Source organism: Paenibacillus sp. FSL L8-0340, assembly GCF_038593145.1.
In the GTDB taxonomy this organism is placed as follows: Bacteria; Bacillota; Bacilli; order Paenibacillales; family Paenibacillaceae; genus Paenibacillus_AQ.
Map to the genome: position 1 here is coordinate 7,372,041 of NZ_CP151967.1, position 57,671 is coordinate 7,429,711.

Annotated in this window: 53 protein-coding genes and 1 pseudogene (2 of these 54 cut by a window edge); 15 read left to right on the forward strand and 39 right to left on the reverse strand. The window is 48.9% G+C overall.

Annotated features, from left to right (window positions below):
* From NST07_RS33815 to NST07_RS33825, 3 genes are all read right to left on the reverse strand, one after another.
* Window positions 1–180, reverse strand: the 5' portion of a protein-coding gene (locus NST07_RS33815) for a tyrosine-protein phosphatase (RefSeq protein ID WP_342482002.1). It extends 3 nt beyond the left edge of the window; only the first 180 of its 183 coding nucleotides appear in the window; its start codon is at window positions 178–180; its stop codon lies off the left edge, out of view.
* A gap of 377 nt (window positions 181–557) precedes the next feature.
* The gene (locus tag NST07_RS33820) at window positions 558–902 is read right to left on the reverse strand and encodes a hypothetical protein (RefSeq protein ID WP_342480876.1); all 345 of its coding nucleotides are present in this window, start codon (window positions 900–902) and stop codon (window positions 558–560) included.
* Window positions 851–1,357 carry a hypothetical protein gene (locus NST07_RS33825; RefSeq protein WP_342480877.1) on the reverse strand — a complete coding sequence of 169 codons (507 nt, stop codon included), beginning with the start codon at window positions 1,355–1,357 and terminating at the stop codon, window positions 851–853. The genes NST07_RS33820 and NST07_RS33825 overlap by 52 nt, the downstream gene beginning before the upstream one ends.
* A gap of 206 nt (window positions 1,358–1,563) precedes the next feature.
* Here NST07_RS33825 and NST07_RS33830 point away from each other — a divergent pair, with 206 nt between their 5' ends.
* Entirely contained in the window at window positions 1,564–1,821 is a 258-nt protein-coding gene (locus tag NST07_RS33830) for a helix-turn-helix transcriptional regulator (protein ID WP_341380280.1), read from the forward strand.
* Between the two features lie 379 nt (window positions 1,822–2,200).
* On the opposite strand, the gene NST07_RS33835 is transcribed toward NST07_RS33830, so the two are convergent.
* Window positions 2,201–3,073 (reverse strand): MBL fold metallo-hydrolase, encoded by an 873-nt coding sequence (locus tag NST07_RS33835; protein ID WP_342480878.1) that lies wholly within the window; start codon window positions 3,071–3,073, stop codon window positions 2,201–2,203.
* Window positions 3,074–3,341: 268 nt separating this feature from the next.
* Between NST07_RS33835 and NST07_RS33840 the strand changes: the two genes are divergently transcribed.
* Window positions 3,342–3,812: a pyridoxamine 5'-phosphate oxidase family protein gene (locus NST07_RS33840; RefSeq protein ID WP_038598155.1), complete on the forward strand. Its 471-nt coding sequence runs from the start codon at window positions 3,342–3,344 to the stop codon at window positions 3,810–3,812.
* A gap of 185 nt (window positions 3,813–3,997) precedes the next feature.
* Here the strand turns inward: NST07_RS33840 and NST07_RS33845 are convergent, their stop codons facing one another.
* From NST07_RS33845 to NST07_RS33855, 3 genes are all read right to left on the reverse strand, one after another.
* Window positions 3,998–4,717 (reverse strand): ABC transporter ATP-binding protein, encoded by a 720-nt coding sequence (locus NST07_RS33845; protein WP_342480879.1) that lies wholly within the window; start codon window positions 4,715–4,717, stop codon window positions 3,998–4,000.
* Window positions 4,717–5,838: an FtsX-like permease family protein gene (locus NST07_RS33850; RefSeq protein WP_341097825.1), complete on the reverse strand. Its 1,122-nt coding sequence runs from the start codon at window positions 5,836–5,838 to the stop codon at window positions 4,717–4,719. The genes NST07_RS33845 and NST07_RS33850 overlap by 1 nt, the downstream gene beginning before the upstream one ends.
* A 127-nt stretch (window positions 5,839–5,965) precedes the next feature.
* Entirely contained in the window at window positions 5,966–6,532 is a 567-nt protein-coding gene (locus tag NST07_RS33855) for a TetR/AcrR family transcriptional regulator (protein WP_341097411.1), read from the reverse strand.
* Window positions 6,533–6,726: 194 nt separating this feature from the next.
* Between NST07_RS33855 and NST07_RS33860 the strand changes: the two are divergent.
* Window positions 6,727–6,951: pseudogene (locus tag NST07_RS33860) on the forward strand (aldo/keto reductase); the annotation flags it as partial.
* A gap of 80 nt (window positions 6,952–7,031) precedes the next feature.
* Here the strand turns inward: NST07_RS33860 and NST07_RS33865 are convergent.
* Complete coding sequence (locus NST07_RS33865) at window positions 7,032–8,039, reverse strand: M23 family metallopeptidase (RefSeq protein WP_342480880.1); 1,008 nt, start codon at window positions 8,037–8,039, stop codon at window positions 7,032–7,034.
* A gap of 199 nt (window positions 8,040–8,238) precedes the next feature.
* Between NST07_RS33865 and NST07_RS33870 the strand changes: the two genes are divergently transcribed.
* Window positions 8,239–8,946, forward strand: a complete 708-nt coding sequence (locus NST07_RS33870) for a response regulator transcription factor (protein ID WP_341097413.1) — start codon at window positions 8,239–8,241, stop codon at window positions 8,944–8,946.
* A 4-nt stretch (window positions 8,947–8,950) separates the two neighbouring features.
* The gene (locus NST07_RS33875) at window positions 8,951–10,714 is read left to right on the forward strand and encodes a HAMP domain-containing sensor histidine kinase (protein ID WP_341097414.1); all 1,764 of its coding nucleotides are present in this window, start codon (window positions 8,951–8,953) and stop codon (window positions 10,712–10,714) included.
* A 16-nt stretch (window positions 10,715–10,730) separates the two neighbouring features.
* On the opposite strand, the gene NST07_RS33880 is transcribed toward NST07_RS33875, so the two are convergent.
* Window positions 10,731–11,138 (reverse strand): hypothetical protein, encoded by a 408-nt coding sequence (locus NST07_RS33880; protein WP_342480881.1) that lies wholly within the window; start codon window positions 11,136–11,138, stop codon window positions 10,731–10,733.
* Between the two features lie 183 nt (window positions 11,139–11,321).
* Between NST07_RS33880 and NST07_RS33885 the strand changes: the two genes are divergently transcribed.
* Entirely contained in the window at window positions 11,322–11,819 is a 498-nt protein-coding gene (locus NST07_RS33885) for a DinB family protein (protein WP_341097416.1), read from the forward strand.
* Between the two features lie 49 nt (window positions 11,820–11,868).
* Here the strand turns inward: NST07_RS33885 and NST07_RS33890 are convergent, their stop codons facing one another.
* The 3 genes from NST07_RS33890 to NST07_RS33900 form a co-directional block, all read right to left on the reverse strand.
* Window positions 11,869–12,267: a hypothetical protein gene (locus NST07_RS33890; protein ID WP_342480882.1), complete on the reverse strand. Its 399-nt coding sequence runs from the start codon at window positions 12,265–12,267 to the stop codon at window positions 11,869–11,871.
* A gap of 12 nt (window positions 12,268–12,279) precedes the next feature.
* Entirely contained in the window at window positions 12,280–14,523 is a 2,244-nt protein-coding gene (locus tag NST07_RS33895; protein WP_342480883.1) for a DUF3656 domain-containing protein, read from the reverse strand.
* Between the two features lie 917 nt (window positions 14,524–15,440).
* The gene (locus NST07_RS33900; RefSeq protein WP_341097419.1) at window positions 15,441–16,343 is read right to left on the reverse strand and encodes a LysR family transcriptional regulator; all 903 of its coding nucleotides are present in this window, start codon (window positions 16,341–16,343) and stop codon (window positions 15,441–15,443) included.
* 141 nt (window positions 16,344–16,484) lie between these two features.
* Between NST07_RS33900 and pyk the strand changes: the two genes are divergently transcribed.
* The gene (gene pyk / locus NST07_RS33905) at window positions 16,485–17,915 is read left to right on the forward strand and encodes a pyruvate kinase (protein ID WP_342480884.1); all 1,431 of its coding nucleotides are present in this window, start codon (window positions 16,485–16,487) and stop codon (window positions 17,913–17,915) included.
* A gap of 133 nt (window positions 17,916–18,048) precedes the next feature.
* Here the strand turns inward: pyk and NST07_RS33910 are convergent, their stop codons facing one another.
* The 3 genes from NST07_RS33910 to NST07_RS33920 form a co-directional block, all read right to left on the reverse strand.
* Window positions 18,049–18,261: a cold-inducible protein YdjO-related protein gene (locus NST07_RS33910; RefSeq protein ID WP_342480885.1), complete on the reverse strand. Its 213-nt coding sequence runs from the start codon at window positions 18,259–18,261 to the stop codon at window positions 18,049–18,051.
* Between the two features lie 31 nt (window positions 18,262–18,292).
* Window positions 18,293–18,772, reverse strand: coding sequence for a 23S rRNA (pseudouridine(1915)-N(3))-methyltransferase RlmH (gene rlmH, locus NST07_RS33915; protein ID WP_341380438.1), 480 nt, complete (start codon window positions 18,770–18,772; stop codon window positions 18,293–18,295).
* Between the two features lie 93 nt (window positions 18,773–18,865).
* Entirely contained in the window at window positions 18,866–20,659 is a 1,794-nt protein-coding gene (locus NST07_RS33920) for a hybrid sensor histidine kinase/response regulator transcription factor (protein WP_342480886.1), read from the reverse strand.
* Window positions 20,660–20,826: 167 nt separating this feature from the next.
* Between NST07_RS33920 and NST07_RS33925 the strand changes: the two genes are divergently transcribed.
* The 3 genes from NST07_RS33925 to NST07_RS33935 are packed head-to-tail and all read left to right on the forward strand — an operon-like array spanning window position 20,827 to window position 23,416.
* Window positions 20,827–21,738 carry an ABC transporter ATP-binding protein gene (locus NST07_RS33925; protein ID WP_342437790.1) on the forward strand — a complete coding sequence of 304 codons (912 nt, stop codon included), beginning with the start codon at window positions 20,827–20,829 and terminating at the stop codon, window positions 21,736–21,738.
* A complete protein-coding gene (locus tag NST07_RS33930; RefSeq protein WP_341097424.1) occupies window positions 21,735–22,676 on the forward strand; it encodes an ABC transporter permease subunit in 942 nt (313 codons plus the stop codon). Before NST07_RS33925 ends, NST07_RS33930 begins: the two co-directional genes overlap by 4 nt.
* Before the next feature lie 47 nt (window positions 22,677–22,723).
* Entirely contained in the window at window positions 22,724–23,416 is a 693-nt protein-coding gene (locus NST07_RS33935) for a DUF4097 family beta strand repeat-containing protein (RefSeq protein ID WP_341097425.1), read from the forward strand.
* On the opposite strand, the gene NST07_RS33940 is transcribed toward NST07_RS33935, so the two are convergent.
* Both NST07_RS33940 and NST07_RS33945 read right to left on the reverse strand, forming a co-directional pair.
* A complete protein-coding gene (locus NST07_RS33940; RefSeq protein WP_342480887.1) occupies window positions 23,403–25,175 on the reverse strand; it encodes a HAMP domain-containing sensor histidine kinase in 1,773 nt (590 codons plus the stop codon). The genes NST07_RS33935 and NST07_RS33940 overlap by 14 nt on opposite strands.
* Window positions 25,172–25,969, reverse strand: coding sequence for a response regulator transcription factor (locus NST07_RS33945; RefSeq protein WP_342480888.1), 798 nt, complete (start codon window positions 25,967–25,969; stop codon window positions 25,172–25,174). Before NST07_RS33945 ends, NST07_RS33940 begins: the two co-directional genes overlap by 4 nt.
* 423 nt (window positions 25,970–26,392) lie before the next feature.
* Here NST07_RS33945 and NST07_RS33950 point away from each other — a divergent pair, with 423 nt between their 5' ends.
* Window positions 26,393–27,442 carry a peptidoglycan DD-metalloendopeptidase family protein gene (locus tag NST07_RS33950; RefSeq protein ID WP_341097429.1) on the forward strand — a complete coding sequence of 350 codons (1,050 nt, stop codon included), beginning with the start codon at window positions 26,393–26,395 and terminating at the stop codon, window positions 27,440–27,442.
* 120 nt (window positions 27,443–27,562) lie between these two features.
* Here NST07_RS33950 and NST07_RS33955 read toward each other — a convergent pair whose 3' ends face one another.
* Complete coding sequence (locus NST07_RS33955; RefSeq protein ID WP_341097430.1) at window positions 27,563–27,913, reverse strand: helix-turn-helix transcriptional regulator; 351 nt, start codon at window positions 27,911–27,913, stop codon at window positions 27,563–27,565.
* A 136-nt stretch (window positions 27,914–28,049) separates the two neighbouring features.
* Between NST07_RS33955 and NST07_RS33960 the strand changes: the two genes are divergently transcribed.
* Together NST07_RS33960 and NST07_RS33965 are read left to right on the forward strand one after the other, a co-directional pair.
* The gene (locus NST07_RS33960; RefSeq protein ID WP_342480889.1) at window positions 28,050–29,444 is read left to right on the forward strand and encodes an MFS transporter; all 1,395 of its coding nucleotides are present in this window, start codon (window positions 28,050–28,052) and stop codon (window positions 29,442–29,444) included.
* 121 nt (window positions 29,445–29,565) lie between these two features.
* Window positions 29,566–31,124, forward strand: a protein-coding gene (locus NST07_RS33965) for an IS3 family transposase (RefSeq protein WP_342480166.1) whose coding sequence is annotated in 2 segments (ribosomal slippage) — window positions 29,566–30,199 and window positions 30,199–31,124 — 1,560 coding nt in all. Because the reading frame shifts where the segments join, the coding sequence is not laid out codon by codon here.
* A 394-nt stretch (window positions 31,125–31,518) separates the two neighbouring features.
* On the opposite strand, the gene NST07_RS33970 is transcribed toward NST07_RS33965, so the two are convergent.
* The 6 genes from NST07_RS33970 to NST07_RS33995 form a co-directional block, all read right to left on the reverse strand.
* Window positions 31,519–32,628, reverse strand: a complete 1,110-nt coding sequence (locus NST07_RS33970) for an endospore germination permease (protein ID WP_341097432.1) — start codon at window positions 32,626–32,628, stop codon at window positions 31,519–31,521.
* Window positions 32,629–32,655: 27 nt separating this feature from the next.
* Complete coding sequence (locus NST07_RS33975) at window positions 32,656–33,834, reverse strand: Ger(x)C family spore germination protein (protein WP_342480890.1); 1,179 nt, start codon at window positions 33,832–33,834, stop codon at window positions 32,656–32,658.
* A 9-nt stretch (window positions 33,835–33,843) separates the two neighbouring features.
* Window positions 33,844–35,361 carry a spore germination protein gene (locus tag NST07_RS33980; RefSeq protein ID WP_342480891.1) on the reverse strand — a complete coding sequence of 506 codons (1,518 nt, stop codon included), beginning with the start codon at window positions 35,359–35,361 and terminating at the stop codon, window positions 33,844–33,846.
* Between the two features lie 382 nt (window positions 35,362–35,743).
* Entirely contained in the window at window positions 35,744–35,926 is a 183-nt protein-coding gene (locus NST07_RS33985; RefSeq protein WP_342482006.1) for a hypothetical protein, read from the reverse strand.
* A gap of 161 nt (window positions 35,927–36,087) precedes the next feature.
* The gene (locus NST07_RS33990; protein WP_063829780.1) at window positions 36,088–36,255 is read right to left on the reverse strand and encodes a CxxH/CxxC protein; all 168 of its coding nucleotides are present in this window, start codon (window positions 36,253–36,255) and stop codon (window positions 36,088–36,090) included.
* A 44-nt stretch (window positions 36,256–36,299) separates the two neighbouring features.
* Window positions 36,300–38,108, reverse strand: a complete 1,809-nt coding sequence (locus NST07_RS33995) for a M3 family oligoendopeptidase (protein WP_342480892.1) — start codon at window positions 38,106–38,108, stop codon at window positions 36,300–36,302.
* Window positions 38,109–38,465: 357 nt separating this feature from the next.
* Between NST07_RS33995 and NST07_RS34000 the strand changes: the two genes are divergently transcribed.
* Window positions 38,466–39,821, forward strand: a complete 1,356-nt coding sequence (locus NST07_RS34000) for a DUF2252 family protein (protein WP_341097438.1) — start codon at window positions 38,466–38,468, stop codon at window positions 39,819–39,821.
* A 90-nt stretch (window positions 39,822–39,911) separates the two neighbouring features.
* Here the strand turns inward: NST07_RS34000 and cydC are convergent, their stop codons facing one another.
* The 7 genes from cydC to NST07_RS34035 form a co-directional block, all read right to left on the reverse strand.
* A complete protein-coding gene (cydC, locus tag NST07_RS34005; RefSeq protein WP_341097439.1) occupies window positions 39,912–41,711 on the reverse strand; it encodes a thiol reductant ABC exporter subunit CydC in 1,800 nt (599 codons plus the stop codon).
* Complete coding sequence (cydD, locus tag NST07_RS34010; protein ID WP_341097440.1) at window positions 41,708–43,471, reverse strand: thiol reductant ABC exporter subunit CydD; 1,764 nt, start codon at window positions 43,469–43,471, stop codon at window positions 41,708–41,710. Before cydD ends, cydC begins: the two co-directional genes overlap by 4 nt.
* Window positions 43,471–44,487 (reverse strand): cytochrome d ubiquinol oxidase subunit II, encoded by a 1,017-nt coding sequence (cydB, locus tag NST07_RS34015; RefSeq protein ID WP_341097441.1) that lies wholly within the window; start codon window positions 44,485–44,487, stop codon window positions 43,471–43,473. The genes cydD and cydB overlap by 1 nt, the downstream gene beginning before the upstream one ends.
* Window positions 44,474–45,883 carry a cytochrome ubiquinol oxidase subunit I gene (locus NST07_RS34020; protein WP_341097442.1) on the reverse strand — a complete coding sequence of 470 codons (1,410 nt, stop codon included), beginning with the start codon at window positions 45,881–45,883 and terminating at the stop codon, window positions 44,474–44,476. The genes cydB and NST07_RS34020 overlap by 14 nt, the downstream gene beginning before the upstream one ends.
* 224 nt (window positions 45,884–46,107) lie before the next feature.
* Window positions 46,108–46,338, reverse strand: a complete 231-nt coding sequence (locus NST07_RS34025; protein ID WP_038598212.1) for a cold-shock protein — start codon at window positions 46,336–46,338, stop codon at window positions 46,108–46,110.
* A 201-nt stretch (window positions 46,339–46,539) separates the two neighbouring features.
* Window positions 46,540–46,740, reverse strand: coding sequence for a cold-shock protein (locus NST07_RS34030; RefSeq protein ID WP_019914582.1), 201 nt, complete (start codon window positions 46,738–46,740; stop codon window positions 46,540–46,542).
* 388 nt (window positions 46,741–47,128) lie between these two features.
* Complete coding sequence (locus tag NST07_RS34035) at window positions 47,129–48,376, reverse strand: trypsin-like peptidase domain-containing protein (protein ID WP_341097443.1); 1,248 nt, start codon at window positions 48,374–48,376, stop codon at window positions 47,129–47,131.
* A gap of 375 nt (window positions 48,377–48,751) precedes the next feature.
* Between NST07_RS34035 and NST07_RS34040 the strand changes: the two genes are divergently transcribed.
* Window positions 48,752–48,958, forward strand: a complete 207-nt coding sequence (locus NST07_RS34040; RefSeq protein ID WP_038598216.1) for a hypothetical protein — start codon at window positions 48,752–48,754, stop codon at window positions 48,956–48,958.
* Here NST07_RS34040 and NST07_RS34045 read toward each other — a convergent pair.
* The 8 genes from NST07_RS34045 to NST07_RS34080 all read right to left on the reverse strand — a co-directional run.
* Window positions 48,927–49,733: an MBL fold metallo-hydrolase gene (locus NST07_RS34045; protein ID WP_038598218.1), complete on the reverse strand. Its 807-nt coding sequence runs from the start codon at window positions 49,731–49,733 to the stop codon at window positions 48,927–48,929. The genes NST07_RS34040 and NST07_RS34045 overlap by 32 nt on opposite strands.
* Before the next feature lie 18 nt (window positions 49,734–49,751).
* Window positions 49,752–50,495 carry a two-component system regulatory protein YycI gene (gene yycI / locus NST07_RS34050; RefSeq protein ID WP_341380298.1) on the reverse strand — a complete coding sequence of 248 codons (744 nt, stop codon included), beginning with the start codon at window positions 50,493–50,495 and terminating at the stop codon, window positions 49,752–49,754.
* A gap of 140 nt (window positions 50,496–50,635) precedes the next feature.
* Window positions 50,636–51,913, reverse strand: coding sequence for a two-component system activity regulator YycH (yycH, locus tag NST07_RS34055; protein WP_341380299.1), 1,278 nt, complete (start codon window positions 51,911–51,913; stop codon window positions 50,636–50,638).
* Window positions 51,910–53,742 (reverse strand): cell wall metabolism sensor histidine kinase WalK, encoded by a 1,833-nt coding sequence (gene walK / locus NST07_RS34060; RefSeq protein WP_341097451.1) that lies wholly within the window; start codon window positions 53,740–53,742, stop codon window positions 51,910–51,912. Before walK ends, yycH begins: the two co-directional genes overlap by 4 nt.
* Window positions 53,742–54,473 carry a response regulator YycF gene (gene yycF / locus NST07_RS34065; protein ID WP_038598226.1) on the reverse strand — a complete coding sequence of 244 codons (732 nt, stop codon included), beginning with the start codon at window positions 54,471–54,473 and terminating at the stop codon, window positions 53,742–53,744. The genes walK and yycF overlap by 1 nt, the downstream gene beginning before the upstream one ends.
* A gap of 182 nt (window positions 54,474–54,655) precedes the next feature.
* Complete coding sequence (locus NST07_RS34070; protein ID WP_342480893.1) at window positions 54,656–56,209, reverse strand: M23 family metallopeptidase; 1,554 nt, start codon at window positions 56,207–56,209, stop codon at window positions 54,656–54,658.
* 329 nt (window positions 56,210–56,538) lie between these two features.
* Entirely contained in the window at window positions 56,539–57,183 is a 645-nt protein-coding gene (locus NST07_RS34075) for a hypothetical protein (RefSeq protein ID WP_341097454.1), read from the reverse strand.
* Window positions 57,184–57,354: 171 nt separating this feature from the next.
* Window positions 57,355–57,671, reverse strand: partial view of an adenylosuccinate synthase gene (locus NST07_RS34080; RefSeq protein ID WP_342480894.1) — the final stretch only. It continues 970 nt past the right edge of the window; the window shows 317 of its 1,287 coding nt (coding positions 971–1,287); its start codon lies beyond the right edge, outside the window — the gene reads right to left on this strand; its stop codon occupies window positions 57,355–57,357.

The window sequence follows — 57,671 nt, forward strand, 5'->3', positions numbered from 1 at the left end:
AGCTAGTCGGCGGTTGTCTTCTATGATGACCGAATCGGGTATGCCTAGAAGCTTCAGCATCAATGCAGCACCAACTCCCGTCCGATCTTTACCTCCAGCACAATGATGCAGAAGACCCGGCCTTTCAGTGTCTAGGTTTGCCATCGTTTCGAATAGAAATCGGTAGGCCGGGCGTTCTATTTAGCTACCGAACTTCTTATATTTCCTTAAATAAGGCTGAGAAGCGCGGACAAAAAAATGATCTGCAATTGTTTTGCGAGCTGCAGAGAAATCGCAAACAGACAGAGTGCCTCTATCCAGCCTTCAGTCTGGTCATACAGCTCCGCCACTTGTCCCTTTGTGTAAATCGATTAATATCAGGAAAAGTCTTGTACTTCTTCCCTTTCAAAACGCAAATCCTGAATACGGATATGTTGGATTTCATTTGTTCAATGACATAGTAGTTTCGAATTCCCTTTGCGGAGTGGCCCTTTCTCGAATTACTGAACTATCCTTTGAAAGCGTAGAAGCCTCTCATGCTCATCTGAGCGAAGCCAAATCAGCGGAAACCCCTTAGGTCATCGTTCCTTAATCATCCTCTGAACCTCCCGCACCTGCTCTGCCGTCGCCCAATCTCGCAGCAATTCGAAGAGCGCCAGACTTCTTGTAAAATAACTGTCGTTCCCCGACCTATGGGCTAGCCTTACGGCTTGCAGTACCTGCTCCAGTGCCTCCTCCGTTCTTCCCGCCCGCTTCTGATACAACGCCAGGTGATGGCTGAAGCTGTAATAGTGCGCGAGATTGCCCTCATCCTCATATGTACCGAATTCAGCCGTCTGGTCCGAAAACGTCTCGAGCAGCTTATCCACATTCAGTCCATGCCGCAGCGCGGCCCGCAGAATTGTATCCAGCCCCGGTAACACTTCTTCGGGATTCTCCCGCAAAAAATCGGTATAGGCAGCCAGCACCTCCACATGGCCAGACAGCAGCTCCAGCGCATGCCCATTCGCTTGGGCCAGGGATCGAACTCCTCTACAACCTCCAGCCCATCCTCACCCAGATCCTCCAGCCATCCCAGTTCGGCATACTTATCAATGTACGCCCGCGATTCCTCATACAGTCCCTTCTCCTGGCAAGCCATTCCCCTCATCAAATGACTGAAGCCGTAGTAATAGACCATTGGATGCTCCAGCTCAAATGTCAGCATTGGCAAGGACTTAGCCTTCCGGTACTGCTGCTCCTGGTACAAGCACTGCACGCATTCGTACAAAATCTCCGCCGTCTCTATCACCTTGTTCCACTTCTCCAGGCGGCAAGCCATCTCTAACATCTCCACAATGACATCCGGGTTGATTGATTTTAGGAAGAATGGGCGCAAGGGTAGAGCCTCCTTTGGGCTAAAAGAAAATTTTTTCTTTTTGAGGATAAATTATCTGTGCGATATAACTTGGGATGATTGAGAGCCTAATATAAGGCTTTCATAAATAGCTACATAAATTGTATATATTTTACTTTTTGTTGAATACTTTATCTGTTGTGGCCATTATATCAGATTAATAATGGACTTAAAAGGGGTAAATTTCATTGAGCGATCCATCCAATATCATTAAGCAAATTATCGGTAAAACGGTGAAAGCGATACGTATCAAACAAGGCTTAAGCCAAGAAGATCTAGCGCATGAATGCAATGTCGACCGATCCTATATTTCCATGATTGAGGTTGGCAGAAACGAACCTTCCGTCAAAAAAATTTTTGACCTTTGCAAAGGGCTAAAAATCAAGCCGTCCGACTTTTTCAAAATGGTTGAGGTGGAGTATGAGAAAGCGCAAGAGAACGAGTGAATGTAAATAAGAGCGGGACATAGGGCTGTTGACCTGTGTTCCGCTCTTGTCGTTATATTGCGATACCATTCTAAAATAACGATCAAACCACTTCCAATAAAGACCGAGCACCGAAAGGCGCTCGATGAGCATATGACTTTGATTAGCACTAAGAGTGCAGAAGAAATAACAGCAATCACCCATGTTACCCGGGAAGTAATTGCTGCTATGGGGATGGGGAAGAGCTGTAGTCTTCATTTCTTTCTTCTTCTGAACTCAAGAACAACCCTGCTCTGAATATTCTTCGTTAACCCTCTAATTTAGTGATCATGTCATACACCTTATTCAAATTCGTCTTAAAGTATGTAGTAAAGTACCAGTTATGATACAATTCCGGTACTTAAATCTCATCAATACTTTTCTTACTTTGAACGGCTTCTGCCACAATTGCCATTATATCGGTTATATATCCCTTCACTTCGTGAAGGTCTTGCAAAGAGCATACTTCGCCATGTCCCGGTACGATAGTTTCTACATCCAGCAGTTCGACTTGCTCCAAAATATTCAGCCATTCCTGAGGATTTGCATACGCCAAAACCGGGTGATGTTTTGAGAGCACCAGATCCCCTATTACGACAATTTTGTCTTCCGGAATGTACACGATTGCATCACTTTGCGTGTGTCCCCCACCAAAGGTAATGAGTTGAATGCTACGATTACTGCCATGTATGGTCATCTGCTGATCAAAAGTTATTGTCGGCAGCGAATGTACTAGATTGGGGAGCATCTTCATAAACTCACGGTCACTAGCACTTTCCCATGCCATTTCCCTTTTTAACTTTTCATCCGTCTCTTGTTGTATTTGCTCTTCAAATTCTTTGATAGCCTGATACATCTGCACCGTGTTTTCCCGATATTGGGCTAACCTTTCTCTGGCAAAAGTATTCATAATCTCACGAGTAGTTGATGTTGAAATAATATTAGCCGCAGGTAAAAACACTTGATTTCCAGAGGTATGATCACTGTGCCAATGCGTGTTGATTACATAGGATACAGGGTTTCCCGTGAGGTACTCTGCAGCAGCTTTCAAATCCTCTGCAGCCTGTATTGTCGAGAATGTATCCACGACAAGAGTTATATCGCCTAGATCAATGATTGCTGCATTCCCCAAAGAACCGGTACCTGGAACCGCAATCGCTGCAATTACACAATCAGCGATGTAATTCAGCCGAAAATGCTCGGAGCCTCTAAATGATTCAATCCTATTTTTCATAGTAACCTCTCCCTTCCAACATGGGAATACACTATACTCCAAATCAATACAGTAGACAATAATTTTTCTCCAAAAAAAGTAGGCTATATAAGCTGAACTTATCTAGGATGCAAAGCAATTTCACAAACCCATCAGTTGAACCATACCTAAGTCGAGCAGAGGACTACGATAGCGATTTAATATTTTATCATATTATTCTTCACATGCACTAAGATTTTACAATGATAAGCTTAATAATGTATGCATTACGACACTTTAGGAGGTAAAAATGAGCAAGTACGACGAAGCCATGAAGCTGCTGGAAGAACAAGTGGGTAACAAGGACGGCCTGATCTCTCTGTCCACCATCGCGCTGGAACCGGGGGCCAATGGCAAAAGCCGTCCCGCCGCCCGCATTGTGGACGCCTATTATGAGGACGGCGCGTTCTACACCGTCACTTACGCAACCTCAGGCAAGATGCAGCAGATCGCCCAAAACCCCGAAGTCGCCGTTTGTATTATCGTCGAAAACTTTACGGCCGATGGTATCGGTGAAAACCTGGGCTGGGTATGTGACGAGAAAAACGCGGAGATGATGACAAAGCTGCGCACAATATTCGCCGAGTGGTATAACGAAGCCAATAACGACGAAGACCCTAACACATGCCTGCTGCGCATTCGCCTGACAAAGGGCCTGTGGAATGACGCCCATAAAGGGATCAGAAATGAGATTGATTTTGTCAATAAGACGGCAAATTAAGTGGTCTATGTGTTTCTATATTTTGCATATTAGGTTGCTGCCGTTGGGGTATAAGCATACTGTGTGGTTCGCCTTATTGGATTAATGTGAAGTAGACATTTGATAACAGACAATGTTAGCTCAAAGGGAGTGTCCGCGCACTCCCTTTTTTTCGCCGTTACTTATGGTAGGGTTCACCGTAACATCTAAAGAACGAAACTTGGGTACACCCCTGATCTTGACGATTCAGCCAACGACAATTTCCCATCTTCCATCCGGTATACCTTGTCGCAATATTCAAGCATACGCTCATCATGGGTAACCATAATCGCCGCCTTCCGGCGTGACTTCACCTCTTGCGCAATTAGACTGACCACTTCATGGGCGCGCTTGGTATCCAAACTTGCTGTCGGCTCATCCGCCAAGATGATGTTGGGATTATTAATTAAAGCACGGGCAATCGCTGTCCGTTGCTTCTCACCACCTGATAGCTCTTCCGGAAGGCATTTTAACTTCGAGCCCAGACCCAACTCTTCCAGCAACTTAGTGGCGAATTCCTTATCCTCTTCTTTGTTAACCTTTCCCGACATCCTTTTTACTATTAGCAATTGATCAAGAACATTTAAATAGGGAACCAAATTCGATGATTGCATAATAAATCCGATTTCTTGTAGTCTTATATTCGCTAGTTCTTTGGCAGTAAGTGTAGAAATATTATGTCCATTCAGCTTAACCTCTCCTTCTGAAGCCTTAAGTAGTGCTCCAGCAATAGACAAAAACGTACTTTTACCTGAACCCGACGGTCCAACTACAGCAACAAACTCGCCCGGTTCCACTGATATTGACACATGATCGAGTGCCGCGATCCGATTGCTTCCTTCGGCATAATACTTTGTGACTTTACTCAATTGCAATCCCTTAGTCATTATTCAACCCTCCCGAGCGCTTTGAGCGGATCAATCTTTGTAATCTTGCGAACAGATACCATCGAACTTAACATAGCGATAATTAGCAAAATAACAGAATACGTGACGACAAGACTAGTTTCCAGCTTGAACGGCATACCCTTCGGCATAATGGCAGCTGTTCCATAAGTCAGTAAGATTCCAACTACAATACTAGTCAGCGAAAGCACAAACACTTGCGATACAATGGCTTTGCCCAAGAATCTGTTACTAGCACCTATAGCTTTCATAATGCCGAACTGGTTGGTCTTCTGCATCGTAATTACATAAAAGAACACCCCAAGCACGAATGCGGAGATAGCGAGCAGAAATGCAAGCATCATTAAAATAGTACCGTTCTCTTCTTTGTACCCTGGCATTCCTTGAACGGCTGCCGCTCGGTTAACCGTATCCGTATTTGATAGCTTACTATTAATTAAATCTGGATCGATATCCTTGCCTTGTAACATAATCGCATTAACGGGCCCTGCAACTCCTTTATCCGAACCCGGAGCCGCAAAGGTAATCTTCCGCCATTCAACCATTGGAGTAAATACTGATGCAACGTGGTTATAGGTCTGATTCTCGACAAATCCGATAATCGTCAATGATTCCGTCGTGGCATCTAATTGAAAAGTGTCACCAATGTTATATCCCTCATCCTTCATGGACGAATTTACTACGACACCAGTAGGGTTCTCAGAAGATAGGCCTTCCCCTTCTACGATAGCCGGTTCCAAGAAGCTTCCTGGGTTAATTCCTATAATCGCGATATCCAGCTTATCTTCATTCTTGGTGCTTTGTTCCTTCAACGCTGTTGCCATCGTACTTCCCATAGGTGCGGCAGCACTCACATTTGGTAGTAGCTCCACCTCCGCCATTAATTGATCAGACAGCAGCGACTTACTCATTGAGGACTGGGACCCTTCTTCAAAAATGACATAATCAGCCTTCATAGTCTTGAATGTTGACGCAGCTAGCGTAGATAATCCATTCCCCAAACCTGACAAGATAAATACCAACCAAGCAATTAGTACAAAAATAATGATGATCATTAAAAATCTCATTTTACTATGCATCAATTCTTTCATAGCTAAAAACATTTTCTTTTCCAACTCCTTATCCCTATATTTTTTTGACACTTGTGTCAAATTAAAAACACTATCACACTCGACACATTAATTAAACAATATAAATGACACTTGTGTCAAATTAAATCCAAGACTGCGGCTAGCTCTTGGCTCCTCCGATCCACATTTGAAACAACAGCTTTCCCCAAGCAGGAACAGGGATATTCAACATATTAGGCGTATCAATTAAGTTAAAAAAAACACCAATAAGTACAGGAAGTGGGATATCCTGTCTCAGGCTTTTTTCCTGTTGTGCGCGTTCAAACAAACGTGACAATTGTATTTTAAGAGTCTTATGTGCTTCCTCAATAAATTCAAGATCTCGCGCTGCTGCAGAAGAATTAGCAGTATTAATTTTAGCAGCATTTCCTAAAAGCTGATGTAGCGCAGACTCTTCTACGTAAACGAGAAGTAGCTGTTCGAGGGCGTCCATGGAATCAGCCTCATCAATGGCTGATGCATTTGCTAATACCGTTGCCATTACGCGCTTCATACAAGCAGCCACAATCTCTTCTTTATTAGAATAATATTGATAAATAGTGCTTCGGGCTCCTGACAGATGCTGTGAGAGCAGCTTGAGATGAAAACCGTCGTACCCATACTCAAGCACTAATTTTTTTGTTGTATCCAGCAGCTCTGTCTCCGTAAAAGACTGTTTTCTTCCCATTGAATCTCTTCCTTTTTATCATTTAAGATCTGTGTTAAAAGTTGTCCTATTCTCTAATTCTATTTATTATCAGTTTATCATATGTTTAGTTGGTGCCATAGGCATTCATCTCCTGGAAGTAGACTTGGGTAAATAGCGCGTGAGGTGATTCCCCGTCGAACATCCGAATGTTGTTTTGATTGCGCTGTACGCTCATGAAGTAGCAGGGAGTTCAGCATCAGTCGTGGGCGTCATTCGCTGAAGGACGGGGCAACATGTTCAGCAACGAAGTGCTGGCCTCGATCGCCGAAAACATCGACATTTTCGAATTTGAGCTCCGCGCCGACGATATGGAACAAATTTCAACCCTCGATACGCGGGAAAGTCTCTTCTTATCGTACCACGATCCGGATGTCGCCAAGAGGATGGGCAGCTGGTGACTCGACCTGTAAACCTCGGTCATAGACAAACTCATTTTTAATTATTGAATCATCTTCTACTCTTCGGTACTGAAGTCCGATTAGGGCGCTAATATATATGCACCTTGCTCATAATCATCGGCGTCCTTCCAATGAACGCGCAGTGACTTCGTAGTGTACAGTTCCGCGCTGTTGGCAACCTCGAAATGAAGATGTGGTTCGCTGGAATTACCCGAGTTGCCGCATTTACCCAGTGTATCTCCGGCTTTCACTACGTCGCCGGCTTTGACGCTGACCGATCCTTTTTGCAGATGAGCGTAGTAGCTGAACTCTCCATTGCCATGATCGATAATGACATGGTTCCCGGCGATCTGCTCCGTATTCTCCGTACCAACAGGCTTATTGTCTTGGACGTCATTGACGATTTTCACGACTTTGCCCGATGCGGCAGCCAGAATAGGTTTTCCGAAAGCAAAGTAGCTTTCATTTTTGGTGGCGTCGCCTTTATAGCTGAACCCATTGTTCACCACGATGAGATCATACGCATACCGCTGCTGCTCAGCCCCGTAATGATAATTAATTAGCTCATTCGTGCCCCCCCAATAGACAAACCATTTCCCTTGAAAAGGAAGTTCAAAAGTCGTTTGAGTACGCTTCGCATCCGTCTCAGGATACTGCTGCATCGTACTAAATATCAGACCCTCTATCTTGTTCTTTCTGTCAAACAGAGCTTGTATCGTTTTTTCCCCTTTGGGGTCCTTCCAAGCATAGTAGCTGGTATTGTTTATGAGAAAATGACTAACCAGTTTATAGGATGTGACGTTCTTGTGGTTGAGGCTGACCTGTTTCTTGAAATCCTTTAACGAGAATTGCTTCTTGAATTCGGCTCCGAGTTGTCCATAAATTCGTTCATATTTCTCTTGCTGCAACAGTTTTAAAAGTTGGTCCGGCCGGATGGAAGAAGTCGCTACTGCTACTTTCGGGGAGCTTGCTGATACCACCTCAGGCTTGGCGGACTCAGCCGACGCCGAGGCTGCGAGTGAGCCCACAGTCAGTGTGCCAGCGAGGCTAAGCAGCATCAGGCTTCTTTTGCTAATGATATTGTTCATCCATTTTCTCTCCTTTATATGGGTTTCACGGATAAGTGTATGCGATGAAGTTTAACACCTGCGAAACGAAACCTTATGATTGTATTAATCAGCGATTGGAGAATTAAGGTTCTGTTAAGATCCATATTGTGCTGCTGAAACAAAATAAATGATATATTTAAATGGATACCAAGTTATGTAATAGGGAGCTAAGGAAGAGATGAATCAATCAAAGATTCTAATTGTGGATGATGAATCGTCCATTCTAAAGCTATTGAAAACAGTGTTAAATAAAGAGGGATTCCCGCTCATTGATACGGCCACAACAGGAGAACAGGCCATATTAGCCTGCCAAACCACCAAGTATGACCTCATCCTACTTGATGTTATGCTGCCGAAGCAAAACGGCTTCGAAATCTGTCCATGGATTCGGCAAACGACGGATGCCCCTATCCTGTTCTTAACGGCTCGGATAGGCGATTTTGATAAATTGACCGGTTTTGCCGTTGGGGGCGATGATTATATTACGAAGCCGTTCAATCCGCTAGAAGTGATTGCGCGTGTCCGGGCACAGCTGCGTCGGTATCTCAAAACTGCCGATGTTCCCAATATGAACCGGATATACACTTACAGAACATTTCAAGTTGACGAATATGCCGGAGAGCTTCGCGTGAATGATATCACGGTCGATTGTCCGGCTCAGGTCTTTCAGCTCCTCTTGTTTTTTTGCCAAAACCCCAACCGGGTATTCAGTAAAAGGCAGCTGTATGAGCAGGTTTGGGGCGAGCAAAGTCTTAGTGACGACAATACAGTCATGGTTCATATCCATCGTATTCGCGAGCGCATTGAACCCAATTCCAGTGAGCCAGTATATTTGATTACGGCACGTGGCTTAGGGTACAAACTTGTTCGTGAATCTGAGGGTTAATGCGATGAACATCAAGAAAAGGTTTATCCTTCAATATATTAGGCAATTGCTGTTTATCGGCGTCCTTCTATTTGTTCTGTTTTTAGGTACATTTACTTTAAGCATTGTAAAGCTGGAGCGGCTTGATCAACAATTAGACTTCATTAAACCCAGTTTGCCTGTGCTCACAGACTCCATTACCCATCATGACGGTAAAATACAATTTGATCCGAAGCTTCTTGCCGAGGTACGCGAGCAGGGGGGCTGGCTACAGGTCATAAGTAAGGGTGGAGAAACTATTGCCGCTTACAATACTCCAGCTGATGTACCCGAACGTTACACTCCTGGTGAGCTGATGAGCTATTGGAAAGCGGAGATGGATTTCCCTTACGGACTATATGCATGGATTCAAGAGCTGGATGGACAAACCTATACCCTCTTATACGGAGTGAAGAATGATATTGCCATGCTCAAAAAAAACTTGCTGCAGCAAGTGACATGGAGAGCGGGCAAGATCGAAGTGAACGGGAGCTTCAAGCAGCAGCTTGATGATATTCATGGCTGGATCGAGCTGCTCGATGATAATGGGAAGGTACTAGGAGGTTACGGACAAAGGGGCGAAGCGCCAGATCATTATAGCCTTCAGGATTTGATGCTGCGTAACCAATATCCGGAACGTTATGGCATGCAATCATTTACGGTTTATGATTCTGCGGCAGGCAGCACCTGGATCATTCATGCTCCCCTGTCTACAACGGTGGCTTCATGGGTCAATGGCGATACGTATAAGGAAGATATTACTTTATTCTTCTGGAAATCTGCTGCTTTGCTTGTGATGATTCTTATTCTCTTCTTGCTTCTTGCTCTTTGGTACGGTCACCGGTTTGGGACACCTATTCTGCATATGATTGATTGGCTTCACTCTTTGGCCAAGGGCGAATTACGTGAACCGATCAGTCCTAACTCAAATGGGATGCCTCTTAGCCGTAAGCAATCTGGACATTTAAAAGAAAGATTCCGCGTACATGCCGAATTGATAGAATCCTTAGCACACCTAACAGAGACATTACAGAAGAACGAGCATATTCGTAAGCAGCTGGAGATCACAAGAGAAGAGTGGATTGCAGGTGTGTCGCATGATATGAAGACGCCGCTTTCTTCCATAATGGGGTACGCACATATAATGGAATCGAGAACGTATGAATGGTCACAAGCAGAAATTCGTGAATTTGCAGCTATTATGCGTGAGAAATCCACTTATATGGATGAAATGATCAACGATTTAACCTTAACATATCGGTTGAAAAACGAAGCCTTTGCTTTTGAATTCATCCCGACAGACATGAATGAATTCATCGATCAAACCATTCAAAAGTGGAAACAGCATCCTCAATTCGCCGATGTTCCAATTCATTATAAGGCTTCGGAAGCACCGATTACCTATCCGATAGATGCCAGATACTTCAGACGCGCTCTGGAGAATCTGCTTGCAAATGCTGCCCTCCACAATCCTGAAGGTACTTCGATCAACGTTTCTATAGGTAAGAATAACGTTTCACAATTTGTAATCCAGATACAAGATAACGGAGTAGGCATAGATAAAAAAACGAAGGAATTGCTATTCGAGCGCTACTATCGCGGCACCAATACGGATGAATTAATCCAAGGTACTGGACTCGGTATGGCAATTTCCAAGCAGCTTGTGATCCAACACCGGGGGCAGATCGAAATAGAGAGTCAATTGGGGACTGGTACGACAATTTCATTAGTCTTTAGCACGACAAGATAATAAAATTCATCCTAAATTATGGTGTGAAGTAATTTAGTCTATTTTTTCGCCAGGTCCAATAGTTGATTCTATAATAACTTATACCTTCATCTGTCCCTTGATCACTTTCAGGAGAGTTGCAATCATTCTTAATTGGAACTTCCTTTCTCCTCAGAATATTTGCAATCTCAAGTGTTGAAAGATTCTCTGCACTAGAAGCTATAAACCGCTCTCCATTTGTTTCGGGACGGACCATTGCCAGGTTATGCAGCTCTGCAACATCTCGGACATCCACATAATCAGAATATTCTAACCCCTTCCCTTCCTGTTGAATAAATTCCCAGGCAGCTTTTTCAGCGAGTGTCTTGGATTTTTGATAAGGATGAATTTTGGCCTCTGTGTTGGACCAATCATCCTCAGTGATAGAAGAAATATCCGCACTCATCCGGCTTTTTCATAAATAAAAGTCAGGGAAAATACACTGAGATACCCGCTATCAGAATGGATAACTACAGCATTTTTTAGGATTGACTATTATACTGAATACAGGTATATTTAGTTTCGTTAAATTAAATTTTACAAAATGTATTTTCGTTAACTAATACATATCATAAGAAGGAGCCTACTGATGTCCGAATCCAATCCAGCTTTTAGTCAAGCACTTGTGAAATCTTTAGTTGGAGAACGTGGCCATATTCCGATTGCCAGAGCCTTGCCGGATATTACACTGGAGCTTGCCGGGCAACACACGGAAGGGGTCCCGTATACGATCTACCAGTTGTTGAAGCATATGAGCTATTGGCAGGATTTCATGCTGACCCACCTGGAAGGCGGCAAACCTCAGAAACCTGGAAGTATTCAGGAAAGCTGGCCTGATGAGGACGCCCCGGCGGATGAGGCACAGCTTCGGGATGTCACTGCGCATCTGCTGCAAGGAATTGAGAAGGCCGTCGCTATGGCTCAGACCGCCCAGCTCGACGAGCCACTCGCGAATTTTCCCGGTGAGACCAAGGGAGGCATTTTACGCAATATCGCCTCACATAACTCCTACCATCTAGGAGAAATCGTTCTGCTCCGTCGCCTGCATGGGGCCTGGCCACCGCCCGGAGGCGGCTATCCGGCCTAATTATTGGGAATCACGCCCTTGTTAGGGTAGAATTCCCACCACAAGACTTTCATCCGGTTCCCGTACTTACATTGCTTAATACAGTTGCTGCGCCTGCCAGCTTTACGAAAGGGTATAAACGAAGCATAAGTTTACCATTCGACGCCAAAATAATTATACGAAAATCATTTCCACGATTAACTAACATGCAAAATTGATTATTTCGTTGATCGATTAGTCCAACACCAGAGAACAAATACTCTTTGTGTTCAAGTAACCAAATCTTTAAAATCCTGAAAATAACCACCAAAGTTAACCGGGGCATTATCAAAGAAATACTCTTCACCATAACACTCTGTACGCGGAATACCCCAATAGCAGAGTCTGCCGTCCGGGCATTTATGTACGCCATAATCTGACCGCTGCCGCTGTTGGTTTCGATCTCGCCATTATATATCGCCAGAACCATCCCTTTGGCTACCTACACGATCTCTTTATTAAAATGTCCTCTTGTGTCTGTTTCCTGATTAAAGACAGCATTATTCATTGAGCCATTTAATTTACCTGACGCCATATTAATGACTTTCACAACCTGCTCTTTTGATTCAACTGTGAAGTTTAATCTGAGCGCCTCGATTCCTTTGATGTTTGGTAGCTCATCTAAAAGATTAAGCGTCTTCCCATTAAGGAGAGTCGTTGTACAATCATTATGGGAAATGATAGGGAACGTTCCGTGCTCATCTTTTAACTCATAGCTCTTCGTTTTGCAAATTCTGCATTGATTCATTTTTTTCATCGGACAATATTTTGTAAACATCAAAGGAACCTTACCATATACAATCATTTCCAGTGCAGGATAGCCGTCATTTTCTTCATAATAGGCATTCATTAAATCTTCAATTTGGCTCTTATTCAATTCATAAGATAAAGTGACTCGTTTTGCACCTAATTTATATAATTCATAGCAACTAGTAGCATTAACAACATTTAGAGAATAGTCCGTAACAAACGGATTAGTTTCTCTGTAGTGATAAATTCCACCATATCCTCCGATTAGCAGCTGCCCTTCTTTTTCCTTATAATCATTCTGATTTCTTCTAACAACGTTTTTAAAATAGATTTCCTTAATTCCACAGCTCACGCAAGCATCGTACTGCTCCTTAGTCGTTACAGAGGCCGTAAGGTATGGTTTTTCAGGGGCAAAGCTTATTTTTTCTTTTGCTTTCAAAGCCTTGGTTCTTTTCTTTTGGCTGTTAAGCTTTAAGTCATATAAGCCCAGTACAATATCTCTTCTTGCTGCATTTAACAGTTTAGCTGGAATAAATGCATTGCATTCCTCAAAATCTACATGATTAAGTTCGAATATAGTATCATTTAATCTTGAAAATTGCTTTATTACCTGGTCTTTCGTTGTTGGATTATTAATGGCTTCGCCTAGTATTTCCTCGCTTTCATATAAATAATTAAAGCCTAAGCCCTCCGCATCTATGAAAAGCTTTGAGTCTGGACATGCATATACTCTAATATCCAGGTTAAACCGCTTAAATTCTTTTTCCAGTGATGATTCTAATTCTTTGTTATAGAAATAATCCTTCGTTTTATATACTAAATCTCCCTTAGACACCTTTTCTTTGATTTTGATATAGCAGACATCATCTGCTTTGTTGATTAATTCGCCCTCTTTATCGTACAGTTTGGCAACCGTTAAATTAACATCTTCATTGTTGTGACTTATTCTGATTGTATCGTTTTGATTTAAAGTACGTGTAAGTGTTATTTCATACCTATCTTTAACAATCTTGCTAATTGTTCCAATTTCATAACCAAAGTTATTAGGTCTTAAGATGTTTGTAATATTTTTCTTATCTTCGTGAAACAAATATCCTTTAGTAAACGTTCTATTGAATGTTTTTTTTAGATTTTCTTTATCTTCTTCGGTTATTTTATGATCTAAGGCCATGCGATATTTTGATACAACATTAGCAACATACGTAGGCACTTTCATTCGACCTTCTATTTTTAAAGAATCGATTTCTTTTAAATCATGGATATAATCGATTGTGTTTAAGTCCTTAGTAGATAGAATATAGTTTTTCCCTAAAGATGTATCTGTTGTCTTATCCATTAGTTCATACTCCTTACGGCATGAACCAACACATCTTCCGCGATTTGCGCATCGATAGCCGATTAATCCTGACATTAGACAGTTTCCCGAGTAAGATACACATAAAGCACCGTGAACGAAAATTTCTAAAGGTATCTCAGCTATTCTTTTGATCTCTTTTACTTTTCCAATCTCAACCTCACGGGACAGAACAACTCTTTTAGCACCAAGTTCTTTAAATAATAAAGTTCCGTCTAAATCGTCTATTCCCATTTGAGTTGAACAATGTGCTTCCATATCAAGAAAGTTTTTAACGATATAATCGAAAGCAGTCAGGTCCTGGACGATAATGCCATCAACACCGATTTTATTTAATTCGTGTATCTGCTCTTTCATCTCTTCAACTTCATTTTCAAAAACGATGGTATTCATTGTAACATAGAGTTTAACGTCCCTCAGGTGCGCATACGTAACAGCCTCTTTTAACGATTCAAAATCAAAATTAGATGAGTATGCACGTGCACCAAATTTTTGCATTCCTAAGTATATTGCATCACAACCATTAGAAATCGCAGCTTTTAAAGCCTCCATATTTCCTGCTGGAGCTAGTAATTCAGTCATTTTTTCCTCCTTATGACCCATAAATTGCGAGCTGTTCAAAAAAATTGTCACTTTTTATAAAATTTTCATTCTTGTTTTTACCCAACCAACCTTGGTTGCAACACTCATATGCAAAAGCCAACTACTCTCATAAAGACTCTCCTGAGTTAATAGGCTTTCATAGAAAAAAATCTAAATTAATTACTTTTTCTTTTGCTTCTGGTTTAAGTTTATTTGATATTTGTTTATAGTATGATTCAATACCATTTATTCTACTAACTCTGCGGAATAATGGAATCCAACCATTTTGCTGCCCCATATTATTGGTAGTGTTGTTTTCGGGGTGTTGTAATAGAATATTAATAGAGCACCCATCCCCTCATAGCCTATTGGCATTTTCTTTGAACAAATCGAGCCATAATACTTCAATCGTTCCAAAATTCCTTTTCTTTGATCGTGAGGAATAGAGTCATTTCGAGTCTAAAGATGTAATAGTATCCTCTTCAATCTCCGATATCTTATTCCTTATATTCACAGGATACTTCATAGATTAACCTCCATAAATAATCTCGTTTACGCTCCCAATTTTCATCAACTCGAAATCATCGTGACCGTTCTTTTATTCATAAAGCTAAACCGTTCTGTCAAACACCCCAATAGTACCACATTATGGTAGTAATTAGGACAAATAACCCTAAAACTAAGTTTTAGCGGTCATGTCCTATATATTCTTTATCTCTAATTGTCGAAAACTGACTATTCTTATCCTCTACCTACCAAAAATAAATTTCGCCCTACTTATGATACGGTTCACCGCGTTGTCTTTAACGGCATGTTTTTGCCTATTATTGTGCCATTCTCCTTTTGCAAGAAGAAAAATGTTAGTTTGTTCAAAAGCATGCTTCATAATTAGGGAGTGACATGTCCCATCGGAACATTTAATTTCCTGCCCATCCTTTCGACTGCTCCCGGACCAGTGAGAGGAATGCTGCCGCTGCCGGCGACAACGTCTCCTGCTTCCGGGTACAGACGGCAATCGGATTTAACAGCGAAGCGCCGTTGACCATCACACGATCCACATCCCCGCGCTCCACATTGTCCCTTACGGCCAGGGAGGAGATAAAGATGGCTCCGTAGCCCGCCATGACGGCCCGAACCATCTCGTTCACCCCGTTAAATTGCAGACCGACCTTGGGAGGATTCACGTTCAAAGCCCGGCACAAGGAGAAAAGACGCTCCCGGGTAGAGCTTCCCTCTTCACGCAGAATGAAGGGAACCTTCATCATTTCCGCTAAAGTTATTTCCTTCCCGGCGTATGGATGATTTTTGGGGACGATAAACCAGAGCTCGTCCTCCAGAAGCTCCTCCCATTCGATGCCCGTTTGCTCTTCCCAGCCGCCTCCATAGACGGCGACCTCCGCATCGTACTGCAGTAGCCCTTCCACCGCTTCCCGGGAGTTGGCAGTGGTCAGGACAACCTCCACGGAAGGATGCTCCTGTTTGTAGAGAGCCAGCCATTCCGGCAGCAGGAGATTGGCTGGCAGATAGGTGGCGACGATCCGCAAGATACCGCTGAACCCTGCCTTGTATTCCCGAACCGCTTCATCCAGCTCACGCTCCAACGCAAACAGCCGTTTGGCGTGACTGGCCAGCATTTGACCCGCATCGGTCAATAGAATGCCACGCCCCTTGGAGGCCAACAGCTGGATGCCCAGCTCCTTCTCCAGGTTGCGTACCTGGGCCGTAACCGCAGGCTGGCTGATCCGTAGTTCCTCCGCGGCGCGGGTGACTCCGCCTTTTTCGGCGATGGTATGAAATATTTTAAGGGCGTGAAGATTCATAAGATGACCTACCTTCTACATCAAAATTGATGAATAACGAATATATATATATTTTTCTGATGAATCGTTATGCTTTATTGTATGGGTTAGGGAAAATTTTCACAAGAGTTCAACGTTAAATAATAAGGAGAGAAAAAAGCCATGAGCAAAACTAAAATCGTCTGCACCATCGGTCCCTCCAGCGAAAGCCCCGAAATGCTCCGGAGGCTGATCCAAGCCGGCATGAACATCGCCCGCCTGAACTTCGCCCACGGAGAGCTGGACGAGCACGCGGAGCGCATCCGCCGCATCCGGAAAGCAGCCAAGGAGCTGAACCAATACGTTGCCGTCCTGCTCGACATCAAAGGTCCGGAAATTCGCATCGCCAAAATGGCCTCGGACTACGCGGAGCTGGTACCGGGTGAAACCGTGGTTCTGACCACCGAGGAAGTGCTCGGCACCAAGGACCGCATCCAAGTCACCTACAAGCAGCTTCCCCAAGATGTGAAGCCCGGTAGCATCATCCTGATCGATGACGGTCTGGTCCGTCTGGAGGTCGTAAAGGCCGAAGGCACCGAGATCAACTGCCTCATCAAGAACGGCGGCAAGCTGAAGCAGCGCAAGGGCGTCAACGTTCCCGGCGTCAAAACCAGCCTTCCCGGCGTAACCGAGAAGGACGTCCGGCACATCAAGTTCGGCATTGAGCAGAACATCGACATCATCGCCCAATCCTTCGTCCGCAAAGCCGAAGATATTCTCGAGATCAAACATATCCTCAACGAGCACAAGGCCGGCCACATCCAGGTCATCGCCAAGATCGAAAATGACGAGGGAGTGGAGAACCTGGACGCCATCCTGAGCGTAGCCGACGGCCTGATGGTTGCCCGCGGAGATCTGGGCGTAGACCTGCCGGTGGAAGACGTGCCGCTGGTTCAGAAAGACATGATCAAGAAGTGCAACCTGGCCGGTAAACCGGTTATCACCGCCACCCACATGCTGGAGTCCATGCAGATGAACCCGCGTCCGACCCGTGCGGAAGCGGGCGACGTCGCCAACGCCATATTCGACGGCACCGATTCCGTCATGCTGTCCGGTGAATCCGCCGCAGGCAAATACCCGCTGGAGTCCGTCGAGACCATGGCCCGCATCGCCGCCCGCGCAGAGTCCGTCCTGGGACGCTACGGCCGCTGCAGCTGCAAGGGTGCCGAGGCTGCCACCGACGTAACCGGCGCCATCGGTGAAGCCGTTGCCCACACCGCCCTCGTGCTCTCCGCCAAGGCCATTCTCGCCTTGACCGAAAGCGGCTTTACCGCCCGGATGATCGCCAAGCACAAGCCGGCTGCACCGGTCATCGCCGTATCCACCAAGGAGAGCGTGCTGTACGCCCTGTCCTTAACCTGGGGTGTAACCCCGCTGCTCCGCAGCGAGTTCGCTTCCAACACTGATGCAGCCGTAGCAGCCGCCGTTGAACTGGCCAAGTCGGCCGGTTACGTACAAGATGGCGACCTGGTGGTCATCACCGCCGGTGTCCCTGCAGGCTGCACCGGAACCACCAACCTGCTGCGGGTTCACCAAGTAGGCGAAGCGCTCTAAAAAGTAAAACAACCGTGGCAGGAGCCAATCGTACCTGCTACGGTTGTTTTTGGTTTACCCTGCGCCCCTATCGAACCTTCCCTCGGCGGCAAGAATTTGTGCAATGGACCCTGCAGAGCTTGTCGGTGATCCTCTACCATTTGGTTTGGTCGGGACTCGTATTGTCTACGTTCGATTGCATCTTCTCGCTTTTTTCTGTGGGGTTTCCACATTGGATACAGGTAGCTGGACGAATAAACACAAAGTTGTCCCTCGTCCACCCGTTACAGCCGTCTTTGATGCACGACCAGATGGCTGTCAGTTCCCCCGGTAAATCAAGTAATGGCTTTTTCCGTAAATAGTACAAAAAGCATTAATTGCAACTCAAAAACTTGCCCCTACTTATGATACGGTTCACCGCGATTTATCTTCACCGCCCGGTACACCTGCTCTACAAGCACCAGCCGCATGAGCTGGTGGGGCAGCGTCATGCGGCCGAAGCTCATGCGCTGCTGGGCGCGGCGCAGGACCTCATCGGAGAGCCCGTGGCTGCCTCCGATGACGAAGGCGACATGGCTCGTCCCGTAGGTGCCGAGCCGGTCGATCTCTGCGGCAAGCTCCTCGGAGCTCCAGAGCTTGCCGTCGATCGCGAGCGCAATTACATGCGCCTCGCTCTTGATGTGCGCGAGGATGCGTTCGCCCTCGCGTGCCTTAACCTGGACAACCTCCGCGGCGCTCAGGTTGTCGGGCGCTTTCTCATCGGCTACTTCGATGAGCTGAAGCTTGACGTACGGCGTCAGCCGCTTGGCATACTCCGCGATGCCGTCGATCAGGTATTTCTCCTTCAATTTGCCCACGCCGATAATTTGAATTAACATAATATCCTCCATACACCGGCCTCCGGGCCGGCTGCTGTATTCTTCGTTGTATGATTAGTAAGGCATCCGCCAGCCATCAGTCTTAAATCAATTCTATGCCCGAGGCTGCACCAGCTGCTCTTTCCTGCTCTTCTCTACGGCCTCGTCGCGGTCGCCCACCTGGAGCTTCAAATAAATCGCCGAAATATAGTTTCGGACGGTCCCCTCTGACAGATGCAGCTTCTGGGCAATCTGCTTATTGCGCAGCCCTTCCGTTAATTCTTGCAGAACCTCCAGCTCCCGCTCGGTCAGGTCATACGGATTCAGTGAAGTATCCAACTGCTGATCCTGGAACAACTGCTGGGCCACCTCCTGCGAGATCATCGTCCCGCCTCCGTAGACCAGGCGGATCGTCGCCGCCAATTCCTTCGGATGGAGTGCCTTTAGCAGATAGCCCTCAGCGCCAAGCCGCAGCGCTTCCGCCGCATAGGTAATCTCCTCGAAGGTTGTAATGATAATGACCCGGATCTCCGGCCACTTCTCCTTAAGCTGCCGGGTAGCCTCCAGGCCGTCCATTTCCGGCATGTGAATATCCATCAGGACAATATCCGGCTGCTCAGCGGCGCATTGCTCCAGCGCCTGCTTGCCATTCGCGGCAGTACGGATCCGGAAATCCTTCTCCTCTCCAAGCAGCAGCCTCAGGCTCTCGCGGACCAGCGGCTGATCGTCAGCCAGCAGGATATCAATCCGCCGCTCCCCTTCCTGCGTCTGATTCGGGATCATACAGGTTACCAATGTACCGTCATTTTCCTGGGAATCAATATATAGCTTGCCCTGCAATGCCGCTAGACGCTCCTTCATACCGTTGAGGCCGAAGCCGTAGCGCAGCTGTGCAGCTCCCTTGCCGTTATCCTGAATCTGCAGCATGAGCTGGGCCGGATCATATTGCAGGACCACCCGGATGGCGCTCGCCTGCCCATGCCTGCTGGCATTGGTCAGTGCCTCCTGCAGCGAACGGCATAATGTATGTTTGGCCTGCTTAATCACCGCATAAGGCTCGCCCATCGTGCGGAACGACAATGCGACCCCCGTATTGGATTCGAACTGCCCGGCAATCTGCATCAAAGCCCGGTCCAAGGTCACCGGCTCCTCCAGCGGGTCCATCTGATGGACCTGCCGCCTCACATCCTCCAGCCCCTTGCGGGCTAGCTCCAGAACACCCTGAAGCTTATGCTCTCCTTCCTCCGTGGTTACATGCGGCCTCAGCGTTTCCAGACCCAGAATCATCGAAGTATAGCTGTGTCCAATTGTATCATGTACTTCCCCGGCCATCCGGTAACGTTCCTCCAGCAGGGTCATGCGTTCAATCTGAGAGGAATACTGCTCCAGAATGGCATATTGCTCGTTGACTAGCGTCAGCTTTTGCCGGATCGCGTTGATCGACTTCGCTCCCATCTGCAATCCATATCCGGCTGCGTAGACAAACAACCCGTCCGACAGGCTCTTCCAGATCAGCGGGTGCGACAGTCCTTCCCCTATCGCGGGTCCGGCGCTTAAGCTGTACAGCAATAAGGTGATTGGAAGCGTATATAAGTGCGCCTTGCCCCGGGCATGGAAGGCAAGCATCATTACAGCAGGCAGGAATAATCGCGTTAAGCCAAAATAGTATCCCAGCGCGAACGCGATCCCGCCTGCGAATATAAATTCCAGAAGAATATACCGCGTCTTGAAATCCCGTCCAACCCATGCAGGAATTAAGCCGCCCAGCAATACCGCTGGCAGCACCAGCCAGAGCGGGAAATCCGGCTTATCCAGATACATCAATATAACGACCGCTATGCTCCATAACAGGCGTAAGAGCAGAACGGTTAGATCTTGCCACGCCCGCCGGGCTTTATTTTTTTGCATCAATCAGCATCTCCAATTCAGCTTGATCTGTTGTCACATCCAGCATATGACACGCAGTAACTGTTCAATATGACAGCCCGCTTGGTAGGTTAAGGCCAGCGGGATTCAGCTAAGCGATATGCAGAATTATATCCTACTACAATCATTTGGAAAAGGGAGGGGTAGCTTTGCCGCTGCTTCAAATACGGGATCTGACCAAGGTCATTGGCCGCAAAACTCTTGTAGACCATGTATCACTGGAAATGGAAAAAGGAGAAATCATGGGCCTGCTGGGCCCCAACGGAGCTGGAAAAACAACGACAATCCGCATGATCGTGGGACTCGTCTCCAAATCGGAAGGACAGGTCATTATTGACGGGATCGACACCCGGCAGCAATTCTCCGCAGCTATGGGCAAGGTTGGCGTTATCGTGGAACAGCCCGATCTGTACAAATATTTATCCGGATATGACAATCTGATCCTCTTCTCAAGAATGAGTCCGGGCGTTACCGAGGACCGGCTGAAGGAGATTATCCAGCTTGTAGGACTGGAGCTGAGCATTTCTGCAAAAGTCAGTACCTACTCGCTGGGGATGCGGCAGCGTCTCGGCCTGGCCGTAGCGCTGATGCATAAGCCTTCCCTGCTGCTGTTGGATGAACCGACCAATGGCCTTGATCCGGCGGGCATCCACGAGCTGCGGGAGCATCTGAAGAATCTGGCCCGCCAGGAGAATGTCGGCATTCTGATCTCCAGCCATCTGATGTCCGAGATGGAGATGATGTGCGACCGCGTTGCCGTGCTCCAGCAAGGCAAGCTGATCGGCGTGCATCGCTTATCGGAGCTGGTTCAGGAGGATGACGCGCTCGTCCAGTTCGAGGTGGACCGGCCGGAGCTGGCGGTGCAGGTGCTGCAAGCTTTCCTGTCAGGCGCGGAAATTACTGCCGGCCACAATCAGCTTCGTGTACGCCTACCCAAGAACCGCATTCCCGAAATCAGCCAGAAGCTGCTGGATTCAGGCATTAACGTATACGGGGTGAATACGGTGAAGCGGACGCTTGAAGACAAATACCTTGAGATTACAGGAGGGCAAGGACATTGAAGCTGATTAACTATATCCGAAATGAGAATATGAAGATTTACAAAAGAAAACGCACCTGGGTGCTCATTGCTCTCGTTGCAGTCTTCGTCATCCTTCAGATCATCAATGTGCGTGCTGGAGATGGGGCCACCGCAGCGGCAGACTGGAGGTCGCAGCTTGAACAGGAGAATCACCGGCTGGCAGAGGAAGCTGCCGAACCGGATGCGCTGCAGATTGAAATACGGCAGGCGGAGAAAAACATTTTGCTGAACGAGTACTCCCTGCAGCATAATTTGCCGCCTGAGACGAATGCCTGGAGCTTTGCGGGGGATCTTTCAGGAAACATTATATTTGCCGTCTCGCTGATCTCAATCATTATTGCCGGAGAGATTGCAGCTGCCGAATTTGTGTCCGGCACGATCAAGCTGCTGCTGACCCGCTCGGCCAGCCGGACAGAGGTTTATACCGCCAAATATATTGCTGCGATCCTGTTCGGACTGGGGTTGACGCTGCTCGGCCTTCTGCTCTCCCTGCTGTTCGGGGGAATCATGTTCGGCTGGGGCGGTCTTGGAGACAGCTATATGTATGTGCGGGATCACACCGTGCACCAAACGCCCATGCTGCTTTCAATCCTTGGCAGTTACTTGTTCCATCTGCCGTTTCTGCTCATTTCAGTTACATTGGCTTTTATGATATCTGCGGGTTTTCGCAGTCCTATCTTTGCTATCGTCATTCCCTTGTTCGTCTCCGTGGCCGGATTTGTTATTTCCATCGCTATGAACGGCTGGACGTGGACCCGTTTCTTTATTTTCTCCCATTCCGACCTTAGCGGTTATTTCTTGGGTGATCCGGCGGTGAAAGGCATGACGCTCGGCTTCTCTCTGGCTTTTATAGGGCTTCATCTGGCAGTCATGCATCTTCTTTCGCACACCCTGTTCGTCAAACGTGATGTCTCATAACGGCACACAATGCTCTTCCATATTAAATTTAGAAAAGGGGAATTCAAATGCGCTGGACATCGAGATTAATGATCGTAGGTTGCCTGCTGCTAGTAACCGCTTGTAGCAAAGGCGAAGAAACATCGTCAACTCAGAAGCTTGAACTGGATGCAGCCAAGCTGACGAAGCTGGTCATAGACAACCGCAACGGGGAAATTGAAGTAAACGGTGCAGACACGGATACGATTGAGGTCAACGCCGTGGTCACCGCCAAAGGCATAAGTATGGATAAATTAAAGCTGAAGCTGCGGGCAGAAGAGGCTACTGCATATTTGGATGCTTCCTTTGGCAGCCAGATGCTGGCTATGGGCTCCGGGTCCGTAGATCTGGAGATTACACTTCCGCGTGAACTGGCTGTGGAGCTGGACTCACATAGAGACGGCAAACTTAAGGTTGCTGATCTCTCGGCCTCACTGAAAGTGGACAACGTGAACGGTGATCTGGAGGTTATCGACACCAAAGGTCCGGTAACACTCTCCAATAGAGACGGCGATATCACCGTGCGCAATATTGGTACCGATGTTGATATCGATAATATCAATGGACATGTTGTGGTAACCGAAGTAGCAGGTTCGGCCGAGGTTGCTGTCGGAGACGGGTCACTGGATATGGATCATATTACGGGCGATGCCGTGATTTCCCAGACCGGGAACGGTGAAATTAAGCTTGGCACCATTGGCGGAAACGTTAGCCGAAAGTAACAGCCGCCAGACCATCCCAGATAAGCCGGATTTCCGTTCCTTTGCCGGGGGCGGAACTCACGGTGATCTGTCCACCCATCGCCTCGACCAATCCCTTGGAGATCGCCATGCCCAGACCGGACCCGTTCGTTGTGGAAGCCGTATCTCCCCCGCGGTAATACCGCTCGAATAAATTCGCCGCCGTCTGCTCATCCATCCCCTGGCCATTGTCGCGGAAAATAATAACCAATCCGCCGGTATCCATCGCACTCAGCGTTACGGTAAGCTGCGTGTCCGAAGAATTATGCAGCAGCGCATTGGCCGTTAAATTGCCGACGACCCTCTCCATCCAAGGCCGATAGATCCTGGCGGTAATTTCTGTGTCAGGGGATTGATAAATGATCCGACCCTCTCCATACTCCGGGTTGGCCGCGGCCTGTTTCAGCGCATTGCCAAGCCAGGCTCTCATCTCCACGGGCTCGGTCTGCGGGACATGAATACCCGACCTCAGCCGGTAGGTAATGGCCAAATCGCTGATCAGCGTATCCATATGCGCCGACTTCTCCAGCATGATTGCAGAGAACTTGCGGACTTCTTCAGAGGACCAGTCATAAGTATCCTCTGCGAGCAAATGGGCATAACCTTTAATGGAGGAGAGCGGGGTTTTCAAATCATGGGTAATGCCGGTAATCCATTCTTCCCGCAGGGTCTCTGTCCGCTGCCGCCGGTCCTCGTCACGCCGCAGAATTCCGGTCAGCTGGTCCAATGACAGCATGACATCGGCAAAGATAGTATAACGCCGCTTCCACTTGCCTGACTTCAATCGGCTGCGCGGACGGCCCTTGCGGTCCACCGGTTCGTCATAAAAGCCCTGCCCGAGGAAATCGAGCCAGGCCAGCATATGGAACATCGGAGCGCCGAATCGGCGCGCGTTCAAGAAGGACAGCAGCGCAAAGATCAGCAGCGTCGCCCCCAGCATCCCGGCAATTCCAGTCAGTACAATGCGCATTTCTGCAGAGATCAGGGGGGCCTTGCCCGATGACTTTGCCATATCATTGGGCAAGCTTACCACCCAGGTCTGACCGGTATCTTCATTATAGTCAAACGCCATACGGTATCCGTATCTTCCCGCATACTTCGAGCGCAAGGCAAGCTCTTGTACAGTATATTTGGCTGGAGCAGAGTCCGGCCGGTTAAAAGCCGCCACCTCACTGCCCTCCGGATTAAGCAGCTGCACATAACCGTCAAGCGCCTGGATCCGGCTTTCTGTCTTAGCTGAAAGCAGCAGCTTCCCCTCCGCATAGGAGGAAGGTTCTTCGCTGACCGCTTGCAATAGCGGCTTAAGCACCTGAGGCACCCCATAGAGAAGCGTGTATATTCTGCCGTGTTTCTCCTGAATCCAGAGGTAGACATCATACGGGAAATTCTGCTGCTGCTGCCAATAGGCGGCCAGCTCCCCCGGATTATACTGCGCGGGAACATCAGAAGGCGTGTTATAGGACTTCTCTACTTTTCCGTTCTCATCCAGGCTTTGCAGCCAGCCTTTATTTTGCTTGACCTGCTCCAGCAGCTTCGGGTCGAAGATAACGCCGTCCGCTCCGAACTCGGAGGACTCAACCAGCCTTTCCAAACCCACGGAAACAAAATTATCGGTGAGATTAATCTCCGAAAGCCGCAGCAGCACCCACATAACGGTGATTGCCGCAATAAGCAGCACAACCAATCCGGCGATGGCCGAATGCAGCACGAACCGGAGGGTCAGACGCCTTTTCATCTTCATGCCTGTCCCTTTTCCTTCGCGCTGCGCTGTACCAGCTTATACCCCAGTCCTCTAACATTGACCAGATACACGGGATTGGCAGGCTCCAGTTCAATCCGTTCGCGGATCCGGTGAATATGCACCATAACTGTATTGTCGTCGCTAAGCGCGGCCTCGCCCCATACCCGCTCGTACAGCTCGCTTTTGGTGAACAGCCGGTTCGGATGCTTGCAGAAAAATAACAGCAACTGAAACACCAGCGCCGGACAGGTGACCACTTCACCCTCCACTCTCAGTTCGCCCGCCGTCTCATCCACCTGAAATCTTCCGAAATCATAGCTAATGTTCTGCTGAACCGGCTGCCGCTCCTGCCTGGCATTTCTCTGGGGAGGCTGTCCGTGTTGCCCCTCTTTATTTTGAACAGGCTCCGTCCCGCCCGCGTCACCAAGATAACGGCGAAGCTGCGAACGGATCCGGGCCACCAGCTCCAGCGGATTAAACGGTTTGGTGATATAATCATCGCCGCCGACCGCAAAGCCGGTAAGCTTGTCAAAATCCGAAATACGCGCAGACAAAAACAGCACCGGCGCATTCGTCGTCTGCCGCAGGAAAGGGCAAATATCAATCCCGCTGCGCCCCGGCAGCATCACATCCAGCACAATCAGGTCATACACCTTGCTCTGGCAGGCCAGAATAGCAGCTTCACCCGTACCCTCCGAATCTATATCCGTGAATCCTTCTTTATAAAGTACCGTCTTGATCAGCTCAACAATGGACGCCTCGTCATCGACGAGCAGAATGGCAGCATGGTTCATGCCAGTTCCCCTTTCGATTTATATAAATTGAACTTATAATTCTTCTATTTTGGGAATGGCCATGACTACAGAGAATATTTGGACTTCCGGCCGCTGTTAGGTTTGGATTTCCTGATTTTAACCGCGAATCGCGGTAGAAATCCAAACCTAAAGGCGGACACTATCGCTCCTACAGTTCCAAAATTCCCCTCCGCACTTTTCCTTAAATGTAATTCTCAAGTTCAATCTATCTAGTAATCGCAACTATCATAACATGATTGGCTCCGCCAGGCTGGACGCATAACCTTAACAATAGCTTAATTCGTCTGCCAAAACTGTTGTTCAAAGTTAAGCAACCGTTAATGCAGTGTTATACTGGCAGAAATACTGACTAGCTACAATAAAGAGACGATAGGACAACAGCACTGCCGGGAGGAACAACATATGCGAAGCATCAGCAAAATGATGGCTGGTACGACGGTCTTGGCCGTCTTATTATCAGCCTGTGGAGGAGAGAATTCGATGAATAACAGTCCGGAGTCATCAGCATCTGCCAGCCCCACAGAGGAGGCAGCACAAGTTACGCCTTCCGCATCCCCTGAAACCAGCAAAAGCGGACAACTGCCCGTACAGCCGGAGAATTTGGCTGGGGCCCTGTTAAGCGGCAATTTCAGCGGGATTTATGAGCGGTTCAGCCCTGAATTCAAGCAGCAAATCAGTGAAGAGGAGGTCAAAGAGATGGGTTCGGCGTTTATTCAAGGGGTCACTGCCTTTGAGCCTTCCACTGTGATGCGGCTGAATGGCACCGAACACCGGATATGGACAAGCGATGATGGCCATAAGGGGATTATTGCTGTTTTTGATGAAGCGGGCATCATTCATGGCCTGAACATCACGGAGCTGACCACCTATCCCGAGACGGATAAGTTATTGACCCGGACTGCCATGACGCTGCCGTTCCAAGGGGATTGGTTTGTATTCTGGGGCGGCAACAACGTGCTGAACAATTATCATTATGAGTACGAAAGCCAGCGCTACGCCTATGATTTCGTGCAGGAAGTGAATGGACTTTCATACGAAGGAGATCCGCTGCGCAATGAGAGCTACCATGCCTTTGGAAAGAATGTCACCGCCCCTGCTGACGGAATCGTCACCGAAGTCATAAATGACATCCCCGATAATACCCCTGTGGGCGTGATGAATGAAAAAGAACCCCCAGGCAATCTGGTCGTGATTGACCACGGCGGAGAATACAGCTTTTTGGCCCATCTGAAGCAAGGTTCGGTAACCGTAAAAAAAGGCGATTCGGTCAAAACGGGCGATATCATCGGGAAGCTTGGTAATTCCGGCAACTCCAGCGAGCCGCATCTGCATTACCAGGTATCGAACGGAGCCGACCTGTTCGGCTCCCGGTCCCTCCATATCCGGTGGAAGGACAATCTTAATCCGCTGAAGGGCCAGACTGTAACCGGCAAGACCGCTGCAAACCGCTAACAGCTCAAGAAAAGAAGAATGAACATGATAGGATACGCCTGAGGCAAGCGCCTTAATCTGCATAGTATGAACTGGACCCTGCTGATGGCAGGGTTCTTTTTCCTTTTCGAAAGCTTGCCGCTAGTGCTCTTCCGTCTTCTCCATAAACAGCAGCTTTGACTCACCAGCCGATTCATAGGCCTCCAATATGGAATCCAGCAGGCCCGGGAAACGCTCGTCCAGGTCATCAGAGCGCAGCGACAGCAGGCGCTGTGTTCCCTGGGCACGGGTATGGACGACTCCCGCCTCGCGCAGCGTGCGGGCATGATGCGACATGGTCGATTTGGCGATAGGGACATTGAAGCTGTTGCAGGCCTGTTCACCATGCTTGCGGATTTCCGAAACAACATATAATCGAAGAGGATCGCTGAGCGCATACAATACGGAAGCCAGTTGAATGTCTTTACGGTCTGGATGATACAGTATCTTCATAGATAAATATCCCCTTTGTGGTGCAGATGGGTGCAAAATATTTTAAAATCCCTAATTGCATTTTACCTTACTGCATGCTATATTTCAATTGTTCGTAAGTAATCGAACTATCAAACAATAAAGGAGTGGCCCTCTCATGAGCTCAAGCTCTACATATCCACCTGCAGTGGACAGCTCAGCCCCTTCGGTGGAAGCCACTCTTCCACGGGAAGGGCTGCTGACCGTTCTGTTCAGTGTCGCCATTGTACTCGTTATAATGAATACCGCTATGTTCAACCTGGCATTGCCCGATGTGACTGAAACATTCGGCATCTCGGCTGCATCAGCTTCCTGGATCGTAACCGGGTATTCGATCATGTTCTCCATCGCCTCCATCACATTCAGCCGGCTCTCCGACTTCCTGCCGATTCGCAGGCTGCTTACTATAGGTCTGCTGACGCTTGGCCTGGCGGCGATTGCCGGCTTCTTCAGTTCGAATTTCGTATTTCTGCTGATTGTACGTATTGCGCAGGCCTCCGGTGCAGGCGCGGTGATGTCCCTGTCACTCGTGCTGTTCACCCGCTATGTCCCGCTGGCCCGCCGCGGCAAAGCAATGGCGACCATCATGTCTGCGGTTTCGCTTGGCCTGGGTCTCGGTCCGGTGGCCGGCGGAAGTATCGTCGAATATCTCGGCTGGCACTGGCTGTTCGCCGTTACAGCCGCCATCCTGCTTCTGGTGCCGCTGTTTCTGGTGCTGTTGCCCAGAGAAGTGCCCCGCCGCGGTTCATTCGACGCGCTCGGCGGACTGTTTCTCGGCATCGGAACGACCGGCCTTCTGCTGTTTCTGACCGGCGGATACTGGATTGCGCTGATCGCCGGAGTGGCCTCCCTTGCCCTGTTCATCCGCCGCATTGGCAGCACTCCCGATCCGTTCGTAATGCCTGCACTGTTCCGTGACAGCTCTTATCTGGTCCTGTCACTGGTCGGAATCGCTTCTTATTTATGCAGCTTTGCCACCTTGTTTCTGCTGCCGCAGATTCTGACCCACCGCTTCGGCTTCAGTGCAAGCCACGCCGGGCTGGTTATCTTTCCGGGGTCACTGCTGGCGATTATCGTCTCCCGGGGGGTAGGGCGGATTATTGACCGGTATGGCAATGGGGGCATTCTGCGATATGCACCGCTCCTTGTGCTAACCGCCACCGTCCTGTTTGCTTTGCTCGCCGCGCACTCCTGGATTGCGGTTATGTTGACCTATATGATCATGAGCCTGTCCTTTACGGCGTTGTCCAGCAGTGTATCCAATGAAATCTCGCGGATTCTCCCTTCTGCCCAGATCGGCTCCGGTATGGGATTGTTCCAGCTGCTTCAGTTCTTCAGCGGAGCATTCAGCGTAGCTCTGGCAGCCAGCGCTTTGGAGTGGCAGCGCGGATTATCGCTCTCGTCGGCTTACTCCAATATCTACTGGGGACTTTCACTGGCGGCAGGAATTGCTATTCTTTCAGCCTTTATGTACCGCCGTAGCAGCCGGACCGGCGAACTGGCGGATGCTTAATTCCCTATGTTTCCACAAAAAAGGGGCTGTCCCAAAAGCCATGAAATGGCTGCTTGATATGCTCCCCATATAGTAGACAGGTGAAATAATAAAAACCTGTTACTGTATGGGGAGTATTTTTATGGAACAAAAGAAGTTTACAGCATTTGAAAAATTAACGATTCTCCAAGAGGTTGAATGCGGCCAGATCGGGCTCAAGGCTGCAGCTCGAAAGTACGGATTATCTAAAACATCTCTAGTGAAGTGGCGACGACGTTATCAATTGTACGGTTTTGAGGGGCTGGAAGTCCGGTCCTGCAACCGAAAATATACTGTGGAAATTAAGCGCCAGGCCGTTAAAGATTATATGGAGGGGGCATTGTCGCAATATCAAATCATCGACAAGTATAAGATCGCAAGTCGAACCCAACTCGCCAACTGGATTAAGAAGTATAATGGTCATAGCAGCAGCTTAACAGCTAATTCAGGAGGAACTAGAGCTATGACCAAAGGACGCGTAACCACTTGGCAGGAACGGATGGATATCGTGCTGTACTGCCTGTCGAATGGACAAGACTACACAAAGGCAGCAAACCATTTCCAGGTTTCTTACCAACAAATATATAGCTGGGTGAAGAAGTACGAAATAGGCGGCGAAGAGGCATTACGAGACGGCAGAGGACGTACCAAAGCACCTGAAGAGCTCACAGAAGCAGATCGCCACAAACTCGCGATGCAAAAGCTGGAATATGAGAATGTGCGGCTGCGTGCAGAGAATGCTTTTCTAAAAAAGTTAGAGGAACTCGAAAGGAGGAGACGCTAAGTCACGTTCGTCAGGAGAACATCTACCTGGCTATTCAGGCCGTTCAGCAAGAGGAGTCTTGCTCTATTCAGCTTTTGTGTAACATCGCAGGGATCTCACGGTCAAGCTACTACAAATGGTTGAATCGTGAACCCAGTTCCCGGGAGACCGACAACGTGAAGCTTACACAGGCCATGCTTCTCCTGTATGAGAAGGTGGAACGAATCTTTGGGTATCGTCAATTGACCCTGCATTTGCGCAGACAAATGGGTAGAGTCATTAACGCGAAGCGAGTGTACCGTCTCATGAGGCTCCAAGGCATCCAGTCCGTCATCCGCAGAAAGAGGAAGAAGTACGTAGGCTCTGCGCCTCAGCAGGTTGCAGAGAACGTACTGAACCGTAAATTCGAGGCGGAAATGCCAAACCAAAAGTGGGTAACCGATGTAACGGAATTTAAATATGGTAACGGGCGGAAGGCGTATTTAAGTGCAATAAAAGATCTACATGACAAGTCCATTGTTGCTTACGTTCTGGGTCATTCTAATAATAATTCGCTGGTTTTTAAGACGCTGGAGTTGGCTTTGCAGGCAGCACCAGAGACCCACCCCTTACTTCATAGCGACCGTGGTTTCCAGTATACCTCTCTGCACTTTAAGCAGATGCTGGACGAGGCAGAACTAACGCAGAGCATGTCCCGGGTGGGCTGCTGTATTGATAACGGACCCATGGAATCCTTCTGGGGGACACTCAAATGTGAGAAGTACTACTTGCATACCTACCAAACCTTTGAAGAGCTCCAACAAGACATTGATAATTACATACATTTTTACAATTACGAACGGTTACAGGCAAAACTAAACGGCCTCAGTCCCAATGAATTCAGGACTAAGGCCGCTTAAGGATCTTTTATTATTTACGCTGTCTACTTGACGGGGTGCAGTTCATGCTTGGGATAGCCCTCTGTTTTTAAGTAGGATTACCGTGAGCACTTGGGTGTACGCTCCGCGAACGCAACGTTGTTCCAATCGCTGTGCTCTCCAGATTTTTTTCATTCCCCTTAGCGGTGAAAATCCGGAGACCAAGGCGACCGCTACCGCTTTTCCACAATCATTTCGTTCTCTCCGCTGTTTATTGGAAATGTACTGCAATACTTATAAAAACGCAAAAAAGAAACCACTCTTAATGGATCTGGAAGAAGATATTTCAGACAACCACCTCGTTCGGGTCGTTAACGCCGCTGTGAATCGGCTGGACGTAAGGCGGTCCTGCCAAATCTCCTCTGAACATACGGTTTTAAGCATGATCCGCAGCAGCAGGCCGTTTCCTTTGTCTCCATTTACCTACTACAAGCAAGAGTAAGGGCAAGCCGAGCATATTCACCGGCATCGCAAACGGCACCCAGTAACGCTGCAAATAATTTGAAGTCGCCTCCGTTACATCTTGGGGAATTAACGCAAATACAAACATAACCGGGGCAATGAACCAAATCAGGTTCCTCCAGTTGCGGACATGCAAAAATTGGGCGGTGCCATAGCTCATCAGGAAGAGCATCACAGCAAATTTGACGAATACGCTGGCGAGCCATATGACGACCGGAATCGCATCGAAATTATCAATAAAGCCGAACAGTGATATTTTTTTGGTCATTTCGAAAAAAGGGTACCACATGTTAGAGGAAAGATTGACCCCTAAAGTGAAGATCACCATCAGCGTTGTTATCAGTACAAAGAAAACCGAGGTCAAGACGGCCCCGAACGTGTACAACGCCCCCTTGCGCGGCTGGGTCAAAAATGCGGCAAACATAAGGTATTCAACAGAATGACCGAGGTAGGAGGCTGGTGCCAGCGCTCCACCCAGTATTCCCGTCATTCCGCTATCCGCATAGACCGGGAGGATGCTCCTCCAGTGGATATTGTTGGCGCTAGCGATCAGGACAAGGCCAATCATGAGCAAGATGATCGGCCCCAGAACCTCGCCGCAGCGGGCAATGCCTTCAATTCCGCCTGCGTAGGTTGCATAGACAATCACGAAGATCATCAGAAGCATGACCGCTTCTTTCGGTGTCCCGTGAAGCAGCATGACTTGGACCAAATCGGAGAATTGGCGGAGAATTATCGGGGTAATCGTATACCATTGAACCAAATAAATTACGATTACAGCTTTGCCGATCCATTTCCCAAGAATCAAATGACTGTATTCAAAAAACGTCTGCCCAGGGTATAGCTTCGCGGCTTGCGTCGCCAAGAGTGCGATCAGCGAAGCTATACCTCCGGCAACGATAACGGAAATCCACGCATCCTGTTTTGCCTGTAGGCTTGGGGTGACCGTCATGACCAATGTCATCCCGAGATCCATGATAAGGATGATCCAGAAAACCTGTATACCCGTCAATTTCATCTTCATCGCAAAGAGCCCTCTTCCGGTTGATAGTCAGTCCGTTTTTTCTTTATGCGCGGGGGAGTGCGTTTTGCCCGTTCGTTCAATCTTGATGTGGGCATCGATAGTCACGGGAACCTCAGGAAAAATATCAAGCCATTCATCCTTCATTTTTTTCCAGGCATACGGATACTCGATGTGGACATCCTCTCCGATGCCGAGGATATCCGACTGGAGCACTTTTTGCACATGCGTTAACATGCTCTCTGCCTCGCTTTGAATTTGCTTCGACAACAAGGTTTCGACACGTTTCATATGATTCACTTTGCTCAGGTCCAGCTTCGAATCGTTATCGATCTCCCGGACGGTGGCATGTAACGAGACCTTTACTTCGGGGAGGTCATTCTGGATTACCAAGTGCATTTTCATGCCGCTTTGCAGCAGTTCAACACCTACGGTCCCTCCGTATTGTTCGTTCTCAGGTTCCACTTGCACAGTAAACCTCAAATGGTGTCCCCCCCCTGTCCACCAGCGCAATAGTTTTAATTCGTCGGATGACAAGTATCCGGATAGTTGATTTCTATGGTAAACTGCAGCCCGGTCAATCGTGAACGTTTCCTTATCAGTACCTTTATGAATGACCCTTATGGCAGCGGTAACCGGTGATCTGTCTTGTGAGGACAGAGCATTCAAGAATTCGTCGATTTTGACAGGAAAGCTTAATTTGCTGGATTGAATTTTGTTGATACCGATACCCGGAATGAGTTCAAGCTGATAGGGGGTGTTCAAAATTTCTTTGGCTGTCTCTCCATAAGTTGTTAGCACATAACTATTGGAGCGGCTCTCAGGAAATCTGGTAAATGTATCCACTACCTGATTGATACCATGCCGGGCGAATTGTTCTCCGAAAATGATGACGCCTCTATGCCCAAAATAGATGGCACGAGACAATTGCTGCTGCAGTTTCCCTGTCACTTCCGATGAGTTCTTCCCGCTGGCCGAGATGACGATGACTGATTTCTTGCCGCTCCCCCCGGACTGTACGGCACTGGGGATTCCCGTTGGAAGGGCGATCTGAAGGGTTATTTCGAGCTGTCCGTCATCTGTAAGATCAATTCCGCTTGCCATAACCAAAGCGAGATCGTCCATTTCATTGCGGTCCCAGCAGCCGGTCGTCAATCCGAGAATAACGAAAATAACCAGGAACCTGAATGTCCGGAGTATTCTGGTCATTTGCTCCTTTCACTCCATTCTTCGCTGTGTTTGCTTTTGACGCCTCCGCATTACCCGCCATGGGGCACGGATCAAAGTATCCGTTAGTCCTGTGGGGTTAAACGGTGCAATTGGTGTCATATAGGGAACACCGAAGGATTTCAGGGTTACCAGATGGATCAAGACGCAAATCAAGCCAATCCCAACTCCATACAGACCGAAGCTTGCAGCGAGAAGCATAAGCGGAAACCGTATAATACTGATCGCCTGGCTCATGCCCGGGTTCGGGATGAGAAAGGAAGCAATACCTGTAACGGATACGACGATGATCTGCGGAGCGGAAATAATACCTGCCTGAACGGCAGCCTGTCCAATGACAAGTGCGCCCACAATGCTGATCGTCTGGCCTACTGGACGGGGAAGGCGGATTCCTGCTTCGCGCAGCGCCTCAAAGGTAATTTCCATGATCAATCCTTCCGCTATTGCTGGAAAGGGGACAACTTCCCGCGCCGCTGCAAGGCTGAGGGCCAAGCTTGTCGGGATCATTTCCTGATGGAAGGTCGTGATCGCAATAAATATGGCAGGGAGCGCCATCGCTAAAAAGGCAAATAGATATCTGAGCCATCGTAGCATCGTAACGTATATGAAATTAGTATAATAGTCCTCGGCTGTCTGAAAACCAAACCAGAATGTGATCGGGAGAACGAGCACATTCGGCGAACCGTCAATCAGGACCGCAATTTTACCTTCGATCAGGGAACCTGAAACCAAATCGGGCCGTTGAGTTGCCTGCATCAGGGGAAAGGGTGAATAGGGATAGTCGCTAATCAATTCCTCGATATAACCGGATTCCAGCACACTGTCCATATCAATGCTGGATATCCGTTTTTTCACCTCTTCAACTACGCTTTGTTCTGCTAGATTTTCAATGTACACAATTATCACGTCAGTCTGGGAAAGCCTTCCTGCACAGAGCTTCTCCGTCTTTAGCCGGGGCGTCCGGAGCCGATGGCGAATGAGGGCAAGGTTGATGTCGAGTTTCTCGATAAAACCGTATCGCGGACCGCGAATGACTGCCTCCGTTGCCGGTTCCTCAAGCTGACGATGCAGCTTGTCTTTGAGCCCAAAGGAGAACGCCTCCGTGGAGGATTGGGTGAATAGAACGACTTCTCCCCTAACGATGCTTTGAACGACTTCATTCATATTGGTAGCGATACGGGGTTGTACGATGGAAGCCAATTTGAAGTTCAGTATTTCATAGATGTGGGTGGAGCTGCTGCTGGACGCTGCTTCGGGCTGCATCAAAGGCTCCAAGAAACCGTCATCCCAAAGTTGATCGTCAACTAATACATCCAGATAAACGACCATACCCGGAATGGAGCCAAACATATGAAGTTTGCGCACGACTAGATCGGAGCAATTGGCAAACAATTGAGCGAGGGCCGTTTCATTGTCATCCAGTTCGCTGGAAATCTTCAACTCAATTGTTTTATCTAATTCTTTCAGTTTGTTTCCGAAAGGATCAGTTACTCTTTTTTTCGTTTTCATATGCTCCTCCTATCAAAACATAATCTTCCCCATCCATTATTGGATTATTCGGAATAAAATACCATGAGTTAGAGGCAAGTGGAAACGGTTATGCCGTCCTTAAAAAGGAGCATATGCTTCCGAAGCAGCGATACAGAAATAAATTATTGAATTTCGAAAAAGGGGCTATCCCCTTATGCTTTTTCCAAAGCATTTGAGATAGTCCCTTGGTGGGGCTCCATTGAGGTATATTTTCCCTGCCGCCGTGCATACTTCATGCATAACAAAAGAATGCATATGGAAGGGGTGCAAGAAAAATGAAAGTGCTCGGAAAAGCAGCCGCCTTTTTGCTTATTATCGCTTTATCAGGAGCCGTCCTGTATTATGCCACCGCAATGGGTGGTTAGCTGAAATACTTAGTGACAATCTTCTCTGCCGTCCGGGTAGCCAGCGCTTGTGTCGTGAGAGTAGGGTTAGGGCCGCCGATGCCATTGAAATGCACACTGTTGTCGGCTATGAACAGGCGCCTCACTTGATAAGCGTCACAGGCTTTCCCTTGCTCATAATCTATTGAAGCAAGCTGCAATTGATCAAAAACAAAGAGCAGCCATTCTCCAGTGATGGGAGAATGGCTGCTCTTGTTGACCTTTTGTGGTTTTGAAAATGAGAAAGGGCTGTCTCTACTAGTAGAAAAACTACTTTTGAACTGCCCCTTTCTACTCTTGCCTGATTACTTATTGAAGGTCCCTAGACCACCAAATACTCCGCATTTTTCTCGCATTCCGCACATTTCGCCGGCGGGTCCCAGTCCGAGAACTCGGTTTCCTTCAGATCCACAATATCCGGTGCATCCTCGTACTCGTCCACAAACTTGTCGATGGCCAGCTCCACATGTTCCTTACACACTACGTACATTCAATCAAGCATCCCTTTCTGTGCCGCTGCGGCGTATACTCCTTCTATTGTTCTACCACACTTCCCGGCAAAAAGGAACTACCCGCCCCAAACTGCAGGATATCCTCTGCAATGAGAGCCAGCGCATCCCGCCAGAACTCCAGCGAATGCACATCAATGTCCATCAGTTCCGCGGCATCCGCAATGGTTGTTCTGCTGCTGGCTGCCAGGAAGGATTGATACTGGTTTACAAAATCCCCGCCCCGCTTCTTATACTGTGCATATAGTCCTTTGGAGAACAGCAGCCCGAACGAATAAGGGAAATTCAGAAACTCGTTGCCTGTCATATAATATCCGGCTTTGCTGATCCACTGGTATGGATGAATCGACTCCGGAGCGACACTGTCACCATAAGCGGCAGTCATTGCCTCCAGCATCAGACTGTTAAGCTCCTCAACAGTTAACGCTCCTGATTTCCTTCTATTATACAGCCGGCTTTCGAACAGGTAGCGGGCGTAGAAATCAACAATGTAATAACCGGCATCGGAGAGGCTTCGTTCCAAGATAACTAAGACTTCCCCCTCCGGGGCGGACTGAAGCAGCTTCTGATTAATCAGACTCTCGCAAAAGATCGATGCCGTCTCAGCAATCGGTATTGGATAATCGGTATTGACCATCGTCTCCCCGGCGAGGCAGCTGCTGTGATATGCATGCCCAATCTCATGCGCCAGCACGCTGACATCCATATAGCTTCCCGTAAAGCTCGTCATAATCCGGCTCTCTCCGATCGGATAGATATCCACGCATAGGCCGAAATTCCCCTTCCCCGCTCTTGGCTCAGCATCAATCCAGCGGCGGTCGAATACTTTGCGGGCAAACTCTCCCAGTTCTGCACTGAACGTGCTGAATCCTGCTACGATAAGCTCCTGCGCCTGCGGATAGGTAATTCTGGCAGAAGACTCCCCGCCAACCGGAGCAAAGATATCATAGAATGGCAGCGGCCCCGTATGTCCCAGGAGCTTTGCTTTTTGGAGATAGTACTGCCCGAAGACCGGCAGGCTTTCCTCTATAGCCTGAAGCATGACTTCAAGCGTCTCTTGATCCATGCGCGAAGCTGCCAGCACCTTATGCAGCGGCGAAGCATACCCTCTCAGCTCATAGACTGCTGCCGCTTCTCCGCACACGGCATTGAGGCAGGCCGCACTCTGTTCCGCCACGTTCCGGCAAGCCTCGGCCTCAGCTTCATACGCCGCTTTTCTAACCCGTGGATCACTGTCATAGACCAGATTTCGCAGTTCCGGTAGAGCCAGACTACGAATCGCACCTTCCATTTCCACATCCGCGCGCAATGTAGACAAGGTTCTCATGTACAGTCTTTCCCAAGCTTTGGCACCGGTATTCTGCATCCGGGCAATGACCGTCTCAGCCTCTTCACTGAGCAAATACTGTGACTGCTTCTGAAGCTGGCGCAGATAAAAGGCGTGTCCAGCAAGATAATCGCTAGATTGTATGATGTTCTCCAGATCCTCCGCGCTCACTTGGGCCAGCCATTTGCTGAAGCTCACCAACGCTTCGCCCGCACCGGCTGCGGTATCCTCCAGTTCATCCATGCTGTTCACTGCTTCTGTATTACCGCTGTCACTGCTGAAGACCAGCTCCGCATAACTGAACAGGCAGAGATATACTCTTTTAAACGCGTTGTAACGCTCCAGGAACTCTTCCGTTTGTTTGGCCGCATTATCGTTATCCTTTAAATGAAGAGCCGCCCATGCCTTGAGGCCGTTGGCAAGGGTCTCCGCAAGTTTAAGGTCCTCTTGAAATTGATCTGACTGGAATGAGGGGTACAGGCTCTCCAGGTCCCATGTTAAGTCCATCTGCATTTATCTCCTTATCATAGACGCAGCTGAAGCTATACGTATCCCGGCAACCAGCCATAAATACATATAGCAGGCTGCGTATAGTTGAATGTATTTTCAGAACTCTCTAACCTGCGGTTGCAACTCACATGCTTCCACCTCTTCCGATGTTTTGCAAGAAATTCATTCAAGTATATCACGCTTCTTCATGGTGAAATATGCGATAAATAACTCGATATATCCCACTACCAGCGGTTCGCGGAAAGGAAGATGGCCGATCTTTACTAAGATATTCACTAAGATCATCAGGAAATATCAGGGTTAATGCGTTATGATAAGCTTAATTCTATTTATTCGCGCAAAGGAGTACCTATCATGATCAATGAATCCATAACCGAGGGTGTCATTCGTACCCGTACGAAACTCCGCAAAGATCTGCTAATCTCCATTTTTGATGAATTCGACGGTACCATTATGGGCCTGACTCCCGCGAAGCGGGCAGAAAAGTACCTAAAGATGTCGCTTAGCCCTTTTTCATTCTACCGGGGCAGCTCTTATCTGTTCTATTTTGACGCCACAAGACAGTACTTTCCCTACCACACTTCGGTGGAGCGCCCGACCTGGATTCAAGGGGACCTGCATTTCGAGAATTTCGGGGCTTTCCGCAGCGAAGATGGCTCTATTGTATATGACGTCAATGATTTCGATGAGGGTTATGTCGGCTCCTATCTGTACGATGTACTGCGTATGGCAGGCAGTATTGCGCTTGTCGGACGGCAGCTGGGATACGGGGAGGCAGAGCAGCTTAACGTAATCGAAGGTTTTGTGCAGGCCTATTCCAGAGGAATCCGCCGGTTCAGTCAAGGCAAGGACAACCCCGGAAACTTCGTTATGAATGAGAACCGGGCCAAAGGGCCGGTGAAGAAGCTGCTCCGCAAGCTGGAGAAACGCCGCCAGGGTCATTTTCTGGAAAAGGTCACGTCCCAAATGCAGAGCGGCAGAGTATTTCTGGAGAACTCCGAGTTGGCTGTCCCTGAGGTAGCGGAGCAAGCGTTGCTGGAGAAGGCCTGGAGTTTCTATATGCAGACCATTGTTGCCCGCAGCTGGAATGACGATCATTACCGGATGAAGGACATTGCTATCAAACATGGCTCGGGCACTGCATCCATCGGGCTGGACCGTTACTATATATTGATCGAAGGCGGAAGTAGTCAAGAAGATACCGACGATACCATTCTGGAAGTAAAAGAGGTTCGTGTGCCAGTCCCGGCTTATTTCATGCCTTATTCGGAATCTTTCTGGAGCACCTTCGGACATCAAGGGAAACGTGTAGCGGCCACACAGCAGGCGATGCATCACAAAGCTGATCCCTATCTGGGCTTTCTGACGATGGATGGCCGGGATTTTTATGTCCGCGAACGCTCCCCGTATAAAAAAAGCCTGAAGCTCAAAGACATCGCAACTGTAGATGATATGCTCCAGGTTGTTGAAGTCATGGGCAGCCTAACGGCCAAAATGCATGCCAGAGCCGATGCCGATGTGGACCAAGGAATCCTCTTCTACCACAGCGAGAAAGAAATTGCCAAAGCGATGGGCCCGGACCCTGAAGCTTTTGCCCGCTATATTTCCCAATGGGCTTACGGCTATGCCACCCAGGTGGAGAAAGACTTCGTGATGTTTACAGAATGGGTGAAGGAGCGATTCGGAGAGGGAGCAGTAGGTAATTCGTGAACCGCCAATAGCGTGAAGCATATAAATTCTTGTATTTTTAAAAAAGGCCCTTTCCCCTCTTGGGTGGAAAGAGCCTTTTCGTATACATCTCTATTCTCCTGCTCCCGTGCTCACGAACCCGCTTGGCCGGTCCAGCTCATACAGCTTGCGGTAGCGCGGTTCCTTGTCCATCAGCTCGGCATGGGTGCCGCGCATTTCCACGAACCCGTTCTCCATAAAGATCACTTCGTCCATCTGCTCTGCACCGACAAGATGGTGGGTGACCCAGATCAGCGTCTTGCCCTCCATGGCCTCGAACATAGTAGCCAGCAGATCCCGCTCTGTACGCGGGTCAAGCCCGACGGTTGGCTCATCGAGCACAACTACCGGTGTATTCTGCAGCAGAATCCGCGCCAGGGCTATCCGCTGGCGTTCCCCGCCGGAGAAGCGCTGGCCCGCCTCGCGCACCGCTGTGTTATAGCCTTCCGGCAGCGATGAGATCAATGTATCCAGATTGGCCAGTTTGGCTGCCTGCTTAATGTCCTCATCAGACGCCCCGGGGTCACCAAGCCGGATGTTATTGGCTACGGTAGTGTCAAACAAGTGTGGGCTCTGATTCAGCACGGCAATAAGCTGCGGAATTCTCTCCCCATAAGCGGAAGCTTCAATGCCCTTAATCGTGGCCGAACCGACGGAAGGCGTAATGACGCCTTGAATCACCTTCAGCAGTGTCGATTTCCCTGCCCCGCTGCGCCCGATAACGGCAATCTTCCGGCCTTGAGGAATATTGAGCGTCAGATTGCGGATTGACCAGTCATCCCCTGCAGCATAACGGTAACCGGCATTCTCCAGCCGGATAGGCGCCTGCCCAGTTTCCTTGATCGCCTTGACCGCAGCATCCACATGGCGGGCAGTGTCAGCCTTACCCGAATCCGGCGCTGCCCCCGCCACACTTCCTTCCGCGGCTTCCACACCGGCCAGGCGCTCCAGCGAATTGCGGTATTGCGGGATCTTCTCGACCGCTTCCGAGACCGGCAGGAAAGCATCTGCTACCGGAAAGACCACCAGTACGAACGCTGCAATCAGCGTTCCGGCAATGGCCCCGTCCGCGAATTGACCGGCGGCCCAGTACAGCATCGACAGCACGCCGATGCCAACAACCGCCTGCCCGATGAACATGCGCAGGCGCGCCCAGCGACGCAGCGCTCCGTCGGTGTGGGCGACAGCCCGCTCATCGGCCTCGTAGGTTTCAACGAATTGGCCCTGCCGTCCGCTGATCACCCAGTCGCCCATCCCCAGCACAGCATCGGTCAGCTTCTGGTAGAGGCGGTTGCGCTCCTGCTTCACCTGCCGCTGGCGTTTTTGTGTCAGCAGCAGGGAAATCAGCGGCAGCACAACTACCAGCACCAGCATATAGAGTCCCATCAGCAGAGCGAAAGCCAGATCAAACGTACCGATGGAAATCACCGCCGCCGCATAGATCAGGAGAGCAATAATGCTCGGGAATACAGTGCGCAGATACACATTCTGCAAATATTCAATATCGTCGGCCAGCATTCCGAGAATATCCCCGGTACGGAACCGCGAAGATAGAAACAGCGCCTGCGGCTCCAGGATATTGTACAGCCGGATCCGCATCTTCGAGAGAATCCGCAGGATCGTATCATGCGAGACCAGGCGTTCCGCATAGTGGATGACCGCCCGGCTCGTCCCGAACGTGCGCACGCCGACAATTGGCACATAGATCATCAGTATATTTTCTGGCGGTATGGACGCCTTTGAGATCAGAAATCCCGAGGTGTACATCAGGGACGATGCTGAGAAAATCGTCAACGCACCCAGCACGATAATCAGCAGAAACCGCCAGAAATAAGGGGAGACATAGGGAGCAAACCATCCTTCACGTTTCAATGGATTCCCTCCAATTGACTTTGAATAAGCTCATAATAAGCACCTCGCCGGGCAACTAGCTCCGGATGGGTACCAACCTCGGCCACCTGTCCCTGCTGCATCACGACAATCAGATCCATATCGATCATCCAGTGCAGGCGGTGGGTGGCGAGAAACACAAGTTTCCCTGCAAATAGCGGCAGCATTGTTTGCTTCAGCTCGTATTCCGTCTCTATGTCGAGATGGGCGGTCGGCTCGTCGAGCAGCATGACCGGGCGGCTGCTCAGCAGTGCGCGGGCCAGCGCGACGCGCTGTTCCTGACCGCCGCTGAGCGAACGGCCGCCGCCGCCGATCATTTCATCCAGTCCGCTTGGCAGCGACTCCACCAGCTTGGATAATCCAGCGGCGGCAATCACCGAAGCCACAGCTTCCTTCGAAGCTTCCGGGTAATAGAAACGCACATTATCCGCCAGCGTACCGCTGAAAATATACGGCCGCTGCGGAATATATGAGGTCTGCTTGCGCCACTCCTCATCGGTAAGCGCACTGACAAGGTTCCCGTTAATGCTTATGCTCCCTGAGGTAGGATGCAGAAAGCCGCCCAGGATATCGACCAGTGTGGATTTACCCGCGCCGCTCTCTCCGATAATTCCAATCTTCGCAGAACCCTTGAACTCCAGGTTAACGCCCTCCAGTGAGGCGATCCCGTCTGCTTCATATTTAATGCCAACCTGCTCCAGCTTCAGCACACTATCCTGCCGCCAAGAAAATACAGCGGCAGGAGACGGCGCGGCTGTAATAGCTTCCATTCCCTCAGGCTTCAATACCTCCGCTGTTACCGTATCCCGGTCGATAATGTCCTTCATTGCTTCACCGGCTTCCTTGCCATCCAGCGTAGCATGGAAATCCGCACCGACCAGCCGGACTGGCAGGAAATATTCCGGCGCCAGGATTAGAATGGTTAACCCGGTAACCAGGGTCATCTGCTCATTGACCAGCCGCAGGCCAAGGCTTACAGCTACTGAGGCCACAGATAACATCGTGAAGAAGTCCATCGCGAAGGAAGACAAAAATGCTACACGCAGCGTACGCATTGTAGCCGAACGGTAGCGGTCACTGACCTCGGCAATACTGTCACTATGACTGCGGCTGCGCCCGAGAAACTTCAGTGTCTCCAGCCCGCGCAGCGAATCAACAAAATGATTGGACAGCGTCCGGTAGGACTTCAGCTGGCGGTCCATTTGCTTGCGGGCGGTCATTCCGATCAGAATCATAAAGACGATAATAATCGGCATCGTCAGGGTAAGAATAACACCGCTCGACGTATCCAGAGTATAGATGTATACCAGAAGCAAGGCAGGTGTTACTGCCATCCCTACCATCCGCGGAATAATAAGCTCTATATAGGTGCGGAACTTCGTTACTCCTTCAAGCACAAGCGTAACCAAATTTCCCGTTCCCCGGTCGCCCGCCAGCCTCGGTCCCAGCTGGAACAGCTTGTCCATCATTTGTCTCCGCATACTGCTGCCGGTGTTCTCCGCGAAGCGGTAAGAGACACGGCTCATCAGCATGGCGCAGGCATGGCGTGCAAGAAACGCAAGAAGGAACAAGAGCATTGTCGCCCCTTGTTCCTTCAGCGGTTCTCCCGCAAATAGCGCAGAGACTACTTCTGCCAGTGACTTGGCCAGCAGAAGAATGGACAGGCTTTGCACCAGGGTAAGGAAGCCTACGATCAGAAAGACCGGCTTAACTCCTTTGTACCCAAGCAAATTTTTATCCATTAGTATTCAAGATGCTCCTTCTCGTGAACCCGTTTATGGAAGATGAAATAACTCCAGATCTGATAACCGAGCACGAACGGCAGCAGCGTCAGCGCTACAATCGACATCACCTTCAGTGAATAATGGCCCGAAGCCGCATTGGTGATCGTCAGGTTAAACGCCTCATCAATAGAGCTGATCATAACCCGTGGGAACAGGCCCACAAATATCGACATCACCGACAAAGCCATAACCGCTCCGGTCATCCCGAACGCCCAGCTGTCTTTCTTCTTGGTCATGAAATAGCCGGACAGAACGAAGGCGGCAATGCCTAGAATCACTAATACCAGCAGCATTGCACCACGTTGTTCAAATACATCTGTCATATAGTAAGTCATAATTACAAAAGCAACCAGCAGCGCAGCCAGCGGGAACAATAGCTTCTGCGCCAGCTTGCGCGCACGAACCTGCAGATCACCAACCGTACGGAGCGTAGTGAACATCAGGCCATGCACCAGGCAAAGCAGCACTACAGTAATCCCTGCGACTACGGTATACACATTCACGATGTCGAAGAATCCGGCATACATCTGCATGTCACCGTCAATCGGAAGTCCTTTAATGAAGCTCGCGAACACTACTGCCAGCAGGAACGGCGGAAGGAAGCTGCCGAAGAAGATGCAGGCGTCCCAGGTTCTTTTCCAGGCCAGTGAATCACGCTTGCCTCTGAATTCAAAGGCGACACCGCGGGCAATCAGCGCCAGCAGGGCAAAGACGAACGGAATATAGAATCCGCTGAACAGCGTTGCGTACCAGTTGGGGAAAGCAGCGAACATCGCGCCAGCGCCCGTCAGCAGCCATACCTCATTCGCATCCCAGAACGGCCCGATCGAGTTGATCAGCACCCGGCGTTCCGTATCATTCTTGGCCAGGAACTGTGTTTCCATTCCTACGCCAAAGTCGAAGCCTTCCAGGAAGAAAAATCCGATAAATAATACCGCAATCAGCACAAACCACAATTCATTAAGAGAAAGCATGCGATCCCTCCTTATTATATGGATCATGCGACTGACCGTGATCGTGATCGTTATCCATGGCATAAGGGCCTTTTTTAATAACTTTGATGAACAATCCGATCAGCACCGCTCCCAGAATAGCGTAGATCGCCGTAAAGGAGATCACCGAGAACAGCACCTGTCCAGCCGATATATTAGGAGACACACTGTCTTCTGTCGTCATTAATCCGAATACCGTCCAAGGCTGACGTCCGATCTCTGTCATGATCCAGCCTGCAGTATTAGCAATTGGCGGAAGCAGCAGCCCCCAGAACATGAACCGCATAAACCAGGTGTTCGGACGTTCCATCTTTTTGCGCCACATCAGATACATCGCATACATGCCGAGCACAATCATCAGCGTGCCTGCAACCACCATGATCCGGAAGCTCCAGAACGTCGTACGCACAGGCGGGATATAATCCCCCGGGCCGTATTTTTGTTCGTATTCAGCCTGCAGCGTATTCATCCCTTTAACTTCACCGGAGAACTTACTGTAGGACAGGAAACTCAGCATATAAGGAATCTTGATTTCCCCAGAGTTTGATTTATTGTCAGGATCGATAAAAGCACTGGCTGTCCAAGCCGCAGGGTCACCACTGTCCTCCCAAAGGGCTTCCGTAGCTGCCATCTTCATCGGCTGCGTCTCTACCAGATACTGCGCTTGGGCATGACCTGCAACGGCTACCCCCATGGAGGAGACAATGCCGACAATCGCCGCAATTTCGAACGATTTTCTAAAGAAAGGCACATCCTGCTTCTTGAGCATTTTATAGGCACTGATGCCCGTAACCAGAAATGCCCCTGTAGCGTAAGCCGCGAGCACCGTATGCGGGAATTCCACCAGCAATTGTCCGTTTGTCATCAAAGCCAGGAAATCATTCATTTCGGCCCGGCCATTATTCATCGCAAAACCAACAGGGTGCTGCATAAAGGAATTGGCTGCGAGAATCCAGAATGCCGATAACATCGTTCCCAGCGCTACCATCCAGATGGACAGTAAATGAATCTTCTTGGAGACTTTGTCCCAGCCGAAAATCCATAGGCCGATAAATGTAGACTCCAGGAAAAACGCCAGCAGCGCTTCAATGGCAAGTGGAGCCCCAAATACATCCCCGACAAAGCGGGAATAATCGGACCAGTTCATTCCGAACTGGAATTCCTGCAATATCCCTGTTACTACCCCTACTGCGAAGTTAATGAGAAATAGCTTTCCCCAAAACTGCGCCATTCTTTTGTACTCATCGTTGCCTTTTCGGACATACATCGTCTCCATGATCGCAATCAAGAGTGCAAGTCCAATAGATACCGGTACAAAGAAGTAATGAAAGATCGTCGTCGACGCAAATTGTATACGCGACAGCATAACTGTATCCATGTTTCTTCCCCTTTCTTCTCCCCATTCGTTATGTCTATTCTGTCAAAAATTTAAGGCTTAAAGTGTGATAATTATCACATTATACACCCGGATTCAGCCTAAAAAACAATAAATTTGTGACAAATATCACAATATTACGTTCAGAAAGCAAAAAAAATAAGACGGTTTTACCGTCTTGGATTTGTTCGTCGTTCTATAGAAAGCTTGACTCATAAAGGCATTGGTTAGGTAATCGAAATACCCTTCTTCAGCGATTTGAGATCGCCATTAGAATTAAGCAATTGCGGCAGCATCTTCATGCTGCGAACCATTGGGGCATGACAGAGACGGCAAGAAGGCGCATGTTCAAATGCGAAATTATCCCTCATCCATCCGTTGCATCCATCATTGGTACAGGCCCAAATTGCGGTATTTTCTTCCGGTACTTCCTCTAAAGGCTTCTTCCGGTAGTTCATTGCCGTTCCTCCCTTCCTTTATGTTACAAGTTGAGAAACAAGTAAAAAAGCATCCAATTATACTCTTTCTAAGATGCTTACAATCCTTCATTTGCAGTTGCTCTACTTCAAGATCATGTTGTGGTTTCATGATGATATAGCAGTTGATCTTATAAAAAAAGACCGTCCCAACTTGCAAAAGCGGGGACGGTGCTTCTATTATTACAGTTTTACAACGTTTTCGGCTTGTGGTCCGCGGTTGCCTTGAACAACGTTGAATTCAACGCGTTGGCCTTCGTCCAAAGTTTTGAAGCCGTCGCCAGTGATTGCGCTGAAGTGAACGAATACGTCGCTTCCGCCTTCAACTTCGATGAAACCGAATCCTTTTTCTGCGTTGAACCATTTAACTGTACCTGTTTGCATGTGTGTTACCTCCACAAATTTAAATTAATATGTTCTTTTTATCTTCAAACAAAGAAAAAATTCACACATTGAAAAAGGTTGTATTACCATTGACAGCCCTTTTCAATACGAGAATTAGGTATCAAATGTATGATTAATCTCATGTTACCACACCGGAGTTACAAAGGCAAGCCAACATCCGAATATATCCGTATTTCCCCTTATAAGGTGTTGTTCCCAATGTAAGGGCTACCAGTCTTTATAAAAAGGGGGATTTGCATCCATATTAAGTAATATACCCAGATGATTTGACTTCGAAACGGATGCCGTCCTTAATTTTATAATAAGGACGGCTGGGCCGTCTCGCTGATCTTGACTGCCACATTATTATATACGGCTGATGCCGCTTTTATTCCTTTTGTTTTTCAAGAAGTTTCACCGTCACCTGTTTTACCTCTCCGTTACGGTAATAAGTAATCTTCAGATCATCTCCGATTTTGGTGTGATCATACAGATACTTGCGCAGCGAAAGGGTCGATGTGATCGGTTCATTGTCAAACTTGGTAATCACATCATTGAACTGCAGTCCTGCATCCTTGGCCGGCCCTACTACATCCAGCACAACTACTCCGTCTTTAACGGTGGTTGGCAGATTAAGCTCCTTGCGCTGGTCTTCCGCGAGCGGCACATAAGGGTTATTCAAATCCACGGAATACACTCCCAGATAAGAGCGGGAAATCTTCCCGTTTGCCTCAAGCTCACCCGCCGTTTCCATAACATGATTGGCCGGGATGGCAAAACCAAGTCCCTCCACGCCTGTATCGGAAATCTTCATTGTATTAATACCAATCACCTTGCCGTCCAGATCGACCAGCGCGCCTCCGCTGTTGCCCTCGTTAATTGCAGCATCTGTCTGAATGACTTCCTGCTCCCAGTCATAGACACCGTCCTGGTTCAATGATACGGGAATGGTCCGTTCTGTGTAGCTGACAATCCCCGAGGTCAGGCTATCGCCGAGTCCCAGCGGATTGCCGATAGCAATGACCGTCTCCCCAAACCGCAGCTTGGAGGAATCACCAATCTGGGCGACTGTGGTAATGCCTTTGGCATCAATGGAGAGCACTGCGATATCACTTACTTTATCCGTACCCACAAGTGTTGCCTTGCGTGTCTCACCATCCACCGTAACCACTTCCAGCTTGCCGAAGCCCTCAATCACATGATTATTGGTAATAATAAAGGCCTTGTTATCGTCCTTCTTATAGATCACTCCCGAGCCAAGTGCCGACTCATCGAGAATGTTAAGTTCCTTATTATCTTCTTTATGATTAATTATGCTCACAACGGCCGGCCGGACAAGAGCCGCAGCCTGAACAATCCGTTCATACGGGTCACCGCTGCTTGCAGTCACCTTCTCAATCACTTTCGGCTGCTCCGCCTTCTCCTGTGTCAACTGGCCTGTAGCCAGACTGAACAGAAGCACTGCAACCACCGCACTGATCACTGAGCTAATGACAGACACCTGCCAAGTTGCCAGGCTCCGCCGTGATTTGCGGGCAGACCAATTCCGGCTCGTTAAGACCTTAGAGGGTTCCTGCCCTCTGCCTTCGCGCCGAGGTACCTTGGTTGAATAAAAATCATCATCAAACAGTCCCACCGTTACATCCTCTCCCCTCTATTGCCACTGCATCCATAACCTGAACGCCAAGCAACCACGCCCGAGCTTTCCGCTTTATCTCTTAGACTCCTGAAAGCTCTAAAAGGTTTCACTTCATTCATTCACCACAAATGTGTGTGTTATAAGCGCAAGGGGTCTCCTATTCTTGCAACATATTAAAAAAGGATAAGCTTCAATCCGGAATATTTTCCAACTTAAAAGACTACAATAATAGAAGTACTATTTAAACTCAGGCTAAATTCTGCTCTTTATGATTGTATCACAGGCAGGGCTAGCACCCACGTTTTTTCTGACGCAAAAACCTACAAATTTTTTACAGATCAGCTTTCGTTTAGCTCAAAAGGAGGAATAAATATGGAATCTTTTTCAACAAGTATGGATCTGGTGCAATTTATCGGCAAACTGGGTGACCTTAAGGATGAACACTATCATCTGATCCTGGTTCAAAGCGCTATGATCGAGCTGTTGATTGATAAAGGGCTTTTCTCACGCCAAGAGTTGGAACGTAAAATTACGGAGGTAGACCAGCTTATGACTGGCTCACCTTATCCCACGGCGTAGGCTGGTCATAATAGGTATCACACAATCTGAACTCACTGTCTCTGAAAAAGCAGCCCCGGTCTTCCATTGCCCCGCGCACCGACATTTTGGCTAAATCCATCATATTGTGATCCCGGCTTAAGTGAGCCAGATAGGTCCGTTTGGTCCGTCCGGTAAGAATCTCGCTTAGTGCCGCTCCCGCCGCCTCATTGGAGAGATGGCCTAAATCGCCAAGAATCCGCCGTTTCGTATTCCACGGATAACGCCCCATTCTCAGCATCTCTATATCGTGGTTGGCCTCCAGTACCAGCACATCCGAATCGGCAATCGCCGTCCGCACTTTATCACTAACATACCCAAGATCCGTAGCAACACAAAGCTTCTCCTTGCCGTCATAAAAATTGTACCCTACCGGTTCAGCCGCATCATGGGAGATTGCAAATGACTCTACCCGCAGACTGCCGAAATCCCTGTGCTGTCCGGTCTCCATAATAATCCGGTTATGCTCGGCAATAGTGCCTATCCCCTTCTCAATCGCCCCCCAGGTATTGGAGTTGGCGTAGATCGGAAGATCGTATTTGCGGGCCATCGCTCCAAGTCCCTTGATATGGTCCGAGTGCTCATGCGTAACCAGTATTCCGTCTATCTCCTTGCCTGTCATCTCACGCATCGCGAGCAGCTCGTCGATTCGTTTGGCGCTGAGGCCCGCGTCGATCATAAGCGCCGTTTCCCCGTTTCGCACCACTGTTACGTTGCCGGTAGAACCGCTGGACAGTACCGTAAATGAAATCCCCATATCTCTCTCCTGCTCCTTCTACTCTGTTGTCTTCGGACTGATGATGTCCGCACTGATGGCATCGACGTAATAGGCGTTGCCGTTCTCCAGCATAAAGCGCCACATTGGCGAAGCCACCTGGCTTTCAGAGTTGAACAATTCCCCATAATAGCCAAGCTCAATCTCTTTAACTACCGAATCCGCCGGAAAATATTTCTCAATCAGGCTGCTGAGTGCCTGTGAGGCCGGAAGCACCTTCTGGATATCTTCGTCACTGTTTGTAGCTCCGATTTCAATCTTAGGCCAACGGTAAGCCACAATTTTTTGATCGCTGTTTATCAACTCAAGCCGCACTCTGAATAAAGACCATTTATGGTCAACCAGTGGATGAAGTACAAATTTGCCGACCTCGCTCTCCTGCGAATCAAAGCGATAATTGGCGATGTCTGTGATCTGGTCTGCCAGTGAACTGCTCAGTTCGGCAAATGATGAATAAATCAGCTTGCTGTCTATCGGCACCTTCAGTTCAACCGGCTCCTCATTCTGCTCTTCCCCGGAGTAGCGGTAAGTGATATCGGGCAGCTGCGGAGTGGCAGCCGGAATGGGACACAACACACGAATCCCCTTCTGTTCCATCACCGCCTGCGTTTCTGCGGACAGGGAAGTGAAATCCAGATTGGCACTGGCCTGATCGCGCAAGTCCATCCAGAGCTGATAACAAAGCAGCAGATTCAATACCAGAAAGGCGTAAATCAGCACATTTTTGGCTCTTCCCCAGTCCATACCGCTCCTCCTTAAAGTTTGTGAGCATTTACTTCATTGAATTTGCTTCGAACAAACTAGCTTCGGAAGCATTTGCTTCGTTTGTGAGCATTTACTTCGTGATTCTGCTTCGTCGTGTGAATTCCCGCGCGTCTATTACTCTAGTTCAGTGTAAGGAAAGTGCCGTCACGGAGCGTTACCCGCCATACCGGCAGGAGCTTCAGCTTCTCCCCGTTTACTGAAGCAACATAGGCCGGGGTCAAATCCTTCACAGGCGAAGCTTCGCTGAATTGGGCCAGCTTAGCCCGCAGCTCATCGCCACCGGGAAGCTCCACAACCTGTTTAACGGCTTTTCCCTCTTCTGTATACATCAGCGATCGCTCATAGGAGGATACTGTGCCCTGCTGCAGCTCCAGGTTAATAACACCATACTGCAGCTTTGGCTTGCTCATAATCGGATAAGAACCGTAGTACTGCTGGAAGGAAACGGTCAGCTCCTGGTTGCCCTCCTCCGTTGATGCCAGACGGTATGTACCGTTCCATCCACCATGCTTGTTGACAAAATCCACCGCTTCCAGGGCATCCTTCGCAGGTGTACTCTCACCCGCAGGAAGCGCAGCCGGATCGCTATAGCTCATCCAGTTCTGTTCCTGATCAACCTGCAGGCTGCGTTTGCTGTCTGTATAAATCTTTGAGCCATCCTTCTCTGGAATATATCTGGTGCTACCGGCATCAAAGAATAGATTGTTCTGCATTTGTTCAATGGTGTACATGCCGGAGGGCATTTCCACCTCAACCAGCGATATTTTTTCTTCCGGCACATAATAATCGCCATTTACTGCGGTGTATGGCGTCCAATTCGTACCGAAATCTACATGCTGCTGCACGTCCTGAACGGTCAAATCGGCCTTAGCCGCTTCATATACGATATCGCCTCTAGTACTGAAAAAGACGGCATGTGCCTTGGAATCATTTTTAATATTGTAAATCCATATCCGGTCAATGCTCTCTCCCTGGAACAGCGAATCGGGAGCGAGCTGCATTACCCGCTGCAGCAAGGTTACCGGAATGCCGGCACCAAAGGACAGCTCAATGCCCGAATTCTCACGGCGGATCTTGTCCCAATCGAAATCCTGCACCGAGCGCCGCTGAAAGCTCTCAAACCCGCGTCCTTTCAGCCGGTTCATGATCAGGTCATAGAAGGTGGAGCCGGGATAAAACAGCGTATGCTTGTCCTCCCCCATATGAATGATCATTTTATCAGGGTAGAGCAGATTCTCAACTTTTTCTTTGGGCCCCATATTATCTGTCTTCACATACAAGTTCTCTGACATCACCGCTGAGTCGCTCCCCGGCAGCCGGTAGATCAGATAATAGCTCTCTACAAGACTTCCGCAAACGAGCAGGGCAAGTATCCATGACTTGATTGTTTCCTTCACAATAAACTCCCCCTTTGCTCTTTCAGAGGCAGTGTGAAGGTTACCAGCGAGCCTTCATTAAGCTCTGACTGCAGGGAAATTGACCCTCCATGCGCCTTGACAATTTCCCGGGCAATGGACAGCCCGAGTCCGGTGCCGCCCATATTGCGCGAGCGGGCTTTATCAACCCGGTAAAAACGTTCAAAAATCCGTTCGATATCCTTCTTGGGAATCCCAATCCCGGAATCACGTACAGAAACGGCCAGCATTCCATCTTCGGTTTTCAGTGCCTCCAATTGAATGGTTCCGCCTTCTGGCGTATATTTCAGCGCATTGGAGACCAAATTGCCCAGCACCTGATCAATTTGATCGCGGTCCAGCCAGGCCGTGGCGACTTCCTTGCGCACTCTTGTACTGATATGAATTCGTTTCTGGCGAATCTGGAAGGAGAAGCGGTCAGCCACATCCTCCAGCATCTCGGAGATATCCGTTTGCTGAATGCGCAGGCTCGATTCCCTCGAATCCAGCCGCGAGAGATGCAGCAGATCCGTAACAAGCCGGATCATCCGTTCTGTCTCATTGCGGATGACTCCGACAAACCGCGCAGCAAGCTGCGGATCATCAAGCGCACCATCATCAAGCGCTTCAACATAGCTCTTGATCGTCGTCAGTGGAGTCCGCAGCTCATGCGAGACATTCGCCACGAACTCCCGCCGCGATTCCTCCAGATTCTCCTGCTCGGTAACATCCTGCAGCACCGCAATGGTTCCGGCAATCCCTCCGCCTTCACGTCGGTGAATGGGGGTGAAGGTGACCCGGACGATATTGGGCTCGCCTCCGCCCATTGGCGAGAGATGAAGCATTGCTGATTGGGCGTTGCCTTGCGCCAGCGACCCCGACTGCTCATGATCGAGACCAAGCAGCTCATCAAGCGGTGCCCCTTCCGGAAGCGGGCCTTCCGCTCCAAGCATATCTGCTGCCCGGGTATTCATCAGAATTACGACGCCGCTTTCATCTGTAGCAACCACGCCGTCACTCATGTTGGTCAGGATGGAAGCAAGCTTCTCCTTCTCCTCTTCATTCTGCGACAGCGCTTCGCGGAGCCTTCCTGTCATGTAGTTGAACGCCTGACTGAGCTGCCCAATTTCATCATTGCCGAACACAGGCATCTTACGGTTGAACCGGCCCTCAGCAACCGCTGTGGCATGCCGGGTCATCTCCTTGATAGGATGGGTGATTGTATGGGCGAGAATGACACACAGAACGGCCGTCAGGGCGAGCGCCAGCAGCAGACCGGAGAGGAACACGCTATTAATCCGGCTCATCGTGGCGTATAAATCTTTCATATCGGCAGCAATATAAATCGCCCCTACCACTTTGTCGCCGGAGAGAACCGGTTTGGCGACCACCTTCTTGCGCACATTATCATCGGCAATGATATATTCCTCATTATCGCTGATGCCTTGCAGGGCACGGCTGACCACGGTTTGTGTGTTCCGCTGCCCGACATAATCGTTTTGCGAAGGGACAGATGTCGTAATAATTTTACCGCTGGCATCCAGTACCTGAATTTCAGCTCCGCTGATATACAGATTATTGACCATTCCGCGCAGACTCTCCACCGCAGTCTCTTCACCGGCTGTTCCGGCTTCGCTGCCCAGTTTATCTGCCGTAAGGATCGACAACATTTCTGCCCGTGCCTTTAAATCTTTGGTGAAGTTATCAGTCAGTGAATTCTTCATCGAGCTGACAAAATATACACCGATCAGCTGCATCGCGATCAGAATCAGCAGCACGTAAATAATGATAAGCTTGGCCTGAATCGTCCGGAAAAAGGACCGCCCTTTCATCACAGCCCCCCGCTTTTGGGGCTATGCATCAAATAACCGAGTCCGCGCCGGGTGAAGATATATTCCGGCTTGCTGGGATTCTCCTCAATTTTTTCTCTCAGCCGGCGGATCGTGACATCCACGGTCCGCACATCCCCGAAGTATTCGAAGCCCCATACCGCCTGCAGCAGATGCTCCCGGGTCATTACTTTGCCGGCGTGGCGAATCATATAATAGAGCAGCTCATACTCACGATGTGTTAAATCGAGCGGCTCTCCGTCTTTATAAACCATGTACATGTCGGTATCAACGAACAGGCCGAAATGATTGACGCCCTGTTTGCTCTCCGCTCTTTCACTAAGCATTTCCGACGGCGATGGCTTATGCTGGCGCCTCATTTGAGCTTTGACTCTGGCCAGCAGCTCTCGCGTGCTGAAAGGCTTGGTTACATAATCATCCGCACCCAATTCCAGACCCAGCACTTTGTCGATCTCACCGTCTTTAGCTGTCAGCATAATGATCGGGATGTCCAAATGCGCAGAGCGCACTTCACGGCAGACATCCATGCCATCCTTGCCGGGAAGCATCAGATCAAGCAGCATCAGATCGGGCCGTCTGGACAGAGCCAGCTCCACAGCACTGTTGCCGTCAAAGGCACAGATTACCTCATAGCCCTCTTTTTCGAGATTAAACTTTAATATATCAGCAATAGGCTGTTCATCGTCTACTACCAGAATCGTTCCCATCTGCATATGCTCAGCTTCACCTTTCTAAGCGTACTAATCACTCATTCTCTTATTTTAACATACCTGCACTGGCGTCACATCCTACGAAGTGGGGATAGCACTGTACTTTCATCCTGCTCATCAATATATTTTTAGCTTTAAAAGATAAAGCCGCCCGAAAACTCGGACGGCTGATTATAACCTATGGATTATTTCAGATATCTCAGCGGATTGACCGCTGTGCCGTTCTTGCGGATCTCAAAATGCAGGTGGGTACCGGTTGAACGCCCCGTGTTGCCCATAACACCAATGCTGGCTCCCTGCTCCAGCCGCTGGCCGACAGATACTGAGATGCTTCTCAGATGGCCGTAGTAGGTGACATATCCGTTTTTGTGATCCACAATGACCACATTGCCGTAGCCGCTCTGTACGCCTGCAAAAGTAACCGTCCCGGCATCTGCAGCTGTGATGGTCCGGTTACCGGATACGAGATCGACTCCTTTATGGCTTCGTCCCCAGCGCTGGCCAAAGCTGCTGGAGAGGCTCGCCCCACTGACCGGCCAGGCAAACATGCCCGTTCCTTCGCCGACTACCTTCGTGCCGCGATAGACCACCTCAGGCAAGGAAGCCTTCAGAACCGCCTGGCCCATCCATTCTTCCTTCACTACGAGACCATTTTCCTTGGTCACCCTGTACTTCATCTGTTTCAGGCCGGTCTGTCCTGCCCGGACAACCTTGCTCTTGCCTGCTGCCAGCTCATCGCTCTTGCGGACAATCACTTCCGGCTCAGTGACAAGCTGCTCCGATACCTGCTCTACGGTTACTACAGTAAGCTCTGGCTGTGGTACGGTCAATTGCAGCTCGTCTCCAATTTGCAGGGTCAGCTCTTTCACCGACGGATTGTTGCGGAAAATATCAGCCTGCGTAATCTCAAAACGTTTGGCAATCCCAGAGACGGTATCCCCTTCCTGAACCGCATAAACAAGCGGCTCCTCTTTCCCCTCGGTGAGCACCTCGACCGCTTCCTGGACGCTCAGCACCTGGGTGGGGTCCGCCTTGACAGGAACAACGGAAACGTCCTCCTGAATGGCAACCGATTCTACCTTGTCTGCATTTGCCGGTGCAGCCGCCTTCGCGGAACGCGTAGCTGCTGTCTTCTTGAGCTGGGCGCCCGTTGAAACTGCGGCAGCCGGAACGTAGTGTTCTTTCACGCCCTGCAGGACGGCATTCGCTGTCTCCTGATCCTTGACAATCCCCACAGCTTTGCCATCCACCGTCAGCTGCACTCCCACTGCATAAGCTTTAAGCATGCCATCCAGCTTGTCCAGCGTAGCGGCACTGTCTATCTCCGGTTTATACGCTTTTTCCGCCTCTGTCGTAATGCCGCTTGTTTGCAGCACCATCACTGAATCCGGATACTTGAGCTGATATTCCTGCTGCTTCTCTTCGAACAGCCGATCCAGCTCCGTTTCCTCGCTGATCTTTCCGATTTCCTCACCCTTAACCAGCACCTTATAATAGGTTACCGTGTTCGCGGTCACATATTTCTTCTCTGCCGTGATTGAAAAGGCCGCCAGAAGCACCAGACCGGCAGAAGCTGCTATCCAGGACCGCCGGAATCTCCGAGGTTTGGTTTCTTGATAAAAGACGTTAGTTTCGCTAGAGGCAGAACTGCCCTTTTGACTTTCTGCGCTGAATTCTGCGGATGTCTCTGCTTTGTCCCGCAGTTTCCCCATCCCGCGCATGAACTTAAATCCTTTCATGAAACTCTCCCTTTCAGTCCGCTTAGAAGCGGCCAACCTTGTTATTCGACCCCTTTTATATATGCTGCTGCATCTATTTACTATGTGCGTTAGTGTAACTGCATTTCGTTTCCGTCCAAAATATAAGCATAAAGTATGAGGTGAAATTCGTACTTTTCTTATATTTAAAAAGGTTACAAAAAATTAACCCCTTATAGTCCTTTTTTACTGTACCATAGACGGCAGAAAAATTTCAACTTTACCCCAAAGACAAAACCCGCGATAATCGCGGGTTTCTTCCATGATTTTGACATTTTAACATCAAGTACGTGTCCAAAAAATGACAATTTTTAGTTTGTGGTACCCTCAGTTGAATTTGGTGTAAGCATTTTCATTAAAGTGTCATATTCATCAGGATTCACATACTTGGCAATGACTTGCTGCAGTTCCCTCACTTCATTCTCCGTCAACCCATCCTCCATCGCCGTTGAGATTTTCTGCATCTCCTCCTGCGGAAGTTTGGTCATCAGGATATTGAAAATATTGGATTTCTCATCCATGGGCAGACTGTCCTTGAGCTCACCCATCGCTTCCGGTGTCATTACCAGCTGCTGGTCCAGTGCACTGTCACTTTGTTCTTCCTCTCCGGAAGCCTCTCCCATTACAGCCAAAGCATCCTCAGGCGCCTTTTCCTCCACGGACTTCTCCGTTTTTTGTTCTGGTGTATCCACCGTTTCACTTTTGCTGTCTTTCTTTGCACCGGAAGCACCTTTATCATCCTCAGCTACATTTTTGGCGTTATCTGTGGCTCCCATTCCCGTGAGGCTCTTAATAAAACCGCCAATTCCCGGTGACGGGCCCTCCAGCTCTATATCAAAACTGGCCAACACCGACTGTATATACGTATTGACGACGAATGCCGTGGTCAGAACCGAAAGTGCGCTGGCCAGTACGACAATCAGGCAGACTCCAAGTGCACGTCTTACTATCTTCATCTTCATCACTCCCTTGCGCCCTGTTCATATTCAATCTCTGGAGGATCAGTGCGTTATTGCTTTCATCCTCCCAGTATTGACTAGAACCGGCTCCGGGAAACCAAAATATTACATAATTGTTGAAGCACAAAAAAAAGAGACCCACATAGGGCCCCTTTACTTACAGGAATCTTAGATATAGATAGGCAGAACCTGATTGGTCTGCTCACGGTTGCGTCCTACGGAGAAGATGGCAATCGGAATACCCGTAAGCTCCGATACCCGCTCCACATATCTGCGTGTATTGGCCGGCAGATCGTCCAGTGTCTTCGCTCCGGTGATGTCTTCGCTCCAGCCTGGAAGCTCCTCATAGACGGCTTCGCATTCAGCCAGCATTTTGAGGCTGGCCGGATAGTGAGTAATCACCTCGCCGCGGAATTTATAGCCGGTGCAAATCTTCACCGTCTCAAGGCCGCTAAGCACATCCAGCGAGTTGAGCGACAGACCGG

Bases quoted from the DNA above. Each gene is read 5' to 3' on its own strand.
- NST07_RS33990 (WP_063829780.1), bottom strand. From the start codon at position 36,255: ATGTACGTAGTGTGTAAGGAACATGTGGAGCTGGCCATCGACAAGTTT.
- NST07_RS33890 (WP_342480882.1), bottom strand. From the start codon at position 12,267: ATGGTTCTGGCGATATATAATGGCGAGATCGAAACCAACAGCGGCAGC.
- NST07_RS34030 (WP_019914582.1), bottom strand. From the start codon at position 46,740: ATGCAAACAGGTACAGTTAAATGGTTCAACGCAGAAAAAGGATTCGGT.
- NST07_RS33870 (WP_341097413.1), top strand. From the start codon at position 8,239: ATGAATCAATCAAAGATTCTAATTGTGGATGATGAATCGTCCATTCTA.
- NST07_RS33980 (WP_342480891.1), bottom strand. From the start codon at position 35,361: ATGAAAACGAAAAAAAGAGTAACTGATCCTTTCGGAAACAAACTGAAA.
- NST07_RS33940 (WP_342480887.1), bottom strand. From the start codon at position 25,175: ATGAAGATGAAAAGGCGTCTGACCCTCCGGTTCGTGCTGCATTCGGCC.
- NST07_RS33835 (WP_342480878.1), bottom strand. From the start codon at position 3,073: ATGAAAAATAGGATTGAATCATTTAGAGGCTCCGAGCATTTTCGGCTG.
- rlmH (WP_341380438.1), bottom strand. From the start codon at position 18,772: ATGTTAATTCAAATTATCGGCGTGGGCAAATTGAAGGAGAAATACCTG.
- cydD (WP_341097440.1), bottom strand. From the start codon at position 43,471: ATGGATAAAAATTTGCTTGGGTACAAAGGAGTTAAGCCGGTCTTTCTG.
- cydB (WP_341097441.1), bottom strand. From the start codon at position 44,487: ATGCTTTCTCTTAATGAATTGTGGTTTGTGCTGATTGCGGTATTATTT.
- NST07_RS34075 (WP_341097454.1), bottom strand. From the start codon at position 57,183: ATGAAGATAGTAAGACGTGCACTTGGAGTCTGCCTGATTGTCGTACTG.
- NST07_RS33865 (WP_342480880.1), bottom strand. From the start codon at position 8,039: ATGAACAATATCATTAGCAAAAGAAGCCTGATGCTGCTTAGCCTCGCT.
- NST07_RS33920 (WP_342480886.1), bottom strand. From the start codon at position 20,659: ATGCAAAAAAATAAAGCCCGGCGGGCGTGGCAAGATCTAACCGTTCTG.
- walK (WP_341097451.1), bottom strand. From the start codon at position 53,742: ATGAAAGGGCGGTCCTTTTTCCGGACGATTCAGGCCAAGCTTATCATT.
- NST07_RS33955 (WP_341097430.1), bottom strand. From the start codon at position 27,913: ATGAAGATACTGTATCATCCAGACCGTAAAGACATTCAACTGGCTTCC.
- NST07_RS33995 (WP_342480892.1), bottom strand. From the start codon at position 38,108: ATGGACTTAACATGGGACCTGGAGAGCCTGTACCCCTCATTCCAGTCA.
- NST07_RS33900 (WP_341097419.1), bottom strand. From the start codon at position 16,343: ATGAATCTTCACGCCCTTAAAATATTTCATACCATCGCCGAAAAAGGC.
- NST07_RS33960 (WP_342480889.1), top strand. From the start codon at position 28,050: ATGAGCTCAAGCTCTACATATCCACCTGCAGTGGACAGCTCAGCCCCT.
- NST07_RS34000 (WP_341097438.1), top strand. From the start codon at position 38,466: ATGATCAATGAATCCATAACCGAGGGTGTCATTCGTACCCGTACGAAA.
- NST07_RS33895 (WP_342480883.1), bottom strand. From the start codon at position 14,523: ATGACTGAATTACTAGCTCCAGCAGGAAATATGGAGGCTTTAAAAGCT.
- NST07_RS33950 (WP_341097429.1), top strand. From the start codon at position 26,393: ATGCGAAGCATCAGCAAAATGATGGCTGGTACGACGGTCTTGGCCGTC.
- yycF (WP_038598226.1), bottom strand. From the start codon at position 54,473: ATGCAGATGGGAACGATTCTGGTAGTAGACGATGAACAGCCTATTGCT.
- NST07_RS33885 (WP_341097416.1), top strand. From the start codon at position 11,322: ATGTCCGAATCCAATCCAGCTTTTAGTCAAGCACTTGTGAAATCTTTA.
- NST07_RS33880 (WP_342480881.1), bottom strand. From the start codon at position 11,138: ATGAGTGCGGATATTTCTTCTATCACTGAGGATGATTGGTCCAACACA.
- NST07_RS33945 (WP_342480888.1), bottom strand. From the start codon at position 25,969: ATGAACCATGCTGCCATTCTGCTCGTCGATGACGAGGCGTCCATTGTT.
- pyk (WP_342480884.1), top strand. From the start codon at position 16,485: ATGAGCAAAACTAAAATCGTCTGCACCATCGGTCCCTCCAGCGAAAGC.
- NST07_RS33845 (WP_342480879.1), bottom strand. From the start codon at position 4,717: ATGACTAAGGGATTGCAATTGAGTAAAGTCACAAAGTATTATGCCGAA.
- NST07_RS34070 (WP_342480893.1), bottom strand. From the start codon at position 56,209: ATGAAAGGATTTAAGTTCATGCGCGGGATGGGGAAACTGCGGGACAAA.
- NST07_RS33970 (WP_341097432.1), bottom strand. From the start codon at position 32,628: ATGAAGATGAAATTGACGGGTATACAGGTTTTCTGGATCATCCTTATC.
- NST07_RS33975 (WP_342480890.1), bottom strand. From the start codon at position 33,834: ATGACCAGAATACTCCGGACATTCAGGTTCCTGGTTATTTTCGTTATT.
- NST07_RS34040 (WP_038598216.1), top strand. From the start codon at position 48,752: ATGGAATCTTTTTCAACAAGTATGGATCTGGTGCAATTTATCGGCAAA.
- NST07_RS33875 (WP_341097414.1), top strand. From the start codon at position 8,951: ATGAACATCAAGAAAAGGTTTATCCTTCAATATATTAGGCAATTGCTG.
- NST07_RS34020 (WP_341097442.1), bottom strand. From the start codon at position 45,883: ATGGATACAGTTATGCTGTCGCGTATACAATTTGCGTCGACGACGATC.
- yycI (WP_341380298.1), bottom strand. From the start codon at position 50,495: ATGGACTGGGGAAGAGCCAAAAATGTGCTGATTTACGCCTTTCTGGTA.
- NST07_RS33850 (WP_341097825.1), bottom strand. From the start codon at position 5,838: ATGTTTTTAGCTATGAAAGAATTGATGCATAGTAAAATGAGATTTTTA.
- NST07_RS33840 (WP_038598155.1), top strand. From the start codon at position 3,342: ATGAGCAAGTACGACGAAGCCATGAAGCTGCTGGAAGAACAAGTGGGT.
- NST07_RS33935 (WP_341097425.1), top strand. From the start codon at position 22,724: ATGCGCTGGACATCGAGATTAATGATCGTAGGTTGCCTGCTGCTAGTA.
- NST07_RS34045 (WP_038598218.1), bottom strand. From the start codon at position 49,733: ATGGGGATTTCATTTACGGTACTGTCCAGCGGTTCTACCGGCAACGTA.
- NST07_RS34025 (WP_038598212.1), bottom strand. From the start codon at position 46,338: ATGAACTACCGGAAGAAGCCTTTAGAGGAAGTACCGGAAGAAAATACC.
- NST07_RS33855 (WP_341097411.1), bottom strand. From the start codon at position 6,532: ATGGGAAGAAAACAGTCTTTTACGGAGACAGAGCTGCTGGATACAACA.